Here is a 56052-nt window from a genome sequence, read left to right as displayed (position 1 = left end):
CGGTGCGCGCCATCGCCCGCAGCGCCGCCAGCACGCCCGCGCGCTCGGCGCGCGGCAAATGCCGCACCAGTGCGGCCGGTGCCAGCATCGGTGCATCCAGCGCCAGATGCCGCGCCAGCGCGTCGCTCAGGCGCAACAGGCCGTCGCTGCCCAATTGCCAATAGAGGGCGTCACCCCGGCGAATCCGCTGCGCCCGATGGCGCGCGCCCTGCTCCCCACCCAGCCGTTCGACCAGGCGCTGCGCCGACAGCAGGACCGCGCGCAGTTCATCGGCGCTGAACGGGGCCAGCAGGAAATGCGTGGCGCCTGCCGCCAGCAGCCCAGGCACCCGCGCTTCCTCGCCCCGATCAAGCAACACGACCAGCGCCCCGCCGCCGGCTTCCATCGCGGGCACCAAGGGCGCCAGCAATGCGTCGACGTCCGCTTCCCGGCGCAAATCGATGAGCGCAACCTGCGCCTCGCTTCTCAGGAAACGCTGTGGCGCATCGCGGGCGCGGCGCGCGCCGATGCTGCGCCACCCAATCGCCTGCGCTGCCTGCGACAAACCGTCTCGGTCGCCCAGCGAAAGGATGAAAAGACTATGCTGTGTCGCCGATGCGGCGTCCCCGCCCACTATCTGTATCTCCCCGACGCCGCGCATCGCGCCGTCCTATCAGCAAGGCGTTACCGACCCGTTTGCGTTGCTGCAACCGGGGCGCTTGCACGGGCCATGGCCATCGCCTAGCTATATCCCATGGCCATCGCCACCTCCTCCTCCGCGCCACTGGTTGACGCCTTGGGCCGCCGGATCAGCTATTTGCGGATTTCGGTGACGGATCGCTGCGATTTGCGCTGCCGCTATTGCATGTCCGAACGGATGCAATTTCTGCCCAAGGATCAGGTCCTGAGCCTGGAGGAGATTGCCCTCCTGGCCGATCTCTTCATCGCGCGCGGCATCACGAAAATCCGGCTGACGGGCGGCGAGCCACTGGTCCGGCGCGACATTGGCGAACTCGTGCGGCGGATCGGTCGCCATCTGGGCAACGGTCTGGATGAACTGACGCTCACCACCAACGCGACCCGGCTGGATGTTTACGCGCAGGACCTGTTCGACGCCGGCGTCCGCCGCGTCAATGTCAGCCTGGACAGTCTCGATCCAGCCCGCTTTGCCGACGTGACGCGCGGCGGCGACATTGGCCGGGTGTTTGCCGGGCTAAACGCAGCGCGCGCGGCCGGCCTTGCCGTCAAGATCAACATGGTGGCGCTCAAAGGCATCAATGACGATGAAATCCTGCCGATGCTGCGCTGGTGCGACAGCCAGGGTTTCGACCTCAGCCTCATCGAAACCATGCCGCTTGGCGACACGGGGGAAGACCGGACCGATCATTATCTTCCGCTGACGCAAGTTGTGGACGATATCGCGGCTGTTCACCCCCTCACGCCCATTGCGCATCGCACCGGCGGCCCATCGCGTTATCATGCGGTGGAGGGGATGCGCGTGCGGTTGGGACTCATCACCCCCCTCACCCGTAATTTCTGTGCGGACTGCAATCGCATCCGCATGACCTGCGAAGGCAAGATTTTCATGTGCCTGGGGCATGAGGATCATGTCGATTTCAAGGCAGCCCTTCGCGAAGGCGGTCTGGACGCGGTGCAACCGCTCGTCGACCGGGCGCTGCGCCTGAAGCCTGCCGCCCATGATTTTCGCATCGGCGCAAATGCGCCCGCCGCCACGCGTCGCCATATGAGCGTGACTGGCGGATGAGCGGCGACATCCGGCGCGCCCTTGTCGCGTCTCCAACCCCGGCGGCCCGAGCGGCGGAAGAAAGGCTGCGCGCCGTATACGACTTTGCCCCGATCGAGGCGGCGGACATGGTGGTGGCGCTGGGCGGCGATGGCTTCATGCTCCAGACCCTGCATGCGATGCTGGAGGCGCGGCGAATCCTGCCGATATTCGGCATGAACCTTGGCACTGTCGGCTTCCTGATGAACGAATGGCGGCTCGACGGTCTGGACCAACGGCTTGCCAAGGCCAAGAGTTTCAAGGTCAACCCGCTGCGCATGACGGTGGACACGGTCGACGGCGAGCAATTCTCCATTCCCGCCATCAACGAAGTGTCGCTGCTGCGCGAAACCCGCCAGACCGCGAAACTGGAAGTGGAAGTCAATGGCCGGATGGTCCTGCCCGAACTGGTGTGCGACGGGGTGCTGGTCGCGACCCCGGCCGGTTCGACCGCCTATAATCTGTCGGCGCATGGCCCCATTTTGCCGCTGGGATCGGCACTGGTGGCGCTGACGCCGATCAGCCCCTTTCGCCCGCGACGCTGGCGTGGCGCAATCCTTCCCGAAGCAACGCGAATCCGCTTCGCCGTCCTCAATCCCGTCAAGCGCCCAGTGAGCGCCGTCGCCGACCAGCGGGAGGTGCGCGATGTGGCGCAGGTGGAGGTTCGAATCGACCGGACGACACCGCTCACCCTGCTGTTTGATCCCGAACACACGCTTGATGACCGGATCGCCGCGGAACAGTTCATCGCCTGACGCGCCCGGCCAGGATTTTTCGACAATTTGACGCTTGCCATCGCCGGAAAGGCGCTGCTATAGGCGCGGCCTGCCCAGCGAAAGCCGGGTTGCTCCCCGATAGCTCAGCGGTAGAGCATTCGACTGTTAATCGAATGGCCGTAGGTTCGAATCCTACTCGGGGAGCCAACTTGAAACGCCCGAGCCACCCGACCCAGTCGGGGGCTCGGTGGGCGGATTTCCGGATCCAATTTCTTCAAGCATATCAAACGGTTCGCGAAAGGTGACGTGCAGTTGGCCGTTCGCCCACGTGCTGTTCAAAACCAACAGATTCAAAGCCGAGTTTTTGCTGCTTGGAGACTGTAAGCTGAAGGTTGCGTGAGCCTTCCGACCGAGATTGAGCAACGCGATCCCGTCTTCGACATATGCATCTTCGGCATTATGCAGCACGTCGATCCGGCGCTGGCACCCTGCCCGTTCCTCGCGCCAGGTTGCAGACATTCGGTCGTGCATGTCGGCCGTGATCCGGCCATCGAGATGATCGATGTAGAGCTTGTCGAGACGTTCCTGCAATCGGTCCGCTTCGAGGCGCAAACGGGCGATTGTCTCAACTCGCTCCCGACTCTTGTCGGAATGCGATTCGCGAATCGCGCGTTCGATCAGTGAGAAAATCTCGTCATCCATGCGCAGCCGGGCAAGTTGCTCCGAGAAGGCTAAAGCCAGGGCCTCTTCACGAACATATTTTTCAGGACACTTCTGCTTGAAGCCCGAGCAATGGTAATAAATGTACCGTCCACGTTGCATCTGGGCAACGACGGCGCATCCGCAGTGCCCACAGGTGATGAGGCCGGTGAATGCGAAACGCAAAGCCTCGGCGCGGACATTGCTCGCGCTACGCCCGTCGAGAACCTCCTGCACGTTCTCCCAGGTCTCACGAGTCACCAAGGGATCGTGAGTGCCTTGGTACAAGCGGCCAGCCCACTCGAAAGCGCCGGCATAAAGCCGGTTTCGGAGCATATAGTGGATTGTGCTGTTCCCGACCGGTCGCTGGCTCCGACGATATCTGAGACCCGCGTCTCTGGCTTTCTGGGTGACCTCCTTCAGCGCATAATCACCGGTTTCAAACCATTCGAAAACGCGCTGTACGATGGGGCCAAGCTCGGGGTCGGGGACTATTATTTTCTTCCCATGTGGACCGACGACATTGAGGTAGCCAAGCGGAGCCTGCGAAGGCCAGATGCCCTGCTTCGCCTTCTCTAGCATGCCCTTACGAGCCTCCTCCGACAGGTTGTCGACATAGTTCTTGGCCATGAGGACCTTGATACCATGCATAAACTTTTCGGACGACCGCGAGTCGCGGGAGAGGACCGTTCCTTCTTTGACGAGATGCAGTTCGATGTCGAACCCATCGAGCGTCACCCAATCCTTGATGTTCCGATAAAGCCGATCCGTCTTCTCCACCAGCAGGTGGCGGACCCCGGGATGGCCCCGAAGGTATTTCAGCATCGCCTCGAACTGCATTCGGCCGGTCTTTTTGGCTGTCTCCACATCTACATACTGGCCGGCGATGACGAACCCCATGCGTTCGGCATACTCCCGGATCAGAGCAACCTGGGCGTCGATCGAGAAGCCTTCCTTCTCCTGCTCCGCAGTGGAGACGCGAGCATAGAGGACAGCTTTTTCACCTCCGACCGGGCGGCCCCGGGCAGGCGATTGAACTTTGGGTTTGCGGGGACGAGCCATGTCAAATTCCTAAATCCTACTAAAAGCACCTCCCACTCCTCCCTCCCCTCCAACTTGCCGCGGGCGGCAGGTTATGTAGGCGGCACTCGGCGTGACGGCTTCCGTTTTATAGGATCGGATTTTTGCGGTCGACCACGGGGTCTCGCAGGCTGTTTCTTTTTCTGCTCGTGCGCTGTTGGGTCAGCGGCGGACACCTCCCATTGGACGAGCATCCAGACATAATCCGCCAGGTTGCCGAGCATGTTCCTCGCTTCGTTCTCGGAGACAGGCCTCTGCAATCTGCGCGTGAAAATTTCCTGCGCGTCCAGAACGAGCTGCCGGGACAAGGCGCTTCGTCTGATCGTCCAACGGTCGTCCCGTCCGGATCGCTGTTCCGCGTGAGCAGGCAGTGTGTGTTCCTGGACGTCGTCTACGGCAGGTTTCACCTCTCCGTAGGCCGTGGTGTCGAGCCTCAGCCTTCTCATCGCTGTGCCGCCGTGGAAGCGGCCGAGAACACACGAGCGCCGAAGCGGCGTTCGAGGTGGCGCGAAACGGAAAGGACATACCGTCGTTGGCGCCATGCCGTTGGACTGTGATATACCCCGACAGCCTTCCAATAATCGCCTGTGACGCTGAGCCCGGAAAGGAAGATCCAGCGAGCGGCCTGGACGTTGAAACATGGGTCATTGACCAACCAGAAGCGGATATCGCTAGCAGGTCTGCCTATGAGAGCCGCAAGCTTGGGGACCCAGGAGCTGTTGATCTGAAGAGGCCCCAGGTCATGGCTGCCGTTCGTGTTCAACACCTCTGCGCCGATCCACCCCGCCTCCTGATCCCGCAATCCCCATAGGGTTCGCTCGAGCCATGTTCGGCCGGCCGCTGCCTCCCGAATACATTGGCCCAGTTGCGCCTCATACGCGGTCATTTGAGAGGAAGCAGCCTGGGCGGGGGCTACCGAGGCGAGAAACAGCGACGGCAGCGCGACAAGGACATGCACCGTCCTATTAACGATCATGACCACCTCCATGATCAGGGGCGGTAGTATGCTGCGGTTCAGCCACCGGTTGCGGGGTTGGCGTTCCCGAACGCTCACCTGTCACATCCCCATTCTCACGCTGGGAACTTCGATCGAGCAGTGAGATGATCCATCGATCCAGAAAGCTGGCGGTCGACTGCGCGCGATGCGCAATGCGTTCGGCCAACCCGTCGGGAGGAGACGGAGCGGCAGGTTCACGCTGAGCAGCTAGGCCTTCTTTCCTTGCTTCGCGCTCCGAGCGCTGCTCCTCACGCAAACGGTCCCAGCGCTCACTGTGACGGTCCCGCCTGCCCTTGATGTTGTCGCGCTCGACTCGTCCCAACCCTTGTAGCGAGGACGTTTTCTCGCCGGACCGCAGTTTCAGCTTCTCGACGAGCCGTTCTCGATTCTCCGTCCAGAGACTTGCTCCGAATCGCGCTCGGGTGATCGCGGTGTAATAGTTCTGGCCCGTGACCAGCGGGGAGTTGACCGGTGCCAGGACGTAAACCCGATCATAGGTCTTGGACTGGGCTGAGTAGACGGTCTCGCCGTAGCCGTGATCCCAGTTTTTATACTGGGAGAGATCGACCTCCTGGCTTCGCCCGTCCCGGTCCCAGCGTATCGTGGCAACTGCACCGTCAAGACGCTCCACGGTGCCCCGCTCGGCATTCTTGAGTTCCAGATCCTTGTTGACCAAACGCCACTGGATGCGATCGCCAGCGGCAAGATCCCGCTTCTCCTCCTGGAAAACATTGATCTGGGATGCCCGACCGAGGCGGGGATCCCATTGAATCATCCGACCGTGCTCGTCGACCAGATTGACCGTCTGACGGCCACGAGCATCTCGCCCTACCCCAGCCACCTTGTACTCGGCGTCGCGCGCGATCCCCAATCCGACATTGTCGCGCGAAAACGTCACGACCTGGCCGCGGGTATAGAAGCGCGCGAAATGCTTCTCCTGATCGGTCATTCCCGATGGCGACAGGATCGACAGCCGGGTTTCCTCGGCCGCGATCGCGCCCTCGGTCTTCAGTGCCTCGCGGACCTTGGTGTTAACGATCAGCCGAGTCGCGTTCTCGAGCACCAGCATGTTGGTCTTGGCTCGCTGATCGGGAGTTAACCGCGTCCAGTCCCCGACCATGGCTTCAGCGAGCTTTTCGCTGCTATCTCCGCTGACGACCTTGTCGAGAGCACCGAGCGAGCCGTCGTAATTCTGAAGTCGTGCGAGTCGCACGGCCTTGGTGATGCCCTCGGCTTCCTGCCGAATCGGGTCCTTCAACTCGGCCCTGGGCATACCCAGGCGCATCATCAGCCAGAAGGGCTTGCCCTGCTCGATGGCTCCAGTCTGGCGGGTATCACCAAGCAAGATGAGGCGCGCGCCGGTGGCCCGACTGATCTCGAGCAGCCGCATCGCCTGACGGTTGCCGAGCTGGCCAGCCTCATCGACAACCAGGACGTGGCTATCGTCGAGCTTGACCCCACCGGTGGCAAGCAGGCTCGCGACCGTACGCGACTCGATCCCGGCCTTGAGCCCCAGTTCACCTGCCGCCGATGAGGTAGGTGCCAACGCGATCAAGGTGGTCTCCTCGCCCACCGCCTCACGCAATGCGCGGATGATGGTCGACTTGCCCGAGCCGGCGACGCCATGCACCGCTACGACCCGATGGTCTGACATCCCTATGTGTAGCAGTGCCGTCCGCTGCTCAGGTTTGAGACCCCGCGATAGCCCCGCATCGCGCAGCGACTCGACGGAGGCCAGCGGACGCGCATCGTTGAGAGCGAGCGCGAGTTGGTCTGACAGCGCCAGTTCCAGGCGTGCTGTCTTGCGTGTCGTACGCCCCCGCGTGTGGATCTCGTCCCCGGTGCGATGCCTGGTTTCTAGAAGCTTGGCGCGTTCCTGGTGCTCCTCAACGACAGGGCGCACATCAGCGAGGCGGACCTCCCCCACATGGGAGGCCATAGCGGTCTGTAGCAACCTCCCGAGATTGTTGACGGCCTCCTTGCTTTCGGATTGGCGGATGCCGAACAGCATCGCGCGTGCGGCGGTAGCGGGATCGACCTCAAGCGGCCGCTCTCCCCTTCCTTCTGCATCCGCTCGAGTCTCTTTAACCGCCTCGGCATGCTGCCCGAGCCGGCCATCCCACCGCTGATGAAGCTCTTCGAGGGAAGCCTTCTGTTTCGGCCCACGCGTGGCATAGAAGGATTGCTGTCGTGCCGCCTGGCCGGTCAGGCCATGCTCCTTTGCATGCGCCTCGATCTGCTCGGCGCGTTGCGACATGTCGGTGATCAGGTCTTTGGGCACGCCTCGGATCTCGAACAGTCCACGGCGCGGGTCGAATTCGACATCGTAACCGCGCTCCCGGAGGAGATGTGCCAGTTCATTGCGATACACCTGCCCGGCCGCCATCTGCTCGGCGAACATCGCGCGGGTTTCCAGGCTGACCTTTTTCGCCCCGTCCCGCTCGTCGGTGATGTTCATGACGACGACATGCGTGTGGAGATGAGGATCCAGCTCGCGAGAGGCATGCTCGGTGAAGCGTGCCCAGATCAGCCGGCCGGTCGTTTTCTCGGTGACCTCCCCATCGACGCGATGCCGCATCGTGGCATGTTCCTCGAGATAGGCGAGCGCGACACCGACCGCCTGTTCATGAGCCTCGATGATCCTGTCATCACCGGCTACCAGTGCCATGATCGATACCGATTTGGGTGCGTTGACCGCGAAGTCCCATCCCGGATGATGCTGAATCTCGCCGTCCTTTCGGCGACGCCCTAGTTGCTGGTCGCCGACCTTACCGGCCAATAGTTCCTTAAAGACGGCAGGGTCGACCTCACCTTCCAGCCCCAATTCGGCGGCGATCTTGCCACCCCATTCGGAATGCTCTTCGTCACCCTTGGTGTAATAATCACCGACGGTGTAATATCGGGCGATGTTGGCGGGTTTCCCCTTGAGGCGGATGGGATTGATCATGCCGGCCTCGCTGCATTGCGGGCGCCGTCATGGCGTCCGTGCTGCCTGAGACGGAAGCCGGCCGGCTTCCCGAATAGCTCCAGCGGTGGCGGCGGGTTGCTCGCTTCCTCTTTCCGCTCGTTGTGCGCCGGGGGAGACACCGGTCCCTCATCGAAGGGCGTGCTGGCCGGTCCCGTTGGCTCACTTGGCGGTACCAGGGGCAGTTCAGCTCCTGGAACGCTTGGGGCAGCACGCCGCCGCTTCGCCGGGGTAGCGTTGGGTTTTGCGGGCGCTATCGGGGCAGCCGGCGCCGGGGATACCGATGGTGCTGGAACCGCCATCCGAATGGGCGCGGTGCCGCGCTCCTCGAACGCCTCGCCAATGGAGGCGACCTTATTGTAGCTGTCTTCGAACCGGACCACTGGCAAGCTACGACCGAACCTGAGATAGCCCATCAGGTTAGGCAGGTTGGTGACCTCGGTGTGCATGACCAGCGGTCGCGTCACCTGCATGCGCGAGAGGTTCACGCCGTCCCGCATGTCGTTCACACCATAGGACATGCCCTCGTTCGCTTCGACCTGCTCGACTTGGCCCAGGTTCTCGCTGACATGCTTCGCGGTAGGGGTGTCGTTGGCTCGCAGTGCCACCCAGGTCGAGCAGTAGCCGGTGATCGCGGCCGCATCCTGGATGCCGTAGGTCGCTTCGAGCTGCGGGTAGCTTTGGAAGCCCAGAATGCCGCAGCCGCCATATTTCCGCGCGCGGGCGAGAAAGTCACCGAGCGAGGGCAGTCTCTGGAGGGTCGGCAACTCGTCGATGACGCAATAGAGGCGCCGATGGCGGTCGGGCGTCATGCTCATGATCGCGCTGATCGCGATATCCAGCCACACCGTGATCAGGGGTCGAAGCGAAGGAAGCTGGTCCGCCTTCACGGTGATGAAAAGCCAGCTGTCGTCCTTCTCGTTGGCAACCCAGTCGCGGATCGAAAAGCCGTCTGCGGTATCATCGAGGTAAGAGAAGCTGCGCATGACCGAGGCGAGCTCGGCCTGAATGCCGGCACTGGTGCGCTCGCCTTCGGTCGAGATGAATGCTGCCGCATCGGTGCCGGCGGCGAAGGCGGCGAGATCCTTCAGCTTGGAGCGGAGCAGCGTGTCGAGCAGGATTGAAACGAGGGTGCGTTCCTGCCGAGCCAGCTTCCGCAAAACGGCGACCAGCGTACCGCGCGCTGCCTTCGCCCAGAAGGGATCACCCGTCTTGTCAGGGATCGTGGACTCGGCGATCTGGTCGTAATGGTAGTCTCTCGGGACGTCGACCCAGGGTGACCAGGAATCCGCCCGCGCGTCGAGCGGATTGAGCAGAACGTCGATCCCCGGCCGGTAGAATTTTTCTACGAAGGTGCCGGCCGTGTCATAGACGATGGCGCGACGCTTTCGCTTCCGGATGCCGTCGAGCATCTTGACGATGATGTTCGTCTTGCCGGTGCCAGGCGCGCCGCAGATGAGGATGTGCTCGGGCTCAAACGCGTCGGGCACATTGACCCCGCCGATGTCGAAGCTGCCCTTGGCGTATCGCCACAGCGCCCGGCGGACCTGCCGCACGGTGCCGAACCGCGCTCCGCGAAGGAACTGGTTGGAGCCGAGCCCCCTTCCCGTCCGGGTGAAGTAGAACCAGGCCCACCCCAGCATGGCCAGGGCGAACAGACCGGATATTGCCGCCCCGTGCAGGAGATAGGTCTCGAAGGCTTCGAGCGTCTTGTGGGCGAGGCCGGAATCGAGGAGCGCCTTCGGGCTGGTCCAGTATTGTTTGCCCTCCGGGGTCTTGAACAGGATTGGGGTGACATTGCCGGGAACGGCGTCTCCCATGAAGGCAGCTTGGCCAAGCTTCATCAGAACGAAGCGTTCGTAATCGGATGATTTCTCGAGCGCGTACCAGATGATGCCGCCGATCCAGATCACCAGCCCCGCGAGGAAGGTCTGGTAGAAGACCTGCGTGGTCATGCGCACGTTGTGGACGATGGCCTGCCCGCCTCTTGTCCAGGAGCCGAGCGTGTCGTGACGAAAGATGCTCATGCCCGGTCCTGCTCGGGATCGAGCAGCCCCCTTTCGCGGAGGAGCCGGCGCGCTTCACCCAATCCCTTCTGGAGGATGTCCGGGGACCGCTCGCCGACCGATGTGGCGAGGATCGCGAAGGCCTGGATGGCCGTCGCATGGAGTTCGTCAAAGCGGGCATGATAGCCCGAAGGATCCGTGCCTTCGAAGCGTTCGAGGATGTCGCGACAATAGGTCGCGGCGCCGAGACCGGCGTTGCGCGCCTGAAGAGAAAGGCGCGCATAGAGGTCATCGTCTATGCGGATAGTGATGCGTGCCAAGCGGCGGACTCCTTGTCCGACACGCCAGCAACGTGGTGAAGCGCATTTCTTATAGCCGAATAACGCAGTGATCTCAACAATTTATCAAAACTGCCGCTGGCAGCCGGTAAGTGCCAAGGCAGATCAATCGCTTAAGCCGGAATCACATGTGGGTTGGCTGCCGGTGGCAGACGTTTAGTGCCAGATCGACAGCCAGTTTGCGCCACGAGAAAATGGCGGAAATCCGGCCGATTCGCGCTCGCAGCACCCGTGCGTGGGGTGCATTACACTCGCCTCCGGCGTGCGTCCTCCCTTCGCAGCGCGCCTGCCCGCTGCGCCCGTCGATTCTGATCGGCGGGAGGTCTCCCGAACCGGGGGTCAGAACGGGTTTTTTTTCGCGGGCCGATGTTGAGGACTGCATTGCATGGTGATGGTCCATGATGGATAGTCGCGGTTGGCGGGCAGACCTCCTTTGCGAAGGAGTCTAGAAATGCCCAAGATGACGGATCGTGAGCGGCTTGCGAAGATCGAAGCCGATCAGCACAATCTCGCGCAGGAAGCGGAGACGGTGCGACGTGGATTGCGCGCGCACTATGGGAAGCTGACCGCCGAGTTGCCGGTCGAGCGCTTGAGCGAGCGGGAGTTCCGCGACGTTCTGAGCCAGTCCATTCGGGTTGGCGGTGGCGCGGCGATTGCGGCCCTGAAGGGACTACCGGCTGCCGGTGTCCAGGCGGAACCGTCGCCGGGATCGCTCCGCAAGCGGGCTGCCGCTTCCCCGGCTGGCGGGGATGATGGTTCGAAGGTCGTGCATCCTTAGCGGAAAGGGGAGCGACGTTGGCGGGCGGAACGCCCGGCAAAAGGAGCGGCGCGGGGAAAACCGTTCGGGTTTCCCCCGCTCGTGCCAAAGGCACGACAAGGGACCGGCGGCGGTTTCCCGCGCCGGTCCCTCTTGGGATGATGTTTCGGATCAGGCCGCTATGATGCGCCGCTTTTTCTTGATCGGCACATCGGGTTCCTGATCGGTCGCCAAGAAAACATGGGTCGGGACGCGGTGGCCTTGGCTTGGGTTGAACAGGTCATAGAGGCTCGACTGGATGCCCGATCCTTCGCACAATATGGCTTCTACCGGCATGAGTTCGGCAATGTCGCGATTGCGCTTGAAGCCCTTGCCTTTGCCGCGTCCATAGAGGCCGAAGGCGATGCAGACGACGCCCCTTTGCGCGGCCCATGCGGCGGCGGCTGCATCGACGCCAAGGCGCTGTCCGGTGGTGACAAGCACCATGTTCGGGATGCGTGTCCTGATCTGATCGAGCCGGTTCCAGAGGATACGCCAGTCGTGCCAGTCGGCGGGACCGGAGACGACGACGACGGGGCCTTGCGGGTCGTATCGGTCGCGCCGCCGCTCGGATCGCGCGCGCAGGAAGTCCAGCGCCGAAATCTGGCTGGCGGTGGTGACGTGGGACGCGCGCGATCCCTTGGCGGGCGACCATGGGCGACCGGCACAAACGCGATACATGGCGGCGGCATAGTCGCGCATGGCTTCCATGGCGGCGCGCTGTTCGGCGACCGACTGGCATTCAAGCTGGGTGTCTTCCAGTTCCTTGTTGAAGACTTCGCCCGGTTCGAGACGGCGGGCCATGTCGCGCAGGGTATCGGCCAGCCGGTCCTCGCGGCTTTCCAGTTTGTTCGCGACGAAATGAAAGCTGTTGACGAAGCCCCATGCGAGTTCCGGCGCGAGCGGGTCGAGCCGCGTATCGGTCAACAGGTCGAAGATGGCCGCGACGATGCCGCCGCATTCGGCCTGCGCCGCGATCGGATCAGGCATGGTGTGTTCGGCTGGTTCCTCGGCTGCGTCGATGATGGTGAGCGGCAAGGGATCGCCGAACGAGGCAACGAAATCGGGGGTGGCGGTGAGTTCGGCATAGAGTTCCGGCAGGTCGGCAAAGCTGCTAACGCTGGCCAAGGCCGTTGGCTTGCTCATGATATGGTTCCTTGTGACGGGGTAGCGGTTCAGGGTCGGGGAAGCGTTCCAGCGCTCCCCCGTCCCGCCTTCTCGTGCCGATTAAAAAGGCACCTCATCGTCAAGGCTGCGGCCGCCTCCGGTATATTCGCCGCCCATTCCGGCTGTGCTGCCGCCGGAGAAGCCGCCGCCCGAACGCCCGCCGAAACCGCCGCCACGGTTGCCGCCGCCATTGCGTCCGCCGAGGCCGCCCGGCTGTGCCTCGCGGTCACGCTCGCGCCGCCACTGGACGTCAAAGCCGTTCGTCTCGTCACCGAACAGGGCGATGGGAAGCGGTTCGCGGAAGCTCGGATCGTCGATCATGCCGGACAGGAATATCTCGTCATTGGAGCGCATCTTGCGTTCCCAGACGACGCCGATCTGGATTTCGTCGCCCGCGCGGTTCGTCTCGTAAATTTCATAGACGGGGGCGCTGTCGCTCTGTCGATCTTCGACGCGGCGCATGATGAGATAGGGAAACCGCATTTCGCGGGTAGCGATCTTTCCGATAATGTCGCTGGCGCGTTCGTCGAATTTGAAGCTGCCGATCTTCATGACTTCATCCTTTCTCTGTTGTGTGGTCCGTTTCTCTTTCCCGGCCACATCTGAACCCTACCCCCTCCCCTCCAATTCTTCCATGTTATTGATTTCTTGACAGAATTTCATCGTACATGGTGAGCCTGAGCAAAAACAGCCGCGAAGCGGCCAACAGGCACGAAGACGCACCGGCCGCGCAAGCGGACGGTTCCGCTTGAATGGAAAGGGAGCGTGGTCCGGCTGACAAGTCATCGCACCCGGAGCCGCCTTCGCAGGTCCGAAGGCGCAGGACCGGGGCGGGGATGCAACAGGCACGGGAGCCTAGCGAAGCTTGCTGAAAATGGGCCGGCGCTTCTCTGACAAACAGACAAACGTCGCCGGCCCATTTTCAGCTAGCGCAGCTTGGCGACGCAACTCGTTGCATCCCCGCCCCGGTTCTGCAACGCGCGGATCCTGCGAGGCGGCGAAGGGGGTGATGGCTTGTCTGCTGGCTCCACGATCCGCATCGCGCGTCAGCGCGATTCCTTAGGCGAAGCCTGAATGGCGCGAGGCTTGCCGCACGTCCCGCCCTCGCGGAAGGAGCGCCTCGCCTGCCTCATTTGCCCGCGGAAGGGATCGTTACGGCGCAAGCCGCCAAGACCCGCAGGGGCTTGGTCGGAGCGAAGCGGAGATAGAGCCCGGTGCCCGCACGAGCGGGCATCCGCCCAACATTCACGATCGACGGGCACGCAAATGCAGCGGGTCGATCGGCGAAACGGGATCGTCTCGGAGCAGTTTCCTGCATCCTATGCATCCGGCGGCTTTTCGGTCGCAGCCGAGCTTCAGGGGTCCCTCGCCACGCGGTCCTGAAAGATACAGGCAATCATCAAGGCGATAGACCATGGTGTCCTTCCCCAGCGCCAGGAGCGTGGCGCTGCGTGCCCGGCCATCGAAGGGGACCGTGATAGGCTGGGCGGTCTTCTCGTCGCTGGCCAGTCGATAGCTCCCCTCGCCGATCGCCGGGAGGCCCAGCATGGGGATGAGGGGCGCGATGAGATAGACGAATGGCTTTGCTGTCGCGCGGAACTGCTTCTCCCGTCTCAGGAGCGAGATGCTTCCAATGATAGCAGTCATCGAGACGGCGACAATGTGGTCCGGTGGCATGCGGTCGGGAATTTGGCGCAGGCGTTGCCGCGAGGGATATGCGCTCGAGATGCTCGCACGGCAGATGGTTCATGATGGGGATGCGATGCAGGGGCATTTCGACGAAGAGCGAACGATCTCCGGCTTCGACAGGAAACAAGGTCGGCACCGACATGCGTTGCCCGATATGAGGGCACCGGGACTGGCGCGATGGATCATGGGCAAACACGTCATTGCGGCGGCAAGACTTTGTGCATCGGCCGCAGCCATGCAGGGCGAACATGGGCTGGATCGCGAGATCGAGCCCGGGGCTTTAGTGCGGCGACCGCGACGGCCGCTCTCGTCATCGCAACGGGGTGAGGAGTCAGCGCGGGCGACCTTCAATAGTAGCGGTCATAGTCGCCGCCGAACTCGCCCAGCACCGCCAGTTCCGTCAGGACGGCGATGGTCAGCGTGAGCAGTCGGCGCATACGGGCGGGATCGTCCCACTGGTCATGGTCATGTTTGCCGCCATGGAAGAGATTGTTCCGCACGGTCTTGGCATAGGCCACGACCCTGTCGAGATCGGCCGTGTTCGGAGAAAAGGGCACATCCTCGAAGTCATGTTCGGGATCGCCGACGATCTGCCGTCGGGGCTGTTCGGCAAGCAGTGCCTCGCCGGCGGGAGATAGGGCATAAGCGGCGCGATGCGCCATGACGAACTTGTCCCAATCGGGTTCGGCACGCGCGCCGATGGCCTCGTTCCTGAGGAAGCGCTTTTCCTTCAGCGCAAACTCGAAGCGGGAGAACCAGTAGAAAAAGTCGAAGGCCAGAGCCCGCATGTCCTGATCGATATCTTCACGGCGCATTGTTCTTCGGCTCCTGATGGATGGCCCGCGCGCACTTTATGTCGGGATGGATAGATGGATAGCCGCGCGACGGTGAAGATCTGGTGATACGCCCTCATACGCGGCGGACTTTGACTATCGGCAGGCTTTGCTAACCGCTAGTCCTTTCCCTGAGAGAATGAGGGGACATTGGACTGAATGGCGCGGATTCGTAAAATCGAAATCAGGAATTTTCGCTCGATCGCGCGGCTGGACTGGTTTCCACTCTCCGGCATCAACTGCCTGATCGGACCGGGCGACAGCGGCAAATCGACGATACTCGATGCGATCGACTTCTGCCTCGGCGCGCGCCGGAACCTCACCTTCTGCGACGATGATTTTCATGGGCTGCGGCTCGATCAGCCTATTCAGGTCAGCGTGACGCTTGGGGAACTCGACAGCCAACTCCGCTCGATGGAGGCCTATGGCCTTTATCTGCGTGGCTTCAACTTCCAGAGCGGTGTCATCGAGCCAGAGCCCGGTTCGGGCCTCGATACGGTGCTGACGGTGGAACTGTCGGTAGGCGACGATCTCGAACCGCAATGGCGGCTCGTCTCCGAGCGGGCTGCGGCTCTCGGCCAGTCGCGCAGTCTGAGTTGGGCGGATCGTGTGCGGCTTGCGCCGACCCGGCTCGGGCAGTCGGGCGAACATAATCTGAGCTGGAAGCGGGGTTCGATCCTGAACAAGGTGTCCGAGGAACGGGCGAGCGCGGCTTCAGCCATCGCGCAGGCCGCGCGCGACGCGCGGATCGCCTTTGGTGACAAGGCGAAGGATCAACTCGGCGAGGCCCTTGCCGCCGTTCAGACGACGGCCAGCCGGCTCGGCGTGCCGATCGCCGGGCAGGTCCAGGCCTTGCTCGACGCCCATGGGGTGAATGTCACCGGCGGCACGATCTCGCTTCATGGCGGCGATGGCGTGCCTTTGCGCGGGCTTGGTCTCGGATCGGTCCGTCTGCTCGTCGCCGGCTTGCAGCGGCATGTCGCGGGCGATGCCCCGATGATCCTCATCGATGAACTGGAGCATGGTCTTGAACCCCACCGGATCATTCGGCTGCTGACAGAACTCGGGGCCAAGGAGCAGGCGCCGCCCTTGCAGGCCTTCGTCACCAGCCATTCGCCGGTGGCGGTGCGGGAACTGTCGATCGAGCAACTCCATGTCGTGCGGCCAGGTCCGTTTGGCCATACCGTATCGTGGATGGGCCGTGCCGGCGACGTCCAGGGGACGGTCCGCAAATTTCCCGATGCCTTGCTCGCCCGGTCGGTGCTGGTCTGCGAGGGCGCGAGCGAGGTGGGCTTGATCCGGGGACTCGACCTTTATCGCCAGGCGACGAACCGGCCATCGCTGACCGCGCTCGGTGTCGCGCTCGTCGACGGCGGCGGCGATACGACCTTCGCCCGCGCGAGTGCCTTCCAGCAGATGGGCTATCGAACCGGGGTGCTGCGCGACAGCGACATCGCGGTGCACGGCAATCTCGAGGCGGCCTTTCTTCAGGCCGGCGGGAAGGTCTTCAAATGGACCGATGGGCATGCGCTGGAAGATGAGCTGTTCATGTCGCTGTCGGTCGGCGGCGCAAAGCTGCTTCTCGAACGGGCCATCGATCTCAAGGAGGAGAGCGTGGTCTCCGACCACATCCGCTCGGTGTCGCAGAACGCCTATCAGTTGGAGACTGTGAGGAACGTGGCCGCCTTCGGCAGCCTCGATGCCGCCACCCGCGCCATGCTCGGCCGGGCATCGCGCACCCGCAAGGGATGGTTCAAGAGCGTCAGTGCCATGGAGGCCGTGGCGCAGGAGATTGTCGCGCCGGATCTGCATCAGACGACGGGAGGTCAGCTTCGCCCGACGATCGATGCGATTTTCGCCTGGATCGACCATGGCTGACGGCATGCCGGATCTGCTGGCGATCGGACGCGGGGCCATCGTCGCGCCTGCCGGCTGCGGCAAGACCGAATTGCTGAGCCGAGCGTTGACCCGTCACACGGCACGCACGCCGATCCTGGTGCTGACCCATACCAATGCGGGGGTGGCGGCGCTGAAGGGGCGGCTTGACCGGGCCGGCGTGCAGCCGCGCCTTTACCGGCTGGCGACCATCGACGGATGGGCGATGCGGCTGATCAAGACCTTTCCGCTGCGCTCGGGTCATGATCCCGCGATCCTCGAAGGACGTACACCGGGCTATGTGGCGATCCGTCGCGCGGCCGCGCGCCTGCTTCTCTCGGGCCATGTGTCGGACGTGATCCAGGCCAGTTATGCACGGCTGCTGGTCGATGAGTATCAGGATTGTTCAGAACTTCAGCATCAGCTGGTGTGCGCACTTTCAGCGCTGTTGCCGACCGCGGTGGTGGGTGATCCCATGCAGGCGATCTTCGGCTTCGACCGCAACGACCCACTCGCCGACTGGAATGGACAGGTGCTTGGCCATTTCTCCGTTGCGGGCACGCTGGGCGATCCCTGGCGATGGAGAAATGCGGGTACCGAGACCTTCGGCCGTTGGCTCCTTCATGTCCGGGGCGAGCTTCATGCCGGACGGAAGATCGACCTGAGGCAGGCGGTGCCCGAGGTGCGCTGGGTCCAGCTCGACGGCAGTCAGAACGACCATCCCAAGCAGCTTGGGGCATGTCAGAGCCGATCGCCCGCCACCGACGGCTCAGTCCTTATCATCGGCGATTCGCGCAATCCGGGAAGCCAGCAGCGATTTGCGAGCCAGACGCCCGGAGCCGTGACGGTCGAGGCGGTCGATCTTCGGGATCTCGTTTCCTTCGCTGAAGCCCTCGATCTCGCGAGCCAGCAGGCAACGGGCCAGATCCTCGACTTTGCGCAGAAGCTCATGACCAATGTGGGAACGGCTCAACTGGTGCAGCGGCTCGATACGCTGCGGCGCGGCCAGGCGCGCAAGGAGGCCAATGAGGTCGAGAGCGCCGCCCTCGCCTTCGAGGCAGACAGGTGTCACCAGCGGGTTGCCGCGCTGCTTGTCGAACTCAACAAACAAAGCGGCGCGCGCGTCTTTCGCCCGGCCGTGTTTCGGGCCTGCATGCAGGCCCTGCAGCGGTGCGAGCGAGGCGGCACGCCTTTTGTCGAGACGGCGATCGCGATGCGCGAGGAGTATCGGCTCGTCGGACGGTCACTGCCGCGTCGTGCCGTTGGAAGCACGCTGCTGCTCAAAGGGCTCGAGGCGGATGTCGCGGTGATCCTGGGCGCCGATGAACTCGATGCCCGCCATCTCTATGTCGCGATGACGCGTGGCTCCAGGGAACTGGTCATTTGCGCGCAGTCACCGATCCTTGGCTGAAATCCAACTTCATCGTCGACCTCGACGAAAGCGTGCCCAGCTCGCTGGCGATCAGGTGATATTGTTGTAGCTGAAGGTCCCGTCGATCCACGCGAATGGGGGTTTTTCTGCAACGGCATAGTCCCGGACCGCTTTTTCGGCATCGCCGGCGGATCGACCGACGCCGGCGTCCATCAGCATCCGTTCTATATCGGCATGCTCGGTATGGACCCAGTCGATGATCGTCACATCCTTGGCAGTGGCGACGTCCTGACGCTGAAATGCGGATGATATCCGGGCGCTGTTGGCGGATGCCACGGTCAGGATCGATCCTTTGACGGGGTTCTTCGCATCGAGTTTGTTGGCGGCGATCAGCGCGGTGCCCATGACCGGGAGGAGGGTCATGATCCCGCTGCCGAGCGCCACACGGTCGTCGGCGCCATCACGCACGGCGGCCGCCTGGATCGCCATGGGCCAAAGTCCCGAAATGTCGGCGAATGCGCCTTCCGCGATGGCCGGACGCGCCCCGGAGACGTGCCGCATGAGAGCGATGGCAATCGCTGCGCACCGATCGAGCTGCGGTTCGTGGAAATCCGCCACAATGATGAAACCGTCCCCGAACTGGTGCGCGAAAAGGCGATCCGGATCGGCGTGATAGATCCTCGTTCCTATCTGGTAGATGCCCTCCATCGCCGCGCGCAGGCCAAGGATCGCCTTGTTCCCGCGGTCCCAGAGTGTGCTGAACCCCTCGATATCGATCCAGATGGACCAGCGGCGGCCTTGCGCGCTCGCTTCTGGCGCGATGGGCAAAGCTGCTTCGTCCCTCATCGGCCACGTCCTTCCATGATGGGGTTGCTGCCTGAAGCCGCGGCAGCGGTGCCCTTCATATGCGGCGTAACCCCGAGCCGAGGGCCGATCGTTCCATCCAGTCCTGCGTGGACGTCCAGGGCGATGTCTCCATTCAATTCGGCGGGAGCAAGGCCAAGGAGCGAAATGACACGCTGCCGCAGGCCCGGGATATATTTGAGGAACGCGCGATCCCGGGGGCGGTCCGCCAGCGCGTTTTCGATCGCATCCAGACCCCAGAGGATGGTGATCCAGCATTCCATGAAATCGACCGGCATCCCGCCATAATCGCGCGCGAGCATGACGCGGGTGATGGCGGGCCTGCGCCCGCAGAAGAAGCCGACCAGGATGCGAACGAGGAAGCGTGGCCAGCCGAGTGCGACGCTGGATGTGTCGAGACCCTTGGGGAGGTCTTCGCAACGGGCCTTGTACAGCAGGAAAAGGGTCCAGAAGCGCAGGCGCAGGACGTCACTCGAGCCAAGCGGCTCGTCATCCTCGAGACCCTCGACATAAGCGATGACATGCCGTTCGTAGAGACGGGCATCGATCGGCTCATGGCGAGGTTTCTCGTCATGCCGGGGAGCAGGTTCAATCGCGGGAGGGTCAGCCCCGTCAAGGGGCGGCCCACCGGTCTCGTCTTCCGGCGGATCGTCGAATTCCGGATCATAGTCGTCGTCGGGGACGATCGCGGCCGCCCGGCCGGAGAGAAGATTGAGGAAGTCGCGGATGCTGTCGCTGTAGGTTCCTGCAAGACTGTTGGCGCCCTGCCCTCCTTGCTGCCGCGTGCCCGCTTTGCCTTGCATGAATTCTTCATAGCTCAGCGGCACCGGCGCGGCGGGCTCGCGATCCGTCTTGCGGGCGTGCGGGCGAACCGCAGAGAGTTTGCGGGGTTCCTGGTCAGAATCGAAATCCGCCCGGGCCAGGGTCTCGAAGGCCTGATGCATCCACAGGTCGAAGTCGGCGCCGTCGGTGAAGCGCGCAAGCGCCCGCGCGACACTGCCGGTCGCCACCTCCCGGCGGCGGGAGCGAAGGGCGTCCCGATGCGTGACATGAGCGATGGTCGAGAAAGCATGGCCGGTTTCCACACGCGCGAACCGCACCGCTTTTTGTAGGCCCGGATCGATCGGGACCGTGCGCGCGCCGTCTCCATGCCGGAAGGACGCAACCGCGATCGATAGGATCAGCTGGGCATGGCGATCGAGCAACTGGACATTCCCGAGGTCGCTGCCGGCTGTCGCTGGTCGCCAGTGGAGCAAGCCGGAATCGAGTTCGAAGGCGCCGGGCTGGCGGGCCTCGATCGCTTGCATGGGAATGGGCGGGCCTTCCACCGGCGCCGCGAGATCATCGAGCCCGATGGCATCGCCATCGAGCCAGCGATCGAGGCCGAGCGCCTCACGCGCGGTACCGCGCGGCAGGCGGCGGTAGTTACAGGCTTCGGCATTGGCGCCGACGGATCCGGTGTGGCCCAGGGCTGCGGTCGTGCAGTTGGCGCTGCCGAACAGGACATGGTCATGGGTCGCGGTCGAGGCGATGATGATCTTGGCATGGGTGAAACGCTGCGAGGGCCAGTCGAGCGCAACGATCCGCGCCTTCCTGGCGAACGGCGCTTGGCCGGGAAATTCGTGGGCGGACGGGTCTATCGGCAGGATGACCTGTCTGGGCGCAAGGCGGCGGGAGAGGTCAGCGAGAGCTTTGAGATCAGCGTCCCAATAAGGACTTATCACGACCAGCGTGTCGACCTGTGCGTTGCCGACCAGCGAGATGAAACGATCGCCGATGCCCTCTGCACCGGGAGAATGGAGGAAGGCGATCGCCGAACCATCGTCGAGTTCGTGCAGATCGGGCGAAACGGGGCCATCCAGCCATGCCGCGCGCTCTCGCGCCCAGAGGAGTGCGTCGCGCGCGGGCGATGGGGCCTTCGGCACGAGCGCGTCGAGATAGCGCCAGATGGCGCGGACGATCCCGCGCTCGGGGCTGTCCTTGTCCCTGCACTCGATCTCGATCGCGACCTCGGCGTTGCCGGCTAGGCCCGAAGCGGTCAGATTGGCCGAACTCACGAAGGCGCGTGCGCTGTCGCGACCGACCTGGAGGATGATCTTTGGGTGGAAGATACCATCAGCCGGCGGCGGGCTGTGGAGCGCATAATCCCGGCCGAGCAGGGTCGGAAGGGTCGATCCATCGGAGAGGGCCAGCGCCGCCATTCGGGCGTCGGTGATCAGCAGGAGGTTGGAGGCGCCGCTTGCCATGAGCTGGGGCAGCAGGATTTCCTCGACGGCTGCGAACTCCACGGCGAAGCTCGTGGCGATCGCGCTATGGAAGGGCCGGCCGGCGCGGCGACCAATATGGTCGGGGAGCCTCATTGCATCGCCTCCAGCGCCGCCAGGCCAAGTGGCGTCGGCCCATCCTCGCCGAGAAGGTGAATGTCCGCGAGGAACTGGATCGCCGGCTGGAGGCGCGGCGTGGTGGCGACGGGCTGGTAGGCGGCCAGATAGACAAGCCTGGCGTCCCGCTGCTCGAACAGGAAGGTATAGTCGCGCTGGCGACGCAGCTTCTGCATGGCGACCCAGCTATGCCGGCGGACGACACGCTCGAGCATATAGTCGGCGATGAGATCGGCGACGGCCTCTCCTTCCCGTCGCTCCAGCCAGCCGACTTCGGTGCGCAGCGAATGGGCGGAGCCCCGGTCCGGGAGCCCTTGCGCCACAGCGGTGGCGAGATCGGTCCGGCTGGCGATACGCTGATGCAATGTCGCCATGAGGTTGATCGCTTCAGCAGCCTTGTCGGTCACGACGCCGCGCGCACTGGTCAGGCTGCGCCATGCATTCTGATAGGCAAAGGTCATGGGCTCGATACGGCAGCGTATGTCGCGCCAATAGGCCGAACGCGCCGAAACGAGATACTCCTCCTGCGCGGCCAGGTGCGCGACGATCTCGGCGCGGATCTCGGGCAACGACTGACCATGCGGTGCGCTGTTGATGATCGCGATGGCCCAGGCCAGGAGTGCTGCACATGCGACCTGCATCAGATCCTGGCATTGATAGGCTTCCCAGTTGGGGCGCTGTGTCTCCAGACCGGGGGATAGCGCATTCTCGGGCGGATCGAACATATGCCATCGAACCTGCTCGGGGTCCGGCCATCCTCCGCGCGCACTTGCGGCATCGAGGATGAGGGCGAGGGTCGCGGCGCGGCTGTGGGCGCTCTTGCGCGCAGGTTCCTCTCTGGCGAACAGGACTGCTTCATAGAAAAGCCGCTCTGCGCTGTCGGGCGCGATTGCGGATGGTATGATCGGTTCAAGACGTTCCAGATCACCTGGCGTGACGCGCGCATCGGTGATCTTCTGGCGCAGGAGCTTCACGAGGTCCGGGCCGATGGCATCGGCAAACAGGGTCGCGGCGCGGCGCCCCAGATCACGGGTCGCAACCTGTATCCCGTGCCTGTTCTCGGTGAACAGGCCCATTTCCACCATCTGGCTATAATAGGCGCCGCCGAAGACCCCGAGCGACTGACGCAGATAGCGCTCTTGCGCAGGGTCGGTCGATGCGGCCATTTCAAAGTCGATGGTTCGGCCTGCGGCGGCCAGGCGGCGATTGGCCCAGTCGATGCCGCCGACGCCGGTCTCACCGGCCTGCGCCGACACCAGCGCGTAAAGCGCCTCGGCACGCCGCACCCAGTTACGCCAGGCTTCGAAGTCGTTGGTGGCTCCCTTCCGGGCGTAGGTTTCACTCAGCCAGCAATAATAGCCATAATAGCGCATGCGCAGGGTGACGTTGCTGATACCTGGAAGCAGCGACTGATAAAGAAGCACACCACTATTCTGCATGCCGAGCGGATCGAGCCCGCGCTTGTCTGCCCGTTGGGTCCATTGCGGTAAAGGATACATCGGCCCTCATGAATATCCGGGCCTTCGGCCTCATTCCGGTCCAGTAATGAACGCGCCCGCCGCTATGATCAATCCAACCCGTCGTACCGCGCCGTCCTTTGCCTGGCATTTTCGATAGAGGTGAGCGCGGCGACGCCCAGCACGAATCCCGCGAAGGCGAAACTGAGATCGCCGGCGAGGCGCCATGCGAGCACACCGACGACACCGCCGAGAAGAAACGAAATCACGGTGCCGATGTGGAGGCGCATCCTCGTCATGATCGCTTCGCGATCGGCATCCTCGCCTTTCCCGCGCAGGATATCGATCATCCGCGCGAGTCCGATGCCGATATCGGTGGACATGCCCGAGACATGCGTCGTGCGTACGCGGGCATTGGAGATGTGGGTGACGATGGCGTTCTGCAGCCCCATCAGGAAAGCCAGGCCGATGATGAGCGTGGGAACGCCGGCCGCGCGATCTAGCGCGATCCGGGAGATGCCGAGCAGCGCGAGCAACATGCCCTCGCCAAGGATCACGCGGGCATAGATGGTGATGATACCGCGCCGCAGACCCGCACCGATCACGAGGGTCGAGACCATTGCACCGACGACGAAGGCGAGGATGATGGCCAGGTAACCCAGGCCCTTTGCCCATTGCCCCATGGCAAGCAGGCTGGACAAGGCCGAGACGTTGCCGGTCATGTTGGCCGAGAAGAAGCCGACCTCGTGAAAGGCCGCGGCATTGAGTCCGCCGGCCACGGCGGCAAGCGCGAAAGCCAGCTTCCGGTCGAGCCGACTGTCTCGCGCATCACCCTGGCGGATTAGCATGCCGTGCTCATCCCCGCATCGTTCCAACAGGAACGGGCCTGGTGCGCCCGCGGCCGCGGGCGCAGTAATTCGAGCGTTGAGACCGGCTGGTCCAGCTCGGCCGGCGAGAAGCGGCGGGATCGCCTTATAAGCCTTGCCGCCCTCCGGCGTCGCCGCCGTATGACCGGCAGTCCGCAGGAGCCGGTCTCGGACGGCAGGAGGATCAAACGCGCCGATATCGTGAAGGAATGGACCGGTGGCTTCATCCCAACCACCGAGCGATCCGCCGGTCATCCGCCTTGCGGGGGCGACCTTCGCCGTCCGCCAGGGCGCGAATGGCCATGGCGTACCGCTTAGGGATCTTGCGCCGCGCCATCAGCGCTTGCGCACGAACTCGGCGCGCAGCACGAGGCCCTTGATGCCGTCGAACTTGCAGTCGATTTCCTGGTCGTCGCCGGTGAGGCGGATCGACTTGATCAGCGTGCCGCGCTTGAGGGTCTGGCCCGCGCCCTTGACGTCCAGATCCTTGATAAGTGTCACCTGGTCGCCATCAGCGAGGAGATTGCCGACGGCATCGCGAACCTCAACGCGGGTGATGGTGCGCTCGCGCTCCTCCAGCTCCGAAGCGGGCATCCATTCGCCGCTCTCTTCGTCGTATACATAATCCTCGTTGCTGTCCGTCATCTACGCTTATCCGTTCAACTATCGACCGAGGGCCACCGCTGCATCGCGCAGCCGCACGCCCCGCCCCTTGCCCTGGCTGGGCGTATTTTCACCGATGAGTTCGATGCCTTCCCGTTCCAAAGCAGACACCACCTTGACCAGCGTCTCGACGACGCCGCGCACCTGCCCATCCGACGTTTCCATACGCTGGATCGTCGGAAGTGATACGCTGGCCAATTCCGCCAGTCGTTTCTGATCGATTCCGAGGAGCGCGCGGGCCGCCCGCATTTGCTGGGAGGTGATCATCGGGCCTATATCATATATAAAACATCATGGTTCAATCTCAGAAAATCATATTTCATGCTGAAACATGGATATTCGTGAAAGTCTTCGTCGACGTCGATCAGAGGCCTGCGTTCGCTGAGTCTGACGATCCCCCGCCACCGCAGCTGCGCCACGCTGTCGATCATCCCGGTTCGGTCCCGGCATGTGCCTGACTTTCGAAAAGGCGCGTGAGCTGCCCGGAACAGGCATGAAGAGGTGAAACGCGTCGTTTTACGGGAATGGGCGAGCGAGATTTGGGAACTGGCTCAGGGGGTGCCTCAATCTCCCGGGAGCCGTCTCGACCGGGGAAACATGCACCGCGGGCGTGGTCCTGCGTGCGATGCACGAAGGCGCTGTCGAGCGACACTGCTCCTGGCATCAGTGCAGCATGCGCTCATTTTCCTCTGGATCGTCGAGCCAGGCGGAAATGTCGCGGCGCGCGTAGAGTACGCGCCCTATGTCGATATTGTCGTCCCGCTCAACTCGCAAACTTATTCGCTGCTCGTGCCGTAGCCGCGTCCTGCTAGCCCACGAACGCCTTTAGTGTCTCAGGCAGCGAAATATTCATCGTGCTCACAGCGCCGAGCATAGCCAGTTTGGCAAAACTTGGCGAAGCACGGTGCAATCGTGTACCTATTGAAGCTGTACAAGTGGAGGTGCGCAATGCCGCGAGCGGTAGTGGAAGACAACAGGCGCATGCGCCTGCGTATCCGACCGGCGCAAAAGGCGTTACTCGCCCGGGCGGCTGCGCTCAAGCATACCGATCTGACGACCTTTGTTACACGTTCGGCGCTGCGTGAAGCCGAAAGCGTAATCGACGCGGCGGAGCGGACGAAGTTGAGCGAGAGGGACAGCCTGCTCGTTCTCGATCTGCTTGAGAACCCGCCGCCTGCGAATGCGAAATTGCGGGCTGCCATTGCCGCGATGCCAAAGTCGGCATGACGCTTCCTCTACGGCACGAGGAAGCGATTTCGAAAGCGCATGACAGCACCTCGTTCGACTGCGGCGACAATGATCTGAACATTTTTTGCAGCGCTTTGCGCGGCAGAGCCATGAGCTAGGCGGGGCCAAGACGTTCCTCGCCATCAGTGACACCGACAACAAGACGGTTCTCGGTTTCTATAGCATTGCTCCGGGCAGCTTGGATCACGCCGACACGCCCGAACTGGTTAGGCGCGGACTCGCCAGGCATGAAGTGCCCGGTTTCCGGCTCGCGCGGCTTGCAACGGATATTCGCGTGCAAGGGAAAGGGCTTGGGGGTCAACTTCTGGGGGCGACCGGGCGCAGATGCATTCGGGTTGCGGCCGAGGTCGGCGGGGTTTTGCTGATCATAGACGCCAAAAACGAACGAGCCGCTACCTGGTATGCCAGCTATGGTGCCGTTCCTCTGCACGACAAACCGCTGACGCTCATATTGCCCTTTGCGACGCTTGAACGCGAATTGAGAGCGGCCGGCCAATTCTAGACACTCAATGCGCGATGCGATGCGCATCTCGTTCGCCCTCGACGCGAGTTCCGCACCGAGGGCCATTCGCGCGACCACATCCAATGCCGAGCCCCAAATTTGAGCCTCCCCGAAGTTCGTTCACGGACCAAGAACATATAACACGGGGATTGACAGATAAGGAGCGAAACACCGGATGAGAAATGGCGGAAAAGAGCCAAAAATACCAAGGTGCCGATTCACAGATTAGTGTGCGGCGACAGTCTCGTTGCACACGGAGAGCAACGGGCCAGACCATGATCGCGGCCTTCGATGCGTTGCGCGAGACCGGTCGCGAAAGGTGCCGAAACTCCGGCTCCGGGATGTTGCCCAGCCAACCTGCAATTGCCAACCCCAGTTCACGCATTCTCGAAATTGACAGGGATGATGGGGCATTGCTTGCCAAGCATAACATGGCGCTTGCAATCTTGTTCATTCTATGTTCCAGAAAGGCATGATCCGGGACTATCTTGCCACATATGATTTCAACCTGCCGCTCGACGATGCGGCGGTGGATCCGGAACTGGCGCTGGTGCGTCGGCGATTGGCGAGCCTTGCCGCAAGCGAGGGGCTGAATGGCGGCTATTATGAGGCGCAGGAACTGGCGGAAGCGTTTCTCGATGCGGCGCGCGAGGCGAATGCCGGGATCGAGGAAGATGACAGCGCGGCGCGGATACGGCTGCGCGATATCCTGGCGCGGGATCTCGACTATCAACGGGAGCTGTTCGAGGAGGTCTGTGCATTGCCTCTGGCGGAGGCGGCGGCACATCTTGTCTGGCTCACGGATCTGATGAAGCGGCGTGTCGATATGGCGCCCGTGGTCTCGGCCGCCCTGAATCGATAGGCAGGAAGCGCCTGGGTGTTCGACAAGATCGCGCCGGCTGCTCCCCTGCCCCTCCCGGCGACGACATGATGATCGCAACCTGCGTCAGCGGTAAACGGGGATGATGGAGTCAGAACCCGCCTATCTCGCGACGCTCGACCGCCAGTTGCTCGACCAGCCCGAAGCGATGCTCCTGTCACAGCTGGACGGGTTTCTGACAGGAGTCGTGGTCAGCCCCGACCTCATCACGCCGGGGCGGTGGATCCCGCTCATCTGGGCCGGGGATGAGGGTGATGGGGAGCCGGAATTCGACACCGAGGAGGGTTTGCGGGCGTTTCTCGGGCTTGTGATGACCCATTACCATGCGATCATCGATTCGCTGGCCCATCCGGGCGCCTATGCACCGCTGCTGGAAACCGACACGCGCTCCGGCGAGACGCTGTGGGAGATGTGGATCGACGGATTCGCGCAAGCGATGGCGCTTTCGCCGGGCGGCTGGGCGCGCATCGAGGCGGATGACGATGCGGGATGTCATGCAGCCTTGGCCGGTATCCGCACGTTGCGGGATTTCGCAGACGGCCACCGTGATCTTGACCGGCAGGAGGAAGACCGCTGGGACGCCGAGGCGCCGGACCTGATCCCGATCTGGGTGGAGATGCTGCATCAGTGGCGGCTCGAGAATGATCCCCATCGCCCTGCGGCGTCCAGGCGCGCCAAGGTTGGCCGAAACGATCCCTGTCCTTGCGGGTCGGGCCGCAAGTACAAGAAATGCTGCGGCGTCAATTGAGGATCGCCGCGAACATTCGCACAACGATCAGGCGTGTCCGGCCGCAACCGGAACTGAACGAACATAATAGGCTTCATGGGGTCCGAGCGCGGCCAGCAGGCGCAACTCGGCGGCGTTGACGTCGTCGTCACTCTGGAAGGCATCGACTGTATAGGCGCCGCGGGCAAACTCGTCTTCGGGATGGGGCACCAGCATGGTGCAGCGTGTCGGCCAGCAGCATAAGTGCAGCCAGGGCCAGCGCGGCGCCGGAGGGCTATATCGCGCAAAGACGATGTCGTCGGTGCGCAGGCCGGACGGGCGTCGTGCGAGCAGCGCCGGTGAAATCAGTTCGGGGCGTTGCTCGCAGAGAAATGCCTCGAACTCTTGCATTTCGGCCAGGCTTTCGAGGATCACCGGATAATAGCGGCCAAGCGCAAGCCTATCGCCCGAGAAGGCAAGCGGTATGTCGATCAGCAATATATCCGGCAATGTCGGAAGTGGTCGAGGATAGTAGATCCGCGTGGCGGCGAGCTGGTCGATCAGGCGCATGACCGTGATTAGGCGGATGCGTACAGGTGAACGCAAGCGGAGTCTCGGACAGATTGGCGCAACATGGTCGATGCGGGAGCGAACGGCGCCGCCGGACGGCCAAGGTTCCGGCCGCGGTCTGCCACCTCCCTCTACTGGGGAGAAAACGCGCAGGATATGCCCCCGCCCCTCCCGCAAGCGGAAGGAGAGCCATAAATCAGCCAATCCGCCTAGTGGTCAAAACCTAACGCTTGGTACCCGCATATCGCGGCCTCGAAGTGGTGGAGAACGGTCAGGCAGCTATTGGTGGCGCGTGTATGGCAATGGTCGAAGCAGCGACGAAACGTGACGCCTTATCGCAAGAGCTCGCTCACCAGCGAAGGCTTGCGTGCCAACATGGCAAGAAGCACCTGCGCGGGGCCGGTCGGGCGGCGGCGTCCCTGCTCCCAGTTCAGCAACGTCCCCTTGGCCACGCCGATGCTGCGCGCGAACGCTCCTTGCGACAGCCCGGTGCTAGCCCGGATGGCCGACACGTCGACCACCGGCACCTCGACCTGATGAACGACAGCGCCCGTCTCTTCGCCGCGCGCGAAGGCCAGCGCCTCGTTCAGCCCCTGCGCGATGCTTTCATAGGCACTCATGTTCAGTCTCCATATGCTGCCACCAGAGCTTTGCTCAGTTCCACCAGCGCTGCCTGCTCGGCCTTGGCCAGATTGTCCTTCTCGTTCTTGGCGAACACCGTCACCAGAAAGATGGGCATGTGGGTGCCGCCGAACACATACACTGTCCGGTAGCCTCCGCTTTTGCCGCTTCCCGCTCGCGCGATGCGCATCTTGCGAAGCCCTCCGCCCAGCGAGATTCCCGCTTGTGGGTCGGCCGCGACTGCGTCCACCAACGCCGCCTGCTCATCGGCTGACATGATCGCCTTTGCGCGCCGCAGAAACTCGGGCAATTCCACGACGGTTTGCAACGCGATCATGCTCTCCATGTATGCGTCAATGGCGCATACGTCAATGGCGCAGAGCGAACATCGCTTCCCCAGGTGAACGTCGGCTTCTGAGATGAGCAAGCCATCACCTGAATGCCTAAGATGAGGGCGACGGCGAACGAACGCTGATTGGGTATCAAGCGTCTGGTTTTGACCACTAGCATCCACGCAGACAATCGGTTGATGCGCGGTAAGCATGTGATCCCGGTCGCTTGTGAACGAGGCATTCAAAGGACCGCTTCGATACCCTTGCGACGGATGACGTTCAGGATCGCGAGCGTCGAACCCGTGCCTTTTTTGTGCCGCGTTCGAGCTGTGAGATATAGCCCGTGGTCAGGTTAGTATATTTGGCGAGTGCGGCCTGGCTCAAATGCGCTTCTTCGCGAACCCGGCGGATTTCTTCCGGCGTGATTGGCTCGGCTGCGAGCGGCGCGTCCGGACCCAGGTGACGCACCGTTATCTTTCGATAGGTGTCGTCACCCATCAGGCCTGCACTGCGCATGTCCTCTGCCGTTTCCAGCAACGCTTCGGTCAGTTTGCCGAGCTTCTTCGCCATTGTCGATTTCCTGTAGCTTGCCCTTGCTCACCGCTTCATCAAGGTGACGGTCATCGTGTTTCAGAAATGCGGTGGCGATGTCCCTCAAGGTCTGCAACTCGTCATCCCCGATGTTCTCGCGCTCGTTCTTGGCAAAGCCGAAGAGAAAGAACGCTCGCTCCTCCGTTCGATAGGCGACGATCATGCGAAACCCGCCCGATCGTCCCTGGCCGGGACGGGCAACGCGCTGTTTGATTAGACCCCCGCCCAGATCGGCATCGATGATCCCGCGTTCCGCTCTTGCAATCGCATCCCTCAAACCTGCTTCATCAATCCGCTCGCGCCGGACGAACGAACAACCCACTTGGTTTTGAATATCCGCACGACATCATCCTATAACACCCTGAACTATAGCGCATAGACACATATTTGAAAGCCGATCTGTATCGATTGCCCCTACCCGCAGGCTCGGGTCGGAGGATCAGCGATCGACCTAGGTGGGGCGATCGATGGAATTTCCGGCGGGGCATAAGGCACCGGCCCGCAAACCCACCACGTCGTTTCTGCGAGTGAATTTGTCGAGGCCGCCTCAAACCCGGACCCGTTGCATTTGAAGCACGCGTTCAGGCAACATCGTGCGGACGACCGGGCCGGGCGAAGCCCCGCACTCGATCGAGCGTGACGGTCAGGCGGCGAGCCGCTCCACACCCTCGTTGAATCGTTCGATCCAGTCGCGCATCGTCGGGCGCTCGTCGAGGGGAATCTGGGCCGCGACACGCTGAAAGTCGATGAGATCGACCGGCGCGCCGGCAATGATGGCATCGATCTCGCAAGCCGGCAGCAGGCTGCGGTCCCGAATGAAGCGGGTCATCGATCCGGGGCGTTCACGGGTGGACTTGCGCCACAGCCCTTCGACGGTTTGCAGACGCGGAGCCGCCCGCGCTTCAACCAGCACGATGAGCCGCAGACACCATGGCGGCAGCGTCATCAATTCGGCCGATTTTTGCGCAAGGCACAGCCAGCAAGCCGATTTTATCGGTATCGGCAGCCCCTCGGCGCGGATGCGGGTGATGCAGGCCTCCCGGTCCCATCCCCATTCGCGCAGTGGATAGCGATAGTCATAGACGTCGCTGACATGACCTTCGCGATGCGCATAGCGGCGGCTGTCCGCAGGGGAACTGTCATAGCCGATGAGCTTGACAACCCGCCCGCCACGCGCCCATATTGCCTGTGCCGGAAGCCATCCGGCAACCCATTGATCTTGCGGCTGAATTTTCCATTTTTGCGAGCATTAGGTCTGGTTCGACCTGTCTTATTGGCTCCGCAAAGCCCGTAAATCCAACACTCCCACTCCTCCTCCCCCTTCCAAGACGCCCGATAAGGGCGTGACCGCCTTCAGGCAGCGGCAGGATCGGGCGCTTCGGCGTTGGTGTGGATAGGGACGGGCCGGCGTATCCGATCGAGTTCCTGCACAAGTTGCGCGTTACGGCGTTCGAGCCGCTGTGCGCGCTGCTCGGCTTCGACAGCGCGTTTCAGCAGGCTGGCATTATGTGTCGCGAGGGCGATGTTCTTGGCTATCGCGTCATGAAGAGTGGCGCGTGTGCGATCGGCCTCGCCAGCGGCCGTTTCAGTGGCGCCCTCACGTTGCGATTGAAGCTCGCGCAGGGCGTCGAGAACGTCGGCATGGTGCGTATAGATGATGTTGCGGCCGACCTTGGCTGTTCGTGCGAGAGCGGCGACCGTTGGCGCGGCGGACGGGTCCTTCGCGAGGACGCCAAGGGTTTCGCGCAGGCGTGCATTGGTGTTCGCCCGGCGACGGGCCTGCGGGGTGGATGGGGCAGATTCAGACGTCACCGGCATTTCCTTCGTCGAGCTGGTCGAGGATACGGCGAGATTCCTGGATGCGGGCTTCGGCAAGTGCACGGCTCTCGCCATCGAGGTCATCGCGCTGGATCAATGCGGTGTTCCGTTCAAGGCGCGCTTCCCAGACCGGCCTATGCCGGTCGGTCACAGCGAAGTTGGCGCACGTCGAGCAGGTGCTTTGTGTGCGGAGCACCGGGTTCGGCTCGCGCTCGCCGCCGAGGCAAGCGGAGGTCTCCCGGCGGTAGAGGCAGTAGCCCCAGTCGCACACGCCGAGGCGCATATCCGTTTCGGCGAGGATCTCGGTGATATAGCCATCGACGTCGCCCGACCGCGTGCGCCCGCGGAACGGCGATCGCTCGGACAGCATGACGCCCGCCTTCCCGGCGACGTTCGGCGCCAGGAGCAGGTCTTCCAGCGCCTTGCGGGTTTCTTCGGCGGCATGGTCGTCGATCAGCTCGGCAAGCTCGAAGTCTGTGCCCACATAGGCGCGGTCGGTCATCGCGCGGTGGACATGGCCGAGATGGCGTTGCAGCGCCGTCAGGCCGGTGCGGTCGCGCCGCCCGATGAACCGCGAGAACGTCTTACGGCCCTGATAGGTGGTCAGGTGCCAGGTGCCGCCTTGGTGCTCCGGCAAAGCAAGGAACGGCGCAAGTCGTTCGTTCAAGCGGATATTGACCATGGGTGATCTCAGTCGGGCGACGGGCATCATCGTCGGAAGCGGCGAGCGTCCGCGGCCGAGCTGGTGGAGCCAGAGGTTCTTCTTCCCGCTAAGTTCGCGAAGCGGTGCGGAGAGACGTTCGAGGATGTGGATCGCCCGCTGAACCGGCTCGGGTGCGAGCCAGCGATGGATGTCCCCATGTTCCGTCAGCGACGTCTTCGTGATCGTGCCGACCAGATAGACGTGTTCCTCGCCGTCTCCATCGGCCGCGCGCCGTTCGAGGCAACCCTCCTCAAGCCTGAGTATTTCGGAGGCTCTCGCGCCAACGAGATAGGCGATGACGACGAAGCAGGCGTCGCCAAGGCGATCGAGCATGAACGTCAGGCGGCGCAGCGGCCATTCCGGATTCGGATACAGATCCGCGTAGGGGCATGGCTCAGCCAACATGGCGCGTCTGATATGCCAGTGGAGCCTTCGCCCCTGATGCTGTGGTCGGAGCTGCTCATACAGATCTTCGAGACGGTCGCGCAGCGCGAGGATCTGGTCCGCCGGGTCACCGAGCAGTTCCATAGCGCCGCTGATGAGAGGCACGGCGATCTCGTCGGGCGTATAGGGATGGCCGCCATAAGGTTTCCAGTGCCGCTTCCCAACTGAACCGGCGCGAGGCGGCGCCATCAGCGGCGCGTCGTCCAGCTTGTCGCGCTGCATGTGGAACGTGCGGATCGTGCCGAGATAGCCTTCGGCGGTGCTGAGGGAGAGCCGTGAAGTGTTCCTGCCGGGACGAGCGCGCAACATGGCCACGAACCGGTCGACGGCGTCTTGATCGAGATCCTTGAAGCATCGGACGTTCTCGGCTGCCATCCATCGAACGAGGAAGCGGATGTGGCTGAAGTGGCCGTCGACCGTTTCCTTGCGGAGTGGCATCCGCCCTTCGGGCGGATCGGCCCGCAGCGAGAGCAGGAACAGTTCTGCGGCGTGCCGGAGCGGCGTCCACTGATCGTCCCCGAACCGGCTCCCGTCCGGCATTTCGAAGCCCCAGTTAAACGTTGTGGCGGCGGGTACGCCTTCGTTTCCGAGCAATGGCGCCGGAAGCTGGGTAGGCGTGGATGTCGGGACGGAGGCCATGAGGCTATTCCAGGTCCGGCAGCGGCGGCAAGGCGGGTATGAGCCGTTCCGCGTACGGCATCATTTCGGGCGGGAACGCCGGCAGCAGGTCTTGTGTCAGCACCTGAAGGCTGGGCGCATAGAAGAGGCTGAACCGGATCGGGTCGATGCGTTCCCGCGCCGCTTGAAGATGCCTGGTGGCCTGGACGATGCGCGCCAGATGATCCGGGTCGATCGGGACGATCAGACCCGGACAGGCAAGGCAGCCTCCCAGTTTCGGGCACACGCGGCCAAGCCGAGCCTGCCCGCCGTCGACCGGTCGAAGGCAGTCGTGGCCGAACAGCGCCGTTACCCGGACGCTGGCGTCCGGCCCTTGATGTTGTGAGTCTTGGCAAGGCGTCTCGCCGGTGACCCATGTGATCATCAGCGACTGGAGCCGAGCGATCGTATCGCGTTCGAGACGGCGGACCGCCTCGCCATCGACATAGATATCCGTGGTGACGATGCTGGCGTGGTTGAGCACGGCCTTGGCCGCCATAATATCGCCCTGGGACGCTGTGTAATGGATGCTTGCCATGCTGCTACGGAACAGCTTGGGCGAGAAGTCTGGAAGCAGGGCACGGGACTTGCCGGGATGGGTTTCATTCCAGGAGGCGATCGCGCCATTATGCCGCTCGTAGAAGCGCAACATTGCCGATCGCAACGTGGCCTGCACGATATGACCGGCGTGATGCTCGCGCTCGAGGCGTCCTGTCGTCATGAGGAAGCGGTGAAGGAACAGCCGGTCGCGTTTGGACGGCTCCACATGCGGCAATAGGGGTGCCGTCATCGCAAGGAGCTTTTCGATCAGGCGCGGCGCCGCATAGGGTCGGCGATTGTCGAACGAGCGCCGTTGCATGCGCTTCACCTTACCGCCGGCGCGGGGTTTCACCCACTCGACCATGACGCGATGCCGCTCGAGCGGATGCGGCACGAGGCAGTCCCGCTTGATCTGGCGCAGCGGACCGGCATTGGCCGCCGTCTGGATCAGCAGCACGATATAGAACGCAACCAGCGTGTCGGTCGTGAGGTGGAGATAACCCTCGAGCTCGCGGAAGCCGCCTACCTCGGCGATCCTCTGCCGATCGGGCTTGTTAAGGTCCAAGCCTCGGTCGGTCGGCAGGATGCCGTGGCCAAGGCGGTGGAGCTTCCAGATCCAGCGATCCCGTTCGGCGGTCCGGCCGCCATGAAGGAGCACATTCGGAAGACCAACGATAGCTTGCCCGTGCTGGAACTTGTCCCACGCATTGTCGATCTCGGCATAGCAGACTGCCAGTAGGGCGCGCATTGCGGCAGGTGTCAGCCGGTCTTGCGGTGGCCGCTGGACGCCGGCGAGCGGGATCGCATTGTTGGGGACGGCAAAGCCCGGTGCGAACAAGCCTGGATTGTCCGCGATCGCGCGCTTGAGGACCGGCCGGATCATACCGAGCTGACCGGATTGTGAGCGGACGCCGCGCCTGCGCCCGTTGGTGGGCATCGCCAGCCAGGTGATGAACCGGCGGATCGTTGCCGTGTCGAGGTCTGCCGCGCGCCTGACACGCGCGTCTTCGCGCAGGAACCTCCCGAACACGCGCAGCGCGAACCAGTGCGCGGTGCGGGTCGCGGCGCTGGATGCTACATCATGATCGCGGAAAGCCCGGGCGATGGCGGCGCTGATATCGTCCGGCATTCCGAACAGCGCCGGGCTGAAGCTTTGGACGATCTTGCCCCATTCGTCGCGGAACTGGATTTCGGCGATCCCAGCGGGGTGGGCCGCCGGTGCCGGATCGATTCTCAGCGTCCGATCGATGCGGCCCCTAGCCATCGGCGGGGATCAGCTCGCCATAAAGATAGGCGAGGCTTTCGCTCAGGTCGCGCTCGTGCAGCTCGACGCAGCGCAGATAAATCGCGGTGGTTGTGATCGAAGCATGGCCCAGCAGCACCTGCACGACCTTGAGCGGGTTGAGATCGGGATTGGTGCGGGCCTGGATCTGAAGGCGGGCCAGCATCGCCATCGCGAAGGTGTGCCGCAGCCAGTGTAGCGTGCCCTGAAGACCCGCGGCCGCGAACGCTTCCGCGAGCTGCGTCGTCAGGAGTTTTCGCGTCATGGCGCGGCCATGCTCGTTCAACAGGAGATTGGGCGGCGCGCGATAGCCCCGGTCGGAACGGCGGATACGGCGGACGATCCGGGCGCGATCCTCGCCCGCATACCAGTGGGTATGATCGAGCAGCCGGAGCGGCGGATAGACAGTCCTTGGCCGGTCGCCCTTGGTGATATGGAGCGGCACGCCGACAAGCGGATCGCTGTCGAGGTCAAGTGACCAGCTATCCGGTATCTGGTCGACGGCGAGCGCGCAAAGCTCCTTGCGGCGCAGACCCGCCCCAAGCGCCCATTGCGCGGCAATTCGGGCGGTAGGCCGCAGATGCGTGAACAGCCGTGCCAGCTCGTCGGCGCGCAGCGGTCGCGGCAGTTTTTCCGGGCGTGAGACGATCAGCTCGTTGACCTGGCGCCGCTGCAAGCCTGGGCGATAGGCGCCGTCCAACATCAGCGTCATCTTCTCGGTCAACCGGAACGGGCAATGGTCGATCAGCCCCTTATCGAGCGCCCAGCCATAGAAGCGGCAGACGGTCGAGACACGCGCATTGATCGTGGTCCGGGCATAGGGCCGCCCGGTATGCGTGCTGGGATTCTCCAGCATCCGGTTGCGATAGGCGGCGATGACGCGCTCGTCGGCCTCGCGCCATTCGATCCCCGATTGTTCGAGCGAGTCGAACCAGTCGTGGAGATGCTCGCCATAGGTCCGCACAGTTTCGGAGGCGTGGGCTCGGCCACTGAGTTCGGCATGCTCCATGAGCCATAGGAACGCTGGCTCGATAATCGCCATGTCGGCGTCGAACAGAATCGGGAAGCCAGCGGGAACGCTCTGCTCTCCGGCAGAAGCCCGGATGATGGATGCCATGTTGTCGGATCCCCGTGCCTTGGGGTTCCTTTCGATCATACAGCAATGCAGATGGTTCGCGATGATGGATCGATATTCCGAAGGCTTTCTTCGCTACATCGTGGTTGACCAAACGCCGCATGCTTGCCATGTTTCTCATATGGGGACCGCGATCTCCCCACGAGGCGACAGGCTGAAGAATCGCGTCCTGCATTTGGCAAAGGACGCATCATGCCTGCTCTCAATACGATCCCATCGGATAAATTCGCGCGCCTGATCGGCATCCCGACCGGACCGATCCTGATAGACGTGCGACCCAACGAAGAGTTCGCCAGCGAACCGCTTCTGATCCCCGGCACATTGCGACGGCTCTCGGCCGACGTCGCGGTATGGGCCGGCGAGCTTGGCGGCCGCGCGGCTGTCGTGGCCTGCCGCGACGGCGGCGCTCTGAGCCAGGGCGTCGCAGCCCGGCTCCGTCATGAAGGCGTTACGGCAGAAGCCCTTGAAGGCGGCGTTGCCGGCTGGGCCGCTGCCGGTCTGCCGATGGTGCCCGACACCGCGCTTCCGGCACGCGACTCCGCCGGCCGCACCATATGGGTGACGCGCGGCCGGCCCAAGGTGGACCGTATCGCCTGCCCGTGGCTGATCCGCCGCTTCGTCGATCCGAGCGCCATCTTCCTGTTCGTGGCGCCGTCCGAAGTGCAGGGCGTCGCCGAGCGTTTCGGGGCGGCGCCCTTCGACATCGAAGGCGATGGCGTCGTCTGGAGCCACCAGGGTGAGCTTTGCACCTTCGACGTGATGGTGAAGGCGTTCGGCCTGGGCGACTATGCACCGCTGGCCCGCCTCGCCCCGATCGTGCGCGGCGCCGATACCGGCCGCCCCGATCTCGTGCCCGAGGCGGCGGGCCTGCTCGCCGCTTCGCTCGGTCTATCGCGCATGTATGCCGACGATCTGGAGCAACTCGAAGCCGGGATACTCCTCTACGACGCCTTCTACCGCTGGTGCCGCGATGCCACGGACGAGACCCACAACTGGATCTCGCATCAGCCCGCCAAGGCGCGCGCCAAGGACAAGGTGCGGCCATGAGCGGCGCGGTGACGGAAATGCCGACCGGCATCGCGGTTCCGCCTGCGGATCACGACATCCCCTTCGGCGAGGCCGTCCGGGTGTGGGCACGGATCGCATCGCTGAGCTTCGGCGGTCCCGCCGGCCAGATCGCGGTGATGCATCGCATCCTGGTCGATGAAAAACGTTGGATCGGCGAGGAACGGTTCCTCCATGCGCTCAACTATTGCATGTTGTTGCCCGGCCCCGAGGCGCAGCAGCTTGCCGCCTATATCGGCTGGCTTCTCCACAAGACCAAAGGCGGGCTGGTCGCGGGCGCATTGTTCGTGCTGCCGGGCTTCCTCGCGATCCTGGCGCTCAGCTATCTCTATGTGCTGCTCGGCCATGCGCCGGCAATCGCGGGTCTATTCTTCGGTCTCAAGGCGGCCGTTCTGGCGGTGGTGATCCAGGCGGTCGTCCGTGTCGGCGCGCGCGCGCTCAAGAACAATGTGATGCGCGGGATAGCGGCGGCGGCCTTCGTCGCGATCTTCTTCCTTGGTGCGCCATTCCCGCTCATTGTCCTCACCGCCGCCATCATCGGCTATCTCGGCGGGCGCAGCGGGATCGTCGCGTTCAGAGGCGGTGGCGGGCACGGACCGGCCGGTGGTAATGTGGTTCATGACCGCGACACCGCACTGGGCGAAGGCCTGCCCAACCATGCGCGGCCGAACCTCAGCTGGTCACTCAAGATTTCGGGCGCGTTCCTGTTCCTCTGGCTAGCGCCGGTCGTCGCCCTGTTCGCGTTCCTCGGCCCCGACAATGTGTTCACGCACATCGCGACCTTCTTCAGCCAGATGGCGGTGGTGACGTTCGGCGGCGCGTATGCGGTGCTGGCCTATGTCGCGCAGGAAGCGGTCGGCACCTATCACTGGCTCAAGCCCGGCGAGATGCTGGACGGCCTGGGCCTGGCCGAGACGACGCCGGGGCCGCTCATCATGGTCACGCAGTTCGTCGGCTTCCTTGCGGCGTTCCGGGATTCCGGCAGCCTGCACCCGCTGGTCGCGGCGACGCTCGGCGCGATCCTCACCACCTGGGTCACGTTCATGCCTTGCTTCCTGTGGATCTTCGCAGGGGCGCCGTTCGTGGAACGTCTGCGCGGTAATCGCGCGCTGTCGGCCGCGCTCGGCGCGATCACCGCCGCCGTGGTCGGCGTGATCCTCAACCTCGCGCTCTGGTTCGCGATCCACACGCTGTTCCGCGAGGTGCGTCCGGTCCGACTGGTGAACCTCGCATTCGACATGCCGGTGCTGGCCTCGCTTCATATCCCCGCCCTGCTGCTCGCGATTGGCGCGGCGGTCGCCGTGTTCCGCTTCAAGGTCGGCATGATCCCGACCTTGGCGGCGACATCGGCAATCGGGGTCGCACTATATGTCGCCGGCATAGTGGCATGATCGTCAATTCCTGCATTCCTATCACCTTCGACCGGAGACTATCATGAGCGACCCGCTGATCGACCGCCGCAACCTCCTCGCTGCCGGTGCCATAGTGACCGTCGGTGCAGCCGCATTGGGGACGGCCACTGCCGATGCGCAAACGCCGCCGCCCGTGGGACCGACCGGGCGTGCCTTCACACCGCAACCCGCACCTCTGCCGTTCGACCCCAAGACGATCGCCGGCCTGTCCGAGCGGCTGCTCGTGAGCCATCACGACAATAACTACGTCGGAGCGGTGAAGCGCCTCGGTGCGATCACGATGCAATTTGCGGCGCTCGATGCAGCGAAGGCGCCCGGCTTCACGATCAACGGATTGAAGCGCGAGGAACTCATCGCATGGAATTCAATGATCCTGCACGAACTCTATTTCGCCGGTCTCGGCGTATCGTCGCAGCCGGGCCGGCCGTTGGCGCAGGCGATCGAACGGGATTTTGGCAGCCATGACCGTTGGGCCGCTGAATTTTCGGGCATGGGCAAGGCATTGGGCGGAGGTTCGGGATGGGTGCTGCTGCAATGGAGCCACCGAGACAACCGGCTGACCAATCAGTGGGCCGCCGACCATACGGCGACCTTGGCTGGCGCGACACCGATCCTGGCACTCGACATGTATGAGCACGCTTATGCGATGGATTTCGGGGCGAAGGCAGGCGACTACGTCGATACCTTCATGCGCTCGATTGCCTGGGGCAATGCCGATCGCCTTGTCGCGCGCTTTGCCACAAGCTGACGTGGCGATCATCATGCGTCGGCGGACGCCTCGTCTTCGGCATACCGCTCCAGTGGCCGTGCTCCTCGCCTGCACCGCGCCGGCGCACGCGCAGCATGCCCCCGTAGCGGCTGCAACGCCGGACAGACTGGACATCAGCGGATCGATGCGCCTGCGCTACGAGACAGTCGATGGTCAGGTCCGCCCCGGCTTCAATGCCAGCGACGATCTGATCGACCTTCGCACAATCGTCACGGCCACCTACAGATCGGGACCGTTTCGCGCCGGCGCGGAGGTCTATGACAGCCGATCGTGGCTCGCCAATTCCCGCACGCCGATCTCGACCAACGAAGTCAACACGCTGGAACTCGTGTCGGCGTGGGTCGGAGCCGACTTCACCAATCCCTTCGGCGCAGCCACGTCGCTCGCCGTTCGGGCTGGCCGCATGCAGATCGATCTCAACTCGCGCCGACTTGTGGCGGCCGATGACTATCGCAACACCACCAATGGCTTTACCGGCTTGCGTGCCGATATCGGCGTGAAGAGCGTCAAGGCGACATTGATCTACGTGCTGCCGCAGCAGCGGCGGCCCGACGACCTGCCGTCGGTGCTCGATAATAAGGTCCGCTTCGATCACGAAGGGTTCGATCAGGTGCTCTGGGGCGGCATCCTGTCGCGGCCCAAGACATTGGGTGCCGCGACTGTGGAGCTTGGGTTCTTCCATCTCGGCGAGCACGATACCGCCGGACGTCCAACCCGCGATCGTTCGCTCAACACCATCGATTCCCGTATCATCCAAAATCCCGGGCCAGGCGTGATCGACTATGAGCTTGAGGGAATCTACCAATCGGGCCGGATCAGCACGAGCACGCTGACCGGGGCTCCTCGCATGCCGGTCAGCGCGTGGTTCGTGCATGCCGATGTCGGATACACGTTCGCGGATGCGTGGAAGACGCACATCATGGCTGAACTGGACGCCGCTTCCGGGGACAAGGCCGGGGGCACCTATACGCGGTTTGACAGCCTGTTCGGCATGCGGCGTGCAGACCTTGGGCCGGTCGGGCTCTACAATGTCGTCGCACGCACGAATGTAATCACGCCGGGCGTTCGCATCGAAACGGCACCCTCGAAACGCATTGATTTCATGATGAGCTACCGCTTGCTTTGGCTCGCCGAGGCAACCGATGCCTTTTCGGGGACGGGCGTCCGCGATGCGACGGGCAGTTCGGGACGCTTTGCGGGGCAGCAGCTCGATGCTCGCGTGCGGACATGGATCGTGCCGGAGCGGCTACGCTTCGAGGCAGATGGGGTGTGGCTGGCCAAGGGGCACTTCCTGACCTCGGCACCAAACGCGCCGTCGTCGGGTGATAGCAAATATCTGTCTCTTAACCTGACCGCCGCCTTCTGAGCTTTGCGGCCGGATCAAAGATAGCGCGAGATAGCCTTGAAATCCTCGATCGCCCTGGCCGCGCCGCCTTCGCCATCGGTGTGGGTGAGGCAATGATCTATATGGTCGTTGATCAGGGCGCGCTTGGCGCTCGCCACGGCCTTCTCGACCGCATCGAGCTGCTGCGCGACATCGACGCAGGTTCGCTCCTCCTCGATCATAGCGACGATGCTGCGCAAATGACCCGCGGCACGGTTCAGCCGCTTGATGATCGCCGGATGGCTGGCATGCCTATGATTGCTCATCAGCCCATTTTCCACTGTGAGGACGGCTTGTCGAGTTGATTGACATATCCCCCTGGGGGGATGTTGCACTTATCCCCCCAGGGGGATATGGCGCGGTCATGCTCCATGTGCTCGCCAACCGCACCTATCGGCACCTGTTCTTCGCGCAGGTGATCGCGCTTGTCGGTACGGGACTGGCGACGGTCGCGCTGGGCTTGCTCGCCTATGATATTGCCGGTGGCGATGCCGGCGCGGTGCTGGGGACGGCGCTGGCGATCAAGATGATCGCCTATATCGGCGTCGCGCCGATCGCGGGCGCATTCGCCGACCGCGTGCCGCGCAAGGCATTGCTCGTCTCGCTCGACCTGATCCGCGCGGCCGTCGCCATTTGCCTGCCGTTCGTCACCGAGGTCTGGCAGGTCTATGTGCTGATCTTCGTGCTGCAATCGGCCTCGGCCGGGTTCACCCCGACCTTCCAGGCGACGATTCCCGACGTGCTGCCGGAGGAAGCCGACTATACCCGCGCGCTGTCGCTCTCCCGGCTCGCCTATGACATGGAGAGCCTGACCAGCCCGATCCTCGCGGCGGCGCTGCTCACGGTCATCAATTTCCACTGGCTGTTCTCGGGCACGGCGATCGGGTTCCTCGCCTCGGCCGCGCTGGTCGTGACGTCCGGCCTGCCCAAAGCCGTGGCCGCAGCGGCCCGCAATACCGGCATCTATGACAAGACGACGCGCGGCATCCGCATCTACCTCAAGACGCCGCGTATGCGCGGCCTGCTCGCCGTGACGCTGGCCGCCGCGGCGGCGAGCGCGATGGTGATCGTCAATACGGTGGTGATCGTGCGCGGGCTGGGGTTCGGCCAGCGCGACGTGGCGCTGACGCTGGCCGCGTTCGGCGGCGGCTCGATGTGCGCGGCGTTCGCGCTGCCGCGCATCCTCGATCGCGTGGCCGATCGTCCCATCATGATCGGCGCCTCGTTCCTGCTGGCGATCGGCCTCGCCGTCTTGACCGCGATCAGCGCGATAGTCCCGCCGGGACCGGGCTATTGGCACCTGTTGCTGGGCGGCTGGCTGTTGCTCGGCATCGCCTATTCGATGAGCGTGACGCCGGGCGGCCGTCTGCTACGCCGCTCCGCCGGTTCCGAGGACCGGCCCGCCTTGTTCGCCGCACAGTTCGCGCTCAGCCATGTCTGCTGGCTGATCGCCTATCCGCTGGTCGGCCAGCTCGGCGCGCGGGTCAGCATGACCGCCGCGTTCGGCGGCATGGCCGCGCTGGCGGCGGTCGGTGCGGTCGCAGCGCTGCTGCTATGGCCGGCGAACGACCCGGACGTGGTGCCGCACCGTCACGACGACCTTCCGGCCGATCATCCCCATCTGCGCGACGCTCATGCGGATGGTCAGGGCAGGCACGACTTCGTGATCGACGACCTCCATCCGCGCTGGCCGACGACATGAGCGGCAGTTGCGCATTGCCAGCGCAATCGCTCTCGCGTTACCAAAGCGCCGTGATCGCGACACCTGTCCGCACTCGGCTTGTTCGGGGCCGCCCTATGGCGCTGCTCCTGATGATGCTTGCCCTGGTTGGTATGGTTGTTCTCGCGAGCTGGCATGACTCGAAGCCCCACGTCCATGACGTCACCGCGGCGGAGTATGTGATCGAGCTTGGCGATCATCATCCCGGCGACCGACCGCAGCCCGCCGATCCGCTGCACCTTGCAGCGCATGTCGTGCTGCAGGGGATCGCCATGCCTGCCGAGCCGGCGGTCGCGGCAACCGTGCCTGCTCTCGCGGCCGTGTGGACGATGGCCGGGCCGGTCGCGGTCCATTCCCTCCCGCCGGTATCCATTCTCCGACCCCCAAGGGCCTGACCGTCCGACGCGGCGCAAGCCGCAACGGCAACCTGTCAGCTCGAAGGGAAACATCATGAATGGCGTGAAACGCCGGCTGCCGCGTTGCGCGATGGTCGGGATGACGGCCGTGCTATGGAGCGCGGCTTTGGGAGGGACGGCCTATGCCCAGGAGGCGCCGCCGTTCCCCATATTGCTCAAGCAAAGCGAGGATGCGCCTCGCGCTGCGGTTATCGCCGCCGATGTCGCGCGGGCGGAAGGGCTTGCCGAACAGGCACGCGCGCGGCCCAATCCGAGCGTGAGTGTCCTCGCCGAGAATATCGGCGGCGGCGCCCCTTATTCCAGCTTCGATGCGGCGGAGACGACGCTTCAGCTCAACCAGCCATTCGAGCTGGGCGGCAAGCGCTCCGCGCGGATAGCCGCCGGCCGCGCCGGCGTCGGCGCGGCGCAGGCGCGCGGGCTCGATGCGCGCGTCGCCTATGCCTTCGATCTGGCGACCGGCTATGCCGCCGCCGAAATCGCGCAGCGCCGGGTCGATCTCGCCGAAGACGAGGTGGAGGAAGCCGAGGCCGACCTGAGAGTCGCGAATGCCCAGGTTGGCGCCGGCAAGGAAGCGCGGCTGCGCAGCCTCCAGGCGGAAACCGTGTTGCAGGCGCTGCGGGCCGATCTGGACCTCGCGCGTGCCAACTATACCGCCGCCCTTGCCCGGCTGTCGGCGCTCTCCGGGGTGCCGCAGCCCTATACCGGCTTGTCCGGGTCTGTGCTGGCGCTGTTCGATACGCCTCCCGCGGTCGGCCCGGTCGATCCGGGCCGTTCGACGATCTATCGGACGGCGCTTGCCGAACGCGAGGCGGCCAACCAGCGGCTCGCCTATGAGCGCAAGCGTGCGATCCCCGATGTCACCGGCTCGCTGGGTGTCCGGCGGCTCGAACGCGAGGGCGCGACCGCGCTGGTCATCGGCGTCTCGGTGCCGCTGCCGCTGTTCGACAGCAACCGGGGCAATATCGCCGCCGCGCGGGCCGATGTGGCCGGGGCGACGGCGCGGGCGGAAGTCGCCCGGACCGAAGCCGAGTCGGAACTGCGCGGCGCCATCGCCCAGGCCGAGGCTTCCGAAGCACGGGTGCGAGCCGCGCAGGCATCGCTCGCGACCGCGCAGGAAGGCTATCGGCTGGCCCGTATCGCTTATGAGGGCGGCAAGTCGCCGCTGATCGAGCTGCTGACCGCCCGCCACAATCTCGGTGCTGCTCGCGGTGTCGTCCTCGACGCCCAGGCCGCCCGCTTCGCCACTTACGCCATACTGGCCCGCCTCCAGGGCCGCGCCATCACCGGAGACCCGATCCAATGACCTCCGAAAAGAACCGGCTCTACGCCGGAGCCGCCATCGCGCTTGCCGTCGCCGCCGGAGCCGGCTTCGGCATCGCCCGCCTGACCCAGCCCGCTCCGCCCGCACCCGAAGCCGCCGCAAAGGCCGAAGCGCCGAGCGATAGCGTCGCCATCACCGCCGAAGGCATCCGCACGTCGCAGATCGGCATTGCGCCGGCCGCATCGGGCGAACTCGATGCCGCGATCAGCGCGAGTGCGACGGTCGATTCGACGCCCGACGCCGAGGCGGTGCTGACCGCGCGGGCGGCGGGCACGGTCACGCGCATCTTCAAGCGGATCGGCGATCCGGTGCGGGCCGGCGAGACGATCGCGCTGGTCGAAAGCCGCGACGCTTCGGCGATCGTCGCCGATCGTGGTGCGGCGGCCGCGCGCGTCACGCTCGCCGAGCGCCAGCTCGCCCGCGAGAAATCGTTGCTCGATCAGGGGGTGAGCCCGCGCGCTGACTATGAGACCGCGCAGGCCAACCTTGCCGTGGCCCAGGCCGATGCGCGCCGCGCGAGTGCCGCAGCCGGTGCTGCGCGCGTGGCGTCCGATGGCCGTTCGGTGGCGGTGGTCAGCCCGATCAGCGGGCGCATCACCTCGGCGACCGGCACGCTCGGCACCTTCGTATCGGCCGAGACGGAACTGTTCCGCATCGCCGATCCGACGCGCCTGCAAATCGCGGCAAGCCTGCCTCCCGCCGACGCAGGGCGCGTGCGCGCCGGCGATCGGGTCGAACTGACCACCAATGACGGCCGCAAGATTGACGGTCAGGTCCGCTCCGAAACCGGCGTGGTCGATCCGACGACGCGGGCAGCGACCGTCATCATCGTGCCGAGCGCGGGCGGCAGCACGCTTGTCCCCGGCCAGCTCGTCCAGGCGCGCATCTTCGCGAGCGGTGGCGCGGCCAAAAGCGGCGTAATGGTGCCGCAGGATGCCGTCCAGACGCTTGGCGATCGCACCGTCGTCTTTGTCCGCACGGCGACCGGGTTCAAGGCGCAGGTCGTGCAGGTCGGCAGCCGCTCCGGCGGGCTGGTCGCGATCGTCTCCGGTCTCGCGGCCGGCACGCCGATCGCCACGACCAATGCCTTTCTCCTGAAGGCGGAAATCGAGAAGAACCAGGGAGGCGAGGAATGATCGCGCGCATCCTCTCGCTCTCGGTCAGGATGCGATGGCTCGTCGCGTTCCTGACGCTCATCGTCGTCGGCTTCGGCGCGTGGCAGATCACCAAGCTGCCGATCGACGCCGTGCCCGACGTCACCAACCGGCAGGTCCAGATCAGCACCTTTGCGCCGACGCTGGGGCCGGTGGACATCGAGAAGCAAGTCACCTTCCCGGTGGAAACCGCGCTTGCCGGCATTCCCGGCCTGGAGATGACGCGCTCCTTCTCGCGCAACGGCTTCAGCCAGGTGACGGCGGTGTTCACCGACGACACCGATATCTATTTTGCGCGCCAGCAGGTCACGGAGCGGCTCACCCAGGCCAAGGACAGCCTGCCGGCCGGCGTGCAGCCGAACCTCGCGCCCCTCAGCACGGGCCTCGGCGAGATCTTCTTCTATTCAGTCGCGTTCCGGCATCCTGACGGCAAGGGCGTCAAGGTCGTGGACGGCAAACCCGGCTGGCAGTCGGACGGCAGCTATCTCACCCCCGAAGGCGAGCGCCTGACGACCGAACTGGCGAAGGCCGCCTATCTGCGCACCGTGCAGGACTGGATCATCCGGCCGCAGATGCGCAACGTCCAGGGCGTTGCCGGCGTCGATTCCAACGGCGGCTATGTAAAGCAATATCTGGTCGAGCCGAACCTGAACGCGCTCGCCAGCTATGGCCTGTCGATCACCGAACTGGCCGATGCGCTGGAACGGGCCAACCTGTCGGCCGGTTCAAACTATGTTCGCCGCGCCGGCGAAAGTTTCCTCGTCCGTGCCGATGCGCGATTGAGGTCGATCGAGGAGATACAGGAGGCAGTGATCGCCACCCGTGCCGGTGTGCCGGTGCGCGTCAAGGACGTGGGCCAGGTCGTGATCGGCGGCGCGGTCCGCACCGGATCGGGCAGCCGCATGGGCTCGGAGGCGGTGATCTCCACCGTGCTGATGCTGGTCGGCCAGAACAGCCGCATCGTCGCCAACAGCGCGGCGGAGAAGCTGACCGAGATCAACAAGGCGCTGCCGCCCGACGTGTTCGCCGAGCCGGTCTATAACCGCTCCAAGCTGGTCAACGCGACGATCGCGACGGTCGAGAAGAATCTGGTCGAAGGCGCGCTGCTCGTCATCGTCGTCCTGTTCCTGCTGCTCGGCAATATCCGCGCGGCGCTGATCACGGCGGCGGTGATCCCGATCACCATGCTGATGACGGCGGCGGGGATGAATGGACTCGGCGTGTCGGGCAATCTGATGAGCCTCGGCGCGCTCGACTTCGGCCTGATCGTCGATGGCGCGGTCATCATCGTCGAGAACGCGCTGCGGCGCCTCGCCGAGCGGCAGGAGCATGAGGGCCGGTTGCTGACCCTAGGCGAACGCCTTGGCGAAGTGATCGAGGCGTCGCAGGAGATGGTGCGGCCGACCGTCTATGGCCAGCTCATCATCTTCCTCGTCTTCGTGCCCTTGCTCACGTTCCAGGGGGTCGAGGGCAAGACCTTCTCGCCGATGGCGATCACGCTGATGGTGGCGCTCGCCTCCGCCTTCGTGCTGTCGCTGACCTTCGTGCCGGCGATGCTCGCGATCCTCATCAAGGACAAGGTCAGCGAGACCGAGGTCAAGCCGATCCGCTGGTTCAAGGAGAAATATGCGCCCGTGCTGGCGAAGGCCGTCGCCCGGCCGCTGCCGTTCATCGCGGGCGGCGTCGGCATCTTCGCGGCGGCCATCCTGTGCTTCGGCCTGCTCGGCGAGGAGTTCATGCCGCAGCTCGACGAGAAGGACATCACCGTCACCAACTTCCGCGTCCCCTCGGCGTCGATCGATCAATCGACACAGATGCAGCTCCAGATCGAGAATGCGTTGAAGTCGTTACCGGAGGCGGCGCTGGTCTTTTCCAAGAACGGCAACGCCGATCTCGGCACCGACCCGATGCCGCCCAATGCCTCGGACACCTATTTCATCCCCAAGCCGGAGAGCGAATGGCCGGCGGAGGTGAAGTCGAAGGAGGACATCCTGAGGCGCATCGAGGCGAAGATGAAGCCGCTGATCGGCAACCGCACCGAGATCCAGCAGCCGATCCAGATGCGGTTCAACGAGCTGATCGCGGGCGTCCGCGCCGATGTCGCGGTCAAGCTCTATGGTGACGATCTCGAAGCGATGAGCGAGCAGGCCCAGCGGATCGCCGGTGTCCTGCGCACCATCCCCGGCGCGGGCGATGTCAGTGCCGAGCAGACCGACGGCGCCCCGACGTTCGATGTGAAGATCGATCGCCAGGCGGCGGCGCGCTACGGCCTGTCGGTCGAGGAGGTGGCGAACACCGTTGCCGCCGCGCTCGGCGGGCGCGAGGCCGGGCTGCTGTTCGAGGGCGACCGGCGGTTCGCGGTGGTGGTCCGGTTGCCGGATGCCCAGCGCGACGACCTCGAGACGCTCGGTGCCATCCCGGTCATGCTGCCGGCCGCCGAGGGCCAGGTGGCCCGTTCCATCCCGCTGCGCGAGGTTGCGCGGTTCAGCTACACGCAGGGGCTGAACCAGATTAGCCGCGAGAACGGCAAGCGCATGGTGGTCGTGCAGGTCAATGTGCGCGGGCGCGATCTCGGAGGGTTTGTCGAGGAGGCGCAGGCGAAGATCGGCCAGCTCCAGCTCCCGGCCGGTATGTATACGGCCTGGGGCGGCACATTCGAGAGCCTGCAATCGGCCCGGCTGCGCCTGCTGATCGTGGTGCCGATCTGCTTCGTGGCGATCTACGCGCTGCTCTACATGGCGCTCGGGGGGCTGGTCCCCGCGGCGATCGTATTCAGCGCGGTGCCGATGGCGCTTGCCGGCGGCGTGTTCGCGCTGCTGCTGCGCGGCATCCCGTTCTCGATCACCGCAGCGGTAGGGTTCATCGCCCTTTCGGGCGTCGCCGTGCTCAACGGCCTCGTGATGATGAGCGCGATCCGAAAGCGGCGCGAGGATGGCGCGGCGGAGGATGAGGCGATCATCGGCGGCGCGATGGAGCGGGTCCGTCCCGTACTGATGACCGCGCTTGTGGCGAGCCTCGGGTTCGTGCCGATGGCCCTGGCGACCGGCACGGGTGCTGAGGTGCAGCGGCCATTGGCGACGGTCGTGATCGGGGGACTGATCACTTCGACCGCGCTGACGCTGCTGGTGTTGCCTGCGATCACCGCATTTGTGGGCCGTCATTCACGTCGCAGGCCGATGCAGGATGAAATTTCGGCAGCGCCCGCCGCGATTTGATCCATGGGAGGATGATGCGGAAGTGATGGAGCAGGCCGGGCGCCACCAGCTATTTGGGTAAGCGTGTCGCCCGGCCTGCTCCATCACGGAGGGCACCTAACAAGACATCTGTTCTGGGCGGACCTAAGCTGCAGGAATGCCGCCCGAAGCTGATCGAGGGCAGTGTGGCGTTGGTGAGGCAGTTCTCGAGCAGCGAAAAATAGGGCGGCCAGTGTTTGAAGCGCCTGGGCACGTAGCGAACGATGTGATGTTCGACATGATGCCGGTCCATCCAGCGCTGGAAGATCGGGAGATAGGCGTAGGTCTCCTCGCGCTCGACGCCCGTGTCCGCGGTCAGGACGACTGACAGGGGCAGGCCTCGCGCAACCCACTCGATGATCATCGCGGTGCTGTCGACGCCCATGCCCCAGGCGGCGACCACCGGGACGCCGATCAGGTCGGCATGGCAGGTATCGTCGTTCGCCGCTGCAAGCGTCGTGCGTATGATTTCAGTCATGATGATGGTCCCCATAACATGGGTCAGGGACCAGCCGGTCGCCCAAGCACTCACCGGCTGGCGGCCGTTCAGGCGTCGAGCAGGACGCTGATGGTGGTGTTGGGAGGACAGGACCGGGCAGTCACGAGATAGCCGAGGCGATTGACGACATGCATGCCGTCAGTGATCTCCATGCCGTCGTCTCCCTCCACGATCGTCCAGACCCTTGAAGGAGGCTGCGCGAGAACGAAGGCGAGTTCCGGGCCGGAGGCCTCGAACAGGCAGCCGCCTTCCCCGAAATCGAATCCGGCCGTGTCCGAAAGATGGTTCGGCGTGACATGAAAGCGATCGAGGAAGTCGTCCTCGGTGAGTTCAAGATATTGCGGAGCCTTTGATGACGCAGCGTCTGCCGCAAGGGCCGCCGAGATGCTGTCTCCATGGGTCATTCTTCTGATCCTCTTTCGAGCCCTGGCGGAGCCGGCAGCAGGGCAGCCCCGGCCCATCAGGCGATGAGTGTCATCAGCGCCTGATCGCGCTTCGGCCCGGTGGCGGAGACCCGGAAAGGCTGACGCGGGTCGCCGGTCCGCAGCACGAATTGCGGACGTCCGGTTTCACGCCGCTTCTGCAGGGCGACGGCGTATGCATGATCGAACGTCGCAAGCGTCGCGGGCGTGGACGAACCGGTCGGTGTCGGGATGGCGGCGATCATGACATGTACTCCTCGGGGCGGTCGGGATCGGAAAAGACGGGAAGTTCGGGCGATACGGGCTCGTCTCGATCGAACAATATCCAGGAGACGTCGCTGTCGAAGGCCTGGGTAAGGATCGCCCAGAATTGGGCACTGATATCGTCGGGCCGTTCGGCGCCGCATCCCACGACGCAGGTGTGGACGAAGAAGCCATAGGCATAGGGTTCGATGACAAGATCAGGATGAGCGACCTCGACACGGCCGTCGTCCCCACGCGGAGCGGTAGCAATCAGTGTGTCGATGCGACGCCGCTCGGCGACCGGCAGGTGGGCGGCCGAACAGACGATGAGCGCGGCACGGCGCATGGATTGTCTCCCTTAAACGGAGGGGATGGAGAGCGCGGCGGGGACCTCAGGCGGCTTTGGCAAGGGCGAGCGAAATGCTTTTCCCGTCCGCGCTGAGGGTAAGGCTACGGCCTGCGGGAATGAGCCACTGGACATGCTCGAAAACCGCATTGCGCAGCTGGGCCTCAAGTGCTTCGTCCTCGCCGAGCAACAGCTGGTTGGCGAGGTTGCGGGCTTCCCGCTCGAAGTCGAACGACTGGGTGTCCCAGCTGTCGCTCCCATGATCGTCCGAGTAGCAGAACAGGCTGGCATGCATCAGGTCGGCAAGGTCGCTCGGCTGCACGTCGGCGCCGCCGTCGAATAGGATGGTCGCCTCGTCCAGGGACCAGGCCGCATTGTCGCAGACCAGCATGTCCGCGGCAAGGCAATGAACCGCAGGCTCCGACGGGGCGGAACCGCCGGGCCGCAGGATGATCTCGGCGGTGAGCGCCTCGACCGGCCCCGACGCGAAATCCTCAGGAAGCGCAGCATCGTCCGCATAGCGATAGAGGTTGCCGTCTCGCTTCATGACGAAGCTGCAGGTCAGGACACGTGCGAGCGTGTCGTACCAGTGATAGCCTTCGAAATCGCGCTCCTCATGGACCAGCCGGCCGCCGAGGGCCGATCGTTTCCCGAGCGCGCGAGCGAGCGCCTGTTCGATGTCCGGCTCATGCTCGGTCATCAGGATCATCGGGGCCGAGCGGACGGCCTCGCCCTGGTAGCGATTGGATGTGTCGGCGATATTGGGGGTCCAGGCATTGAGCATGATCTCGGCTTCGGGAAGAACCACACCGAGGTCGCGGGCACGCGCCCAAGCCTTGTAGGGAAGGCGGTGAGCAGCCTTGAGGGCCACGGCCCGGTAGAGGGCGGTCTCCGCCGCCTGCCGCAGGCGGGACAGTGCCTCGTTCTCGACCATTTCCTTACGGGCGGGCAACACGAGCTGAAGCGCGGGCGCGTCAACGATATCCACGCGTACGCGCCAGTTGTGGGGATTGCCGACTTCGCTGAGGCTGGGAAGCTGGCAAGGCACGGTCACGCCGTGGAAGTTGATCCGGTGGGTGTGCGATGCCTCGGTGATCCCGTCGTGGAAGACGCCGATACGGCAGCCTTCCCACTCGTCGATCCGGCTTGCACCGGCGAGAAAGTCCTGGCGCGGAAGTTCGGCGCCCTCGAAATGCACCGGTATCGGCAAATATTGGGCCGCCTGACGCAGGGCCGACGGGAGCTGCTGTTCCCAGGCGGGCGACAGTTTGATCTGGAATTCGGTACCGCGCACGATAGCGGACGGCTTTATGGCGAGCGGCATGGCGCCTTCCCACCCATCGTCCGGAATATGGACGGCCCATCCCCGGCCGGCGCTGCGCGACCAGGAACGCACCTCCACATCCTGCCCGGCCAGGCTGAAGACGCCCATCCCGGCCGGATCCTCTCGCTCCGCAATCTCCCTTTTCCAGCCGGAATCGCCGAGCGTCAGCAGTTTTTCGGGATCGTCGATGCCGCGCCCGTCATCATAAACGGACAGCGCAGGCCCCGCCGGCAGATTATAGACGGCGACATGGATGCCCTTCGCGCCGGCGCGGCGGGCATTTTGGAACAGTTCGCTCAGCACATCACCGAGCGTCCCGTTGAACAGGCGGGAAACCCTGGTGATGAGCGTCTGGCCGACGGCGGGCCGAATGGTAGTTGGGAAGGTCATGGGAGCTGCTCCTGATCGGCGGAGACCAGTTCCCCGCCGCATCGAACCTCACCCCCTCCCCTTTGGATCACCGCCGGGCGCATGGGATCGGACCAGTCCACATGATCGATGATCCAGCCGGGTACGAAGTCCCAGTCGAAGCAGAGCGTAAAGTCGTCCGCGGCCTCTCGCCATGCCGCATCGACGGCATCGGTCCAGCCGACCACAGTCATGCGCAGCGTGGCGGTGCCCAGGGCTTCGAACGCCTTGCGGATATCGAGCGAAAGCGCCAACGCATCGGGATTGGTGACGGGCTGGTCGCGCAGGGACAGGATAGCCTCCCAGAGGCAGGCCGCAGTCTCGAGGCTGGCTTGCGAATATTGGGTCATCATGATCCTTTCCGGCATCAGGCGGCGCGAAGAACACAATCCTGGTAGAGACCGAGATCGGCCGCCATCAGGGTGTCGATCCCGGGCGCGAACCGGTCGAATGCGGCGTTGAGGTCAGCGACCGTGAGCCGGTAGATGGCATCGTCCGGGGCGAATTCGAGGGCGAGCATCGGTGGGATGAGCCGGGCGGTCATCTCGGGAAACACTGTACGGATGATGAGCGCCTCGATCCGCCGTGCAACGAGGTTCAGACTGGCGGCGAGGCCGCAGGGCGTGGCCAATTCGCGGTCATACCAGGCGGCGGGCGCAACGACATCGGCGATACGGGTCGAGGGGATGCGTCCGCCCCCAAACCGGGACTGGATGATGACGCAGCGCGACCGCCGCGAGGCTGTGACCTCGGCCAGCGGCACGAGTACGCGATAGAGATAGGTCGAGGCAGTTCCCGCGATGCGGGACCGGGAGACGATGACGTCCATGGGGCTATCCTTCGATGATGGGAGACGATCGCCGCTTGCGACGGCCCTGGCGATCCTGGGGCGAATTCCGGCCGTCACATCCTGCAAGCCCGCTCCCCTCCATCGCGCCGTGTCGGCGTCGCTAAGCCCTGGAGGCGAGGAGTTCGGCAAAGCGGGAGAGGACCGCATCGGCGTCGGGGAAGTGATCGCCGAGGCCATGATGGGCGAGGATCGGCGCGCGGCACCGGGCGATCGTGCCGGCTTCCTCGCGTGTCGGCATGCGCGGCGGCCAGCCCTTCACAAACCGCAGCGCGGTGGGCATCGCCGCCTCGAGCGACCGGCGTTCGTCGGCCCATGTCCTGGCACGGGCAATGTCGCGAACAAGGGCCGATGACAAAAGGGTTGGCGCGACGTCGGCGAGCCAGCGTCGCGGCTGGAAGGAGAAGGTCGAACAGGCTTCCAGCGACACGAGGTGACGGTAGAGGTCGCCATTCTCGGGCGCGGCGGCCGCGGCGTTCAGATCGTGCGAGGATGCCAGCACGCAGAAGGCGCAAGACAGGCGTGTCGCCTGATAGCGCGCATAGGCTTCATGCAGGGGGAGGCCATGGCGCTCATGGAGCGCGAAGACATCGCAGGTGCTCCAGTCGACCGCAGGATACCAGGTGAGCATGCGCGTGCCCGCTTCGTTGCCGGGCTTGGCGAACCGTTCATCTTCCCTGGAGATCGGCGTTGCGCGGCGGCTCGGGCTTTCTTCGCGGCGCAGCCCCAGGACGGAGACGATCGTCTCGCCCCGATAGCGGCGGACAAGTTCGGGTCCGATCACCTGGACCTTCAGTTCGGAGGTGCAGAAGCGCAGCGAGGCTGACGACCAGGGGCCGATCAGATTATAGGTTTCGAGCGCCTCGTAACGTCGCTTGCCCGCCAGGAAGCGCTGCTCCCAGCGCGCCACCATGTCGCCCGCGGTGCGTCGGACCACGAGCAGGGATAATCCGAGGCGGTCGGCGATCGCCGACACAGTTGCGGGTGTCGAACGCCATTCCGCGCGACCGAGATCTGCGTGAATGGCGATCCGCCGGTCGCGGGGATGGCCGAACGCATCGAGCAAGGCGATCGCGGCATGGGCCGAGGCGGTGGAGTCCTTGCCGCCCGAGAGGTTGAAGACGAACCATGCGCCGCGGCTGATGGCAGCCATTACCCGCTCGTCCATGGCGGGCAAGGGATCGGCAGGCGCGGCGGCGCGGCCGCGCGCAAGAGGTGCGAGCAAGGGAGGTCTCCTGAAGATTATGGAGAGGGGCCGCCGGGACCGGTCAGTCTGTTTCCGCGCGGCGATTGTCGAACAGCGGTTCGTCGCCGGGTTGCCATGGTCCCGGCATCCAGATGCGGCCGTTATAGCTGATCCGCCCGACGGGCATGCCGGCGATCTGGATCATCGCCTCGGGGAACATGCTGGCGCCAAGGCCGAGTTGATCACGCCGCTCGCAATATTGGTGCGATGCGTCGGCCCAGTCTGTCGCCATAAGGTCAGGATAGCCTTTGTGCGAGATCCGGAACGGCTTGCGTTCCGCCGACTTGCGGCCGTTGCCGCGCAGAACGCGGGCGACATGCCCTGCATAAACCGCGACCGTGGCCCAATAAGCGGCGACGAAGGCCTTGCGGCTGTCCCAACTGGCACGCGAGCGGCGTCGCGCATCCGAAGCGAGATCGGTCAGCAAGAGCGCGATGAGCGCCCTCGTGTCGGCGGGCATGGTTTGAAGCAGGCGCGCTGCGGGGAGGCCGAGGACGGGATTGCGAACCTCGGCGCGCTTGGAGCGGGGTGTCATGGCGGCCCTCCTCACCAGTCGAATGTATCGAGGCCGGCTACGGTGTCGGCATCGCGATCGAGGAGAAGCCATCGACAGCCTTGCGCCCGGGCGAAGCTGATGGCCGCCCAAAGCTCGGCCGGGACCATCTCGCGTTCCACTACGTCAAGCGGATCGGTGAGGACGAACCAGCCATGGCCGGCTTCGGCAACGCCGAGCGGTCGGGATTCGGAGATCATCGGCGCCCATTGATCGAGCAGGTCGGCGGTCGCAGGACGGATATGGCTGGTGCTAATCACCAGATGACGGCCGACGCGAAGCTCGCCCCAGGCGGCGGTCACCGGCGCTTCGACCGTGATCCGCTCGGACCATAGATATTCGTGGTCATGGCCGTCGAAATAGGCCGAGCAGATTTCCTCGTCCGAAAGCTTTGCGGGGTCGCGCTTGTCGCGGATTTCCGTCCACCATTCGCGGCAGAATTCGGAGACCTCGGCCATCAGCGCCGCGCGGGTGAAGGCAGCGTAGAGGCTGCCGCCGTCGCGATGATCGATGAAGGCGGCGTGGATATCGGCGGACCAGGGGACGATATGGCTTTCAACGACGCGTTCGGCCTGCTCCAGTTCTTGGCAGAGCATGCGGTCGGGCGCTTCTGTTGCGACGATTGCGGCGCGGGCGCGCGCCAGCAGGCGTGCGAAATCGTGACGGGTCATCTGGGTCATGGTCGTCTCCATGATTGTCTGGGCACAGGGAAGGCGGCAGAGCGGGGATCAGGGCTGGTCGAGCGCGCGGCTGATGGCGAGGAGCGCGTCGGCTATATGCTGCTCGACCTCACGGGTGGTGATGCCGAGCTGTGCCGCGATCGTGCCGAAATCCTGCTCGTCGCGCTGATGGGCCAGCAGGATCTTGCAGGTCATTTCGGGCAGCGCACGCAGTGCGCGAGCGTAGCGCTCCGGCGCGGTGGCAAGGACAGGCGGGATCATCTCATCGCGCGCGAGGAACGCCTCGATGCGCGAGGCCAGCGCATAGCTGTCGCGCCGGCGGTCGCGCCTCAGGCTGAAGCGCGGGTGATCGTTGAAGAATTCGAGCGCCTCGACAAGGAGGGCTCGGGCATCAGGGTCTGACATGACGAAGGTCTCCATCGGACCGGTTCCTGACCGGCACCCCCACCAGCCCC

54 protein-coding genes, 1 tRNA gene and 1 pseudogene (1 of these 56 only partly in view) are annotated in these 56052 nt (G+C 64.2%); 19 read left to right on the top strand and 37 right to left on the bottom strand.

Going from position 1 to position 56052, the window contains the following annotated elements; all coding sequences use genetic code 11:
• On the bottom strand, positions 1 to 640 hold the 5' portion of the coding sequence (locus tag RLDS_RS35655) for a putative bifunctional diguanylate cyclase/phosphodiesterase (protein ID WP_021225239.1). 1397 nt of this gene lie to the left of the window's left edge; 640 of the gene's 2037 nt are visible here — the first part of the coding sequence; its start codon is at positions 638 to 640; the stop codon falls past the left edge of the window.
• A gap of 93 nt (positions 641 to 733) precedes the next feature.
• Between RLDS_RS35655 and moaA the strand changes: the two genes are divergently transcribed.
• The 3 genes from moaA (at position 734) to RLDS_RS35640 (ending at position 2685) form a co-directional block, all read left to right on the top strand.
• On the top strand, positions 734 to 1744 hold the full coding sequence (gene moaA, locus RLDS_RS35650; protein ID WP_021225238.1) for a GTP 3',8-cyclase MoaA: 1011 nt from the start codon (positions 734 to 736) through the stop codon (positions 1742 to 1744).
• Positions 1741 to 2517 (top strand): NAD kinase, encoded by a 777-nt coding sequence (locus RLDS_RS35645; protein ID WP_021225237.1) that lies wholly within the window; start codon positions 1741 to 1743, stop codon positions 2515 to 2517. Before moaA ends, RLDS_RS35645 begins: the two co-directional genes overlap by 4 nt.
• A gap of 93 nt (positions 2518 to 2610) precedes the next feature.
• A tRNA-Asn gene (locus RLDS_RS35640) sits at positions 2611 to 2685 on the top strand.
• On the opposite strand, the gene RLDS_RS55195 is transcribed toward RLDS_RS35640, so the two are convergent.
• The 4 genes from RLDS_RS55195 to RLDS_RS35605 all read right to left on the bottom strand — a co-directional run bounded on the left by RLDS_RS55195 (position 2671) and on the right by RLDS_RS35605 (position 10545).
• A complete protein-coding gene (locus RLDS_RS55195; RefSeq protein ID WP_084514714.1) occupies positions 2671 to 4239 on the bottom strand; it encodes a recombinase family protein in 1569 nt (522 codons plus the stop codon). The genes RLDS_RS35640 and RLDS_RS55195 overlap by 15 nt on opposite strands.
• Before the next feature lie 983 nt (positions 4240 to 5222).
• Positions 5223 to 8201 carry a MobF family relaxase gene (gene mobF, locus RLDS_RS35615; RefSeq protein WP_021225234.1) on the bottom strand — a complete coding sequence of 993 codons (2979 nt, stop codon included), beginning with the start codon at positions 8199 to 8201 and terminating at the stop codon, positions 5223 to 5225.
• On the bottom strand, positions 8198 to 10246 hold the full coding sequence (locus RLDS_RS35610; RefSeq protein ID WP_021225233.1) for a type IV secretion system DNA-binding domain-containing protein: 2049 nt from the start codon (positions 10244 to 10246) through the stop codon (positions 8198 to 8200). The genes mobF and RLDS_RS35610 overlap by 4 nt, the downstream gene beginning before the upstream one ends.
• Positions 10243 to 10545, bottom strand: a complete 303-nt coding sequence (locus RLDS_RS35605) for a hypothetical protein (RefSeq protein WP_021225232.1) — start codon at positions 10543 to 10545, stop codon at positions 10243 to 10245. The genes RLDS_RS35610 and RLDS_RS35605 overlap by 4 nt, the downstream gene beginning before the upstream one ends.
• 469 nt (positions 10546 to 11014) lie before the next feature.
• Here RLDS_RS35605 and RLDS_RS35600 point away from each other — a divergent pair, with 469 nt between their 5' ends.
• Positions 11015 to 11341, top strand: a complete 327-nt coding sequence (locus RLDS_RS35600) for a hypothetical protein (protein ID WP_021225231.1) — start codon at positions 11015 to 11017, stop codon at positions 11339 to 11341.
• A gap of 150 nt (positions 11342 to 11491) precedes the next feature.
• On the opposite strand, the gene RLDS_RS35595 is transcribed toward RLDS_RS35600, so the two are convergent.
• From RLDS_RS35595 to RLDS_RS35580, 4 genes are all read right to left on the bottom strand, one after another.
• The gene (locus RLDS_RS35595) at positions 11492 to 12505 is read right to left on the bottom strand and encodes a DUF2493 domain-containing protein (protein WP_021225230.1); all 1014 of its coding nucleotides are present in this window, start codon (positions 12503 to 12505) and stop codon (positions 11492 to 11494) included.
• A gap of 81 nt (positions 12506 to 12586) precedes the next feature.
• Positions 12587 to 13078 carry a DUF736 domain-containing protein gene (locus RLDS_RS35590; protein WP_021225229.1) on the bottom strand — a complete coding sequence of 164 codons (492 nt, stop codon included), beginning with the start codon at positions 13076 to 13078 and terminating at the stop codon, positions 12587 to 12589.
• 693 nt (positions 13079 to 13771) lie between these two features.
• Positions 13772 to 14173, bottom strand: coding sequence for a hypothetical protein (locus RLDS_RS35585; RefSeq protein WP_152528017.1), 402 nt, complete (start codon positions 14171 to 14173; stop codon positions 13772 to 13774).
• A gap of 389 nt (positions 14174 to 14562) precedes the next feature.
• Positions 14563 to 15030 carry a hypothetical protein gene (locus RLDS_RS35580; RefSeq protein WP_021225227.1) on the bottom strand — a complete coding sequence of 156 codons (468 nt, stop codon included), beginning with the start codon at positions 15028 to 15030 and terminating at the stop codon, positions 14563 to 14565.
• 177 nt (positions 15031 to 15207) lie between these two features.
• Between RLDS_RS35580 and RLDS_RS35575 the strand changes: the two genes are divergently transcribed.
• The gene (locus RLDS_RS35575) at positions 15208 to 16926 is read left to right on the top strand and encodes an ATP-dependent nuclease (RefSeq protein ID WP_021225226.1); all 1719 of its coding nucleotides are present in this window, start codon (positions 15208 to 15210) and stop codon (positions 16924 to 16926) included.
• Entirely contained in the window at positions 16919 to 18334 is a 1416-nt protein-coding gene (locus RLDS_RS35570) for a UvrD-helicase domain-containing protein (protein WP_021225225.1), read from the top strand. The genes RLDS_RS35575 and RLDS_RS35570 overlap by 8 nt, the downstream gene beginning before the upstream one ends.
• A gap of 51 nt (positions 18335 to 18385) precedes the next feature.
• Here RLDS_RS35570 and RLDS_RS35565 read toward each other — a convergent pair whose 3' ends face one another.
• From RLDS_RS35565 to RLDS_RS35545, 6 genes are all read right to left on the bottom strand, one after another.
• A complete protein-coding gene (locus RLDS_RS35565; RefSeq protein WP_021225224.1) occupies positions 18386 to 19141 on the bottom strand; it encodes a hypothetical protein in 756 nt (251 codons plus the stop codon).
• Entirely contained in the window at positions 19138 to 21519 is a 2382-nt protein-coding gene (locus RLDS_RS35560) for a hypothetical protein (protein ID WP_021225223.1), read from the bottom strand. The genes RLDS_RS35565 and RLDS_RS35560 overlap by 4 nt, the downstream gene beginning before the upstream one ends.
• The gene (locus RLDS_RS35555; RefSeq protein WP_021225222.1) at positions 21516 to 23039 is read right to left on the bottom strand and encodes a hypothetical protein; all 1524 of its coding nucleotides are present in this window, start codon (positions 23037 to 23039) and stop codon (positions 21516 to 21518) included. The genes RLDS_RS35560 and RLDS_RS35555 overlap by 4 nt, the downstream gene beginning before the upstream one ends.
• Positions 23040 to 23107: 68 nt before the next feature.
• Positions 23108 to 24118 (bottom strand): YoaK family protein, encoded by a 1011-nt coding sequence (locus RLDS_RS0127900; protein WP_021225221.1) that lies wholly within the window; start codon positions 24116 to 24118, stop codon positions 23108 to 23110.
• Between the two features lie 81 nt (positions 24119 to 24199).
• A complete protein-coding gene (locus tag RLDS_RS35550; RefSeq protein ID WP_021225220.1) occupies positions 24200 to 24508 on the bottom strand; it encodes a zinc ribbon domain-containing protein YjdM in 309 nt (102 codons plus the stop codon).
• An 18-nt stretch (positions 24509 to 24526) separates the two neighbouring features.
• Positions 24527 to 24793, bottom strand: coding sequence for a helix-turn-helix domain-containing protein (locus RLDS_RS35545; RefSeq protein ID WP_021225219.1), 267 nt, complete (start codon positions 24791 to 24793; stop codon positions 24527 to 24529).
• A gap of 714 nt (positions 24794 to 25507) precedes the next feature.
• Between RLDS_RS35545 and RLDS_RS35540 the strand changes: the two genes are divergently transcribed.
• The 4 genes from RLDS_RS35540 to RLDS_RS35525 all read left to right on the top strand — a co-directional run bounded on the left by RLDS_RS35540 (position 25508) and on the right by RLDS_RS35525 (position 27904).
• Positions 25508 to 25753 carry a type II toxin-antitoxin system TacA family antitoxin gene (locus tag RLDS_RS35540; protein ID WP_234893178.1) on the top strand — a complete coding sequence of 82 codons (246 nt, stop codon included), beginning with the start codon at positions 25508 to 25510 and terminating at the stop codon, positions 25751 to 25753.
• An 85-nt stretch (positions 25754 to 25838) separates the two neighbouring features.
• A complete protein-coding gene (locus tag RLDS_RS35535; protein WP_021225215.1) occupies positions 25839 to 26276 on the top strand; it encodes a hypothetical protein in 438 nt (145 codons plus the stop codon).
• Positions 26277 to 26748: 472 nt separating this feature from the next.
• Positions 26749 to 27138, top strand: coding sequence for a hypothetical protein (locus RLDS_RS35530; RefSeq protein WP_031297709.1), 390 nt, complete (start codon positions 26749 to 26751; stop codon positions 27136 to 27138).
• Positions 27139 to 27238: 100 nt separating this feature from the next.
• Entirely contained in the window at positions 27239 to 27904 is a 666-nt protein-coding gene (locus RLDS_RS35525; protein WP_021225213.1) for a UPF0149 family protein, read from the top strand.
• A gap of 27 nt (positions 27905 to 27931) precedes the next feature.
• On the opposite strand, the gene RLDS_RS35520 is transcribed toward RLDS_RS35525, so the two are convergent.
• The 10 genes and pseudogenes from RLDS_RS35520 to RLDS_RS35480 all read right to left on the bottom strand — a co-directional run bounded on the left by RLDS_RS35520 (position 27932) and on the right by RLDS_RS35480 (position 36537).
• Positions 27932 to 28360, bottom strand: coding sequence for a hypothetical protein (locus RLDS_RS35520; RefSeq protein ID WP_236616820.1), 429 nt, complete (start codon positions 28358 to 28360; stop codon positions 27932 to 27934).
• A gap of 404 nt (positions 28361 to 28764) precedes the next feature.
• A complete protein-coding gene (locus tag RLDS_RS35515) occupies positions 28765 to 29052 on the bottom strand; it encodes a helix-turn-helix domain-containing protein (protein WP_021225211.1) in 288 nt (95 codons plus the stop codon).
• 2 nt (positions 29053 to 29054) lie between these two features.
• Positions 29055 to 29597, bottom strand: coding sequence for a type II toxin-antitoxin system RelE/ParE family toxin (locus tag RLDS_RS56905; RefSeq protein WP_236616819.1), 543 nt, complete (start codon positions 29595 to 29597; stop codon positions 29055 to 29057).
• 67 nt (positions 29598 to 29664) lie between these two features.
• On the bottom strand, positions 29665 to 29955 hold the full coding sequence (locus tag RLDS_RS35505) for a helix-turn-helix domain-containing protein (protein ID WP_234893175.1): 291 nt from the start codon (positions 29953 to 29955) through the stop codon (positions 29665 to 29667).
• The gene (locus tag RLDS_RS55185) at positions 29876 to 30298 is read right to left on the bottom strand and encodes a type II toxin-antitoxin system RelE/ParE family toxin (RefSeq protein WP_201450270.1); all 423 of its coding nucleotides are present in this window, start codon (positions 30296 to 30298) and stop codon (positions 29876 to 29878) included. The genes RLDS_RS35505 and RLDS_RS55185 overlap by 80 nt, the downstream gene beginning before the upstream one ends.
• 321 nt (positions 30299 to 30619) lie before the next feature.
• A pseudogene (locus RLDS_RS0127890) lies at positions 30620 to 31225 on the bottom strand (hypothetical protein); the annotation flags it as partial.
• Positions 31226 to 31329: 104 nt separating this feature from the next.
• Positions 31330 to 31794 (bottom strand): hypothetical protein, encoded by a 465-nt coding sequence (locus RLDS_RS35495; RefSeq protein WP_021225207.1) that lies wholly within the window; start codon positions 31792 to 31794, stop codon positions 31330 to 31332.
• Positions 31778 to 33580 (bottom strand): integrase, encoded by a 1803-nt coding sequence (locus tag RLDS_RS35490; RefSeq protein WP_021225206.1) that lies wholly within the window; start codon positions 33578 to 33580, stop codon positions 31778 to 31780. Before RLDS_RS35490 ends, RLDS_RS35495 begins: the two co-directional genes overlap by 17 nt.
• A 4-nt stretch (positions 33581 to 33584) precedes the next feature.
• Complete coding sequence (locus RLDS_RS35485; protein ID WP_021225205.1) at positions 33585 to 35402, bottom strand: hypothetical protein; 1818 nt, start codon at positions 35400 to 35402, stop codon at positions 33585 to 33587.
• Positions 35395 to 36537 carry a tyrosine-type recombinase/integrase gene (locus tag RLDS_RS35480; RefSeq protein WP_021225204.1) on the bottom strand — a complete coding sequence of 381 codons (1143 nt, stop codon included), beginning with the start codon at positions 36535 to 36537 and terminating at the stop codon, positions 35395 to 35397. The genes RLDS_RS35485 and RLDS_RS35480 overlap by 8 nt, the downstream gene beginning before the upstream one ends.
• Positions 36538 to 36747: 210 nt before the next feature.
• Here RLDS_RS35480 and RLDS_RS35475 point away from each other — a divergent pair, with 210 nt between their 5' ends.
• Genes RLDS_RS35475 through RLDS_RS35460 form a run of 4 tightly spaced genes read left to right on the top strand, consistent with a single transcriptional unit; the run spans position 36748 to position 41167 of the window.
• Positions 36748 to 37602, top strand: coding sequence for a chromate resistance protein ChrB domain-containing protein (locus RLDS_RS35475; RefSeq protein ID WP_021225203.1), 855 nt, complete (start codon positions 36748 to 36750; stop codon positions 37600 to 37602).
• On the top strand, positions 37599 to 39011 hold the full coding sequence (chrA, locus tag RLDS_RS35470) for a chromate efflux transporter (RefSeq protein ID WP_021225202.1): 1413 nt from the start codon (positions 37599 to 37601) through the stop codon (positions 39009 to 39011). Before RLDS_RS35475 ends, chrA begins: the two co-directional genes overlap by 4 nt.
• A 43-nt stretch (positions 39012 to 39054) precedes the next feature.
• On the top strand, positions 39055 to 39780 hold the full coding sequence (locus tag RLDS_RS35465; RefSeq protein ID WP_021225201.1) for a superoxide dismutase: 726 nt from the start codon (positions 39055 to 39057) through the stop codon (positions 39778 to 39780).
• A 52-nt stretch (positions 39781 to 39832) separates the two neighbouring features.
• Positions 39833 to 41167, top strand: coding sequence for an alginate export family protein (locus RLDS_RS35460; protein ID WP_236616818.1), 1335 nt, complete (start codon positions 39833 to 39835; stop codon positions 41165 to 41167).
• Between the two features lie 14 nt (positions 41168 to 41181).
• On the opposite strand, the gene RLDS_RS35455 is transcribed toward RLDS_RS35460, so the two are convergent.
• On the bottom strand, positions 41182 to 41451 hold the full coding sequence (locus RLDS_RS35455; RefSeq protein WP_021225199.1) for a metal-sensing transcriptional repressor: 270 nt from the start codon (positions 41449 to 41451) through the stop codon (positions 41182 to 41184).
• A 98-nt stretch (positions 41452 to 41549) separates the two neighbouring features.
• Between RLDS_RS35455 and RLDS_RS35450 the strand changes: the two genes are divergently transcribed.
• From RLDS_RS35450 to RLDS_RS35430, 5 genes are all read left to right on the top strand, one after another.
• Positions 41550 to 42887, top strand: coding sequence for an MFS transporter (locus RLDS_RS35450; protein WP_021225198.1), 1338 nt, complete (start codon positions 41550 to 41552; stop codon positions 42885 to 42887).
• Between the two features lie 95 nt (positions 42888 to 42982).
• Positions 42983 to 43300: a hypothetical protein gene (locus tag RLDS_RS35445; protein WP_021225197.1), complete on the top strand. Its 318-nt coding sequence runs from the start codon at positions 42983 to 42985 to the stop codon at positions 43298 to 43300.
• Between the two features lie 55 nt (positions 43301 to 43355).
• On the top strand, positions 43356 to 44624 hold the full coding sequence (locus RLDS_RS35440) for a TolC family protein (RefSeq protein ID WP_021225196.1): 1269 nt from the start codon (positions 43356 to 43358) through the stop codon (positions 44622 to 44624).
• The gene (locus tag RLDS_RS35435) at positions 44621 to 45778 is read left to right on the top strand and encodes an efflux RND transporter periplasmic adaptor subunit (RefSeq protein WP_021225195.1); all 1158 of its coding nucleotides are present in this window, start codon (positions 44621 to 44623) and stop codon (positions 45776 to 45778) included. Before RLDS_RS35440 ends, RLDS_RS35435 begins: the two co-directional genes overlap by 4 nt.
• On the top strand, positions 45775 to 49011 hold the full coding sequence (locus RLDS_RS35430; RefSeq protein ID WP_021225194.1) for an efflux RND transporter permease subunit: 3237 nt from the start codon (positions 45775 to 45777) through the stop codon (positions 49009 to 49011). The genes RLDS_RS35435 and RLDS_RS35430 overlap by 4 nt, the downstream gene beginning before the upstream one ends.
• A gap of 49 nt (positions 49012 to 49060) precedes the next feature.
• Here the strand turns inward: RLDS_RS35430 and RLDS_RS35425 are convergent, their stop codons facing one another.
• The 11 genes from RLDS_RS35425 to RLDS_RS35375 all read right to left on the bottom strand — a co-directional run.
• Positions 49061 to 49507: an adenine nucleotide alpha hydrolase family protein gene (locus RLDS_RS35425; protein ID WP_040603711.1), complete on the bottom strand. Its 447-nt coding sequence runs from the start codon at positions 49505 to 49507 to the stop codon at positions 49061 to 49063.
• Between the two features lie 68 nt (positions 49508 to 49575).
• Positions 49576 to 49932, bottom strand: coding sequence for a hypothetical protein (locus RLDS_RS35420; RefSeq protein WP_021225192.1), 357 nt, complete (start codon positions 49930 to 49932; stop codon positions 49576 to 49578).
• Positions 49933 to 49988: 56 nt separating this feature from the next.
• Positions 49989 to 50195: a hypothetical protein gene (locus RLDS_RS35415; RefSeq protein ID WP_021225191.1), complete on the bottom strand. Its 207-nt coding sequence runs from the start codon at positions 50193 to 50195 to the stop codon at positions 49989 to 49991.
• On the bottom strand, positions 50192 to 50539 hold the full coding sequence (locus RLDS_RS35410; RefSeq protein WP_021225190.1) for a DUF5983 family protein: 348 nt from the start codon (positions 50537 to 50539) through the stop codon (positions 50192 to 50194). The genes RLDS_RS35415 and RLDS_RS35410 overlap by 4 nt, the downstream gene beginning before the upstream one ends.
• Before the next feature lie 46 nt (positions 50540 to 50585).
• A complete protein-coding gene (locus tag RLDS_RS35405) occupies positions 50586 to 52253 on the bottom strand; it encodes an ATP-binding protein (protein ID WP_021225189.1) in 1668 nt (555 codons plus the stop codon).
• On the bottom strand, positions 52250 to 52624 hold the full coding sequence (locus RLDS_RS35400) for a hypothetical protein (protein ID WP_140041730.1): 375 nt from the start codon (positions 52622 to 52624) through the stop codon (positions 52250 to 52252). Before RLDS_RS35400 ends, RLDS_RS35405 begins: the two co-directional genes overlap by 4 nt.
• Positions 52625 to 52638: 14 nt before the next feature.
• Entirely contained in the window at positions 52639 to 53100 is a 462-nt protein-coding gene (locus tag RLDS_RS35395; RefSeq protein ID WP_021225187.1) for a hypothetical protein, read from the bottom strand.
• Positions 53101 to 53221: 121 nt separating this feature from the next.
• Positions 53222 to 54343 (bottom strand): phosphoadenosine phosphosulfate reductase domain-containing protein, encoded by a 1122-nt coding sequence (locus tag RLDS_RS35390; RefSeq protein WP_021225186.1) that lies wholly within the window; start codon positions 54341 to 54343, stop codon positions 53222 to 53224.
• 43 nt (positions 54344 to 54386) lie between these two features.
• On the bottom strand, positions 54387 to 54899 hold the full coding sequence (locus RLDS_RS35385) for a hypothetical protein (protein WP_021225185.1): 513 nt from the start codon (positions 54897 to 54899) through the stop codon (positions 54387 to 54389).
• Between the two features lie 11 nt (positions 54900 to 54910).
• Positions 54911 to 55597 carry a DUF5983 family protein gene (locus tag RLDS_RS35380; RefSeq protein ID WP_021225184.1) on the bottom strand — a complete coding sequence of 229 codons (687 nt, stop codon included), beginning with the start codon at positions 55595 to 55597 and terminating at the stop codon, positions 54911 to 54913.
• Positions 55598 to 55645: 48 nt separating this feature from the next.
• Positions 55646 to 56052: RNA polymerase sigma factor (locus RLDS_RS35375; protein ID WP_236616817.1), on the bottom strand; the 407-nt coding region annotated here is incomplete at its 5' end.

Origin of the sequence: Sphingobium lactosutens DS20, from assembly GCF_000445105.1 — a bacterium.
In the GTDB taxonomy this organism is placed as follows: Bacteria; Pseudomonadota; Alphaproteobacteria; order Sphingomonadales; family Sphingomonadaceae; genus Sphingobium; species Sphingobium lactosutens.
Note: the sequence above shows the minus strand (reverse complement) of the source record. Positions and strands in the feature narration are given on the sequence as shown.

What these genes read in the sequence shown, in the direction of transcription:
- RLDS_RS35645 (WP_021225237.1), top strand. Translation starts at nt 1,741, where the DNA reads ATGAGCGGCGACATCCGGCGCGCCCTTGTCGCGTCTCCAACCCCGGCG.
- RLDS_RS35495 (WP_021225207.1), bottom strand. Translation starts at nt 31,794, where the DNA reads ATGCCGGTGACGTCTGAATCTGCCCCATCCACCCCGCAGGCCCGTCGC.
- RLDS_RS35585 (WP_152528017.1), bottom strand. Translation starts at nt 14,173, where the DNA reads ATGACTGCTATCATTGGAAGCATCTCGCTCCTGAGACGGGAGAAGCAG.
- RLDS_RS35490 (WP_021225206.1), bottom strand. Translation starts at nt 33,580, where the DNA reads ATGGCCTCCGTCCCGACATCCACGCCTACCCAGCTTCCGGCGCCATTG.
- RLDS_RS35475 (WP_021225203.1), top strand. Translation starts at nt 36,748, where the DNA reads ATGCCTGCTCTCAATACGATCCCATCGGATAAATTCGCGCGCCTGATC.
- RLDS_RS35395 (WP_021225187.1), bottom strand. Translation starts at nt 53,100, where the DNA reads ATGGACGTCATCGTCTCCCGGTCCCGCATCGCGGGAACTGCCTCGACC.
- RLDS_RS35465 (WP_021225201.1), top strand. Translation starts at nt 39,055, where the DNA reads ATGAGCGACCCGCTGATCGACCGCCGCAACCTCCTCGCTGCCGGTGCC.
- RLDS_RS35380 (WP_021225184.1), bottom strand. Translation starts at nt 55,597, where the DNA reads ATGACCCAGATGACCCGTCACGATTTCGCACGCCTGCTGGCGCGCGCC.
- RLDS_RS35575 (WP_021225226.1), top strand. Translation starts at nt 15,208, where the DNA reads ATGGCGCGGATTCGTAAAATCGAAATCAGGAATTTTCGCTCGATCGCG.
- RLDS_RS35560 (WP_021225223.1), bottom strand. Translation starts at nt 21,519, where the DNA reads ATGAGGCTCCCCGACCATATTGGTCGCCGCGCCGGCCGGCCCTTCCAT.
- RLDS_RS35515 (WP_021225211.1), bottom strand. Translation starts at nt 29,052, where the DNA reads ATGAGTGCCTATGAAAGCATCGCGCAGGGGCTGAACGAGGCGCTGGCC.
- RLDS_RS0127900 (WP_021225221.1), bottom strand. Translation starts at nt 24,118, where the DNA reads ATGACCGGCGGATCGCTCGGTGGTTGGGATGAAGCCACCGGTCCATTC.
- RLDS_RS35600 (WP_021225231.1), top strand. Translation starts at nt 11,015, where the DNA reads ATGCCCAAGATGACGGATCGTGAGCGGCTTGCGAAGATCGAAGCCGAT.
- RLDS_RS35550 (WP_021225220.1), bottom strand. Translation starts at nt 24,508, where the DNA reads ATGACGGACAGCAACGAGGATTATGTATACGACGAAGAGAGCGGCGAA.
- RLDS_RS35610 (WP_021225233.1), bottom strand. Translation starts at nt 10,246, where the DNA reads ATGAGCATCTTTCGTCACGACACGCTCGGCTCCTGGACAAGAGGCGGG.
- RLDS_RS35580 (WP_021225227.1), bottom strand. Translation starts at nt 15,030, where the DNA reads ATGCGCCGTGAAGATATCGATCAGGACATGCGGGCTCTGGCCTTCGAC.
- RLDS_RS35485 (WP_021225205.1), bottom strand. Translation starts at nt 35,402, where the DNA reads ATGGCTAGGGGCCGCATCGATCGGACGCTGAGAATCGATCCGGCACCG.
- RLDS_RS35450 (WP_021225198.1), top strand. Translation starts at nt 41,550, where the DNA reads ATGCTCCATGTGCTCGCCAACCGCACCTATCGGCACCTGTTCTTCGCG.
- RLDS_RS35455 (WP_021225199.1), bottom strand. Translation starts at nt 41,451, where the DNA reads ATGAGCAATCATAGGCATGCCAGCCATCCGGCGATCATCAAGCGGCTG.
- RLDS_RS55195 (WP_084514714.1), bottom strand. Translation starts at nt 4,239, where the DNA reads ATGGCTCGTCCCCGCAAACCCAAAGTTCAATCGCCTGCCCGGGGCCGC.
- RLDS_RS35425 (WP_040603711.1), bottom strand. Translation starts at nt 49,507, where the DNA reads ATGACTGAAATCATACGCACGACGCTTGCAGCGGCGAACGACGATACC.
- RLDS_RS35555 (WP_021225222.1), bottom strand. Translation starts at nt 23,039, where the DNA reads ATGTATCCTTTACCGCAATGGACCCAACGGGCAGACAAGCGCGGGCTC.
- moaA (WP_021225238.1), top strand. Translation starts at nt 734, where the DNA reads ATGGCCATCGCCACCTCCTCCTCCGCGCCACTGGTTGACGCCTTGGGC.
- chrA (WP_021225202.1), top strand. Translation starts at nt 37,599, where the DNA reads ATGAGCGGCGCGGTGACGGAAATGCCGACCGGCATCGCGGTTCCGCCT.
- RLDS_RS35435 (WP_021225195.1), top strand. Translation starts at nt 44,621, where the DNA reads ATGACCTCCGAAAAGAACCGGCTCTACGCCGGAGCCGCCATCGCGCTT.
- RLDS_RS35590 (WP_021225229.1), bottom strand. Translation starts at nt 13,078, where the DNA reads ATGAAGATCGGCAGCTTCAAATTCGACGAACGCGCCAGCGACATTATC.
- RLDS_RS35545 (WP_021225219.1), bottom strand. Translation starts at nt 24,793, where the DNA reads ATGATCACCTCCCAGCAAATGCGGGCGGCCCGCGCGCTCCTCGGAATC.
- RLDS_RS35440 (WP_021225196.1), top strand. Translation starts at nt 43,356, where the DNA reads ATGAATGGCGTGAAACGCCGGCTGCCGCGTTGCGCGATGGTCGGGATG.
- RLDS_RS35530 (WP_031297709.1), top strand. Translation starts at nt 26,749, where the DNA reads ATGATCCGGGACTATCTTGCCACATATGATTTCAACCTGCCGCTCGAC.
- RLDS_RS56905 (WP_236616819.1), bottom strand. Translation starts at nt 29,597, where the DNA reads ATGCTTACCGCGCATCAACCGATTGTCTGCGTGGATGCTAGTGGTCAA.
- RLDS_RS35525 (WP_021225213.1), top strand. Translation starts at nt 27,239, where the DNA reads ATGATGGAGTCAGAACCCGCCTATCTCGCGACGCTCGACCGCCAGTTG.
- RLDS_RS35405 (WP_021225189.1), bottom strand. Translation starts at nt 52,253, where the DNA reads ATGACCTTCCCAACTACCATTCGGCCCGCCGTCGGCCAGACGCTCATC.
- RLDS_RS35480 (WP_021225204.1), bottom strand. Translation starts at nt 36,537, where the DNA reads ATGGCATCCATCATCCGGGCTTCTGCCGGAGAGCAGAGCGTTCCCGCT.
- RLDS_RS35570 (WP_021225225.1), top strand. Translation starts at nt 16,919, where the DNA reads ATGGCTGACGGCATGCCGGATCTGCTGGCGATCGGACGCGGGGCCATC.
- mobF (WP_021225234.1), bottom strand. Translation starts at nt 8,201, where the DNA reads ATGATCAATCCCATCCGCCTCAAGGGGAAACCCGCCAACATCGCCCGA.
- RLDS_RS35410 (WP_021225190.1), bottom strand. Translation starts at nt 50,539, where the DNA reads ATGCGCCGTGCCGCGCTCATCGTCTGTTCGGCCGCCCACCTGCCGGTC.
- RLDS_RS35565 (WP_021225224.1), bottom strand. Translation starts at nt 19,141, where the DNA reads ATGAGGGACGAAGCAGCTTTGCCCATCGCGCCAGAAGCGAGCGCGCAA.
- RLDS_RS35595 (WP_021225230.1), bottom strand. Translation starts at nt 12,505, where the DNA reads ATGAGCAAGCCAACGGCCTTGGCCAGCGTTAGCAGCTTTGCCGACCTG.
- RLDS_RS35415 (WP_021225191.1), bottom strand. Translation starts at nt 50,195, where the DNA reads ATGATCGCCGCCATCCCGACACCGACCGGTTCGTCCACGCCCGCGACG.
- RLDS_RS35430 (WP_021225194.1), top strand. Translation starts at nt 45,775, where the DNA reads ATGATCGCGCGCATCCTCTCGCTCTCGGTCAGGATGCGATGGCTCGTC.
- RLDS_RS35505 (WP_234893175.1), bottom strand. Translation starts at nt 29,955, where the DNA reads ATGGCGAAGAAGCTCGGCAAACTGACCGAAGCGTTGCTGGAAACGGCA.
- RLDS_RS35385 (WP_021225185.1), bottom strand. Translation starts at nt 54,899, where the DNA reads ATGACACCCCGCTCCAAGCGCGCCGAGGTTCGCAATCCCGTCCTCGGC.
- RLDS_RS35445 (WP_021225197.1), top strand. Translation starts at nt 42,983, where the DNA reads ATGGCGCTGCTCCTGATGATGCTTGCCCTGGTTGGTATGGTTGTTCTC.
- RLDS_RS35540 (WP_234893178.1), top strand. Translation starts at nt 25,508, where the DNA reads ATGCGCCTGCGTATCCGACCGGCGCAAAAGGCGTTACTCGCCCGGGCG.
- RLDS_RS35420 (WP_021225192.1), bottom strand. Translation starts at nt 49,932, where the DNA reads ATGACCCATGGAGACAGCATCTCGGCGGCCCTTGCGGCAGACGCTGCG.
- RLDS_RS35400 (WP_140041730.1), bottom strand. Translation starts at nt 52,624, where the DNA reads ATGATGACCCAATATTCGCAAGCCAGCCTCGAGACTGCGGCCTGCCTC.